This is a genomic window from Spirulina subsalsa CS-330 (genome assembly GCF_028330765.1).
GTDB lineage: Bacteria > Cyanobacteriota > Cyanobacteriia > Cyanobacteriales > Spirulinaceae > Spirulina > Spirulina subsalsa_A.
This window is the reverse complement of sequence record NZ_JAQMTY010000145.1, coordinates 1-57671: the sequence shown is the minus strand read 5'-3', so window position 1 is coordinate 57671 and position 57671 is coordinate 1. Positions and strand designations below refer to the sequence as shown.

Here is a 57671-nt window from a genome sequence, read left to right as displayed (position 1 = left end):
TCCTTAAAAAAGGACTGCACCTGTTCCGATCGCAACTGTCGCACTTCCGACCCATCCCCCAAGGGACTCAGATCCACCCACTCGCAACTCAAATTTGTGGTTTTCAGGTTCGAGCGCAACACATTATGCAACATCGCTCCCGTCAATGTCGCGCCGGTGAGATCCGCGCCATCCCATTCCGCCCGCATTAAGCGCACCCGGCTGAGATCGGCATGGACAAGGCTGGCATTGATTAAGTTGGCATCCCGCAGATCTGCCCCGGTTAAACTTGCGCCGCTCAACTTGGCATCACTGAGGTCTGCCCCGGTGAGGTTCGCCCCGCTTAAATCTGTCCACCGGAGGTTTGCCCCCCGCAAGTCCGCCCCGGTTAAATCCGCACACATTAAGCGAGCATGGCTGAGATCGGCATCACGGAGATTCGCGGCAATCAGTTTCGCACGGGTGAGATCGCCGCTGCTGAGGTCAACTTGTTCAAGGTTGCCTTCGGTGAGGTTTGCGCCTCGAAGATTGGTTTCGCTGAGGTTGCAGTAGCTGAGGTTGACTTGGCGCAGACTCGCTTCGCGCAGGTCGGTTCCGTTTAAGTTGGCCCCGCTGAGGTTGGCCCCGCTGAGGTTGGCGCGTACCAGTTCAGAACGAATGATCACCGCTTCAATCAGTTCGGCGTTGCGCAGATCGGCTCGAATCAGGTTGGCGACGTTGAGTTGAGCTTGATTGAATTTGGCTCCGATTAGGTTGGTTCCACTGAGGCGGGCAACGTGCAGTTTGGTGTTGCTGAGGTCTGCGCCGCTGAGGTTAGCACCGCTGAGGTTAGCCACGATGAGCCGTGAGCCTTTTAAAATGGCTCCGCTGAGGTTTACGCCCCGCAGGTTCGCTTCGTTGAGATTGAGGGGGCCAAAATCTCGCTTGCCAGTTGCATAGAGATGGCAGAGTTCTTTAAGATTCATGGGGGGCAGGCGTGCGTAAACCGATACAGAGACGATAAGAAAATGCTATCAGGGATTTTTGGCTTGTGATGGATGTGGGCATTGTGGGGCTGGGGCTGATTGGGGGATCGTTGGGGTTGGAGTTACGATCGCAGGGCTATCGAGTCTTGGGCGTGTCCCGACGGCCGGAAACCTGTGAACGGGCGATCGCCAAAGGGATCGCCGACCGGACTAGTACGACATTTGACGTACTGTCGGCGGCACAACTCATTTTCCTCTGTCCTCCCCTTGATGCGCTACGCCCCACGGTGGAGGCTCTGATCCCTCACCTCAATCCTGAGGTGATCTTAACGGATGTTGGTTCGGTTAAGGCTCCAATTGTGGCGGCGATCGCGCCGCTGTGGCCGCGCTTTGTGGGGGGGCATCCCATGGCGGGGACGGCAGCACAGGGCATCGAAGCGGCTCAATCGGGCTTATTTCGCAATGCGCCCTATGTCCTCACCCCCACCGAGACTACGCCCCCGGACTGTCTGGCCACCGTGGCTGAGGTGGTGCGATCGCTCGGTTCCCAAATCTTCACCTGTAGCCCGCACCAGCATGATCAGGCCGTGGCCTGGATTTCCCATCTCCCCGTTTTCGTCAGCGCCGCCTTGATCGCCAGTTGCGAAGCCGAAGCCGATCCCGCCATCAAGGCCTTGGCGCAACAGTTTGCTAGCTCTGGGTTTCGGGATACGAGTCGCGTCGGCGGGGGAAACCCCGAACTGGGGATGATGATGGCGCAATATAATCAGCAGGCGGTGTTGCGATCGCTCCTCACCTACCGCGCCACCCTCGACACCCTGATCGAGCAGCTCCAGCACCAAAACTGGCAAGCCCTTGACCGCCAACTGCACGACACCGCCCGCGATCGCCCGCCCTACGTCGCTCAACCCGTTGCCCCATCCCCCGATTCCCCGCCATGACTCCCACTGCTGACCCCACCGCCCTGCTCCGCCTCCTCCAATTGGCCAGCCCCACCCTACCGATCGGGGCCTACAGCTATTCCGAAGGCTTGGAAACCCTCGCCGCAACAGGGCAACTCACCAACGCTGCTGACTTGCACGGCTGGTTAATCCAGCAACTTCAGCACGGCACGATTCGCATCGATGGGGCGGTGTTGTTGCGGGCTTATGCAGCGGCGCAAGGGGGAGATTGGGAGGCGGTGATTCAGTGGAATCAATGGTTAAGCGCCAGCCGCGAAACCGCAGAATTGCGCCAATCGAGCCAGCAAATGGGTCAAGCCTTGCTGAAATTGCTGGGGGATTTGGTGACTCCACCCCTGCCTTGGCCCGTGGCGGAGTTAACGCCCTGTAATGGTGCGATCGCCTTCGCTCTGGCCGCCTGGCAGTGGCAACTTGACCCCCAAACCGCCCTCTTGGGCTATCTCCAAAGTTGGGCGACGAACCTGATCAGCGCCGGGGTCAAAGTGATTCCCCTGGGGCAAACCGCCGGTCAACGTCTCCTGTGGGGTCTTGATCCCCACCTTGACCAAGCCCGACAACAGATCAGCCAACTGGATGATCACAATCTCAACAGTTGTGGCTGGGGACTTTCCCTCGCTAGCATGGCCCATGAAACCCAATACAGCCGCCTCTTTCGCAGTTAAATCCCTGCCGCCGTCCATCGATCCCCCCCGTCGTTCTCGCCCAGCCCCGCCATGACCCGACTCTTTCGTTACACCTGTACGGTTCCCCTGGGGGCAACGGATGCGGCGGGGGTGATCTACTTTGCGCGGTTGTTCGACCTCTGCCACGCAGCCTATGAAGCGGCCTTTATTGCGGCGGGCTTATCGCTGCGGCAGTGGTTCGAGTCCGGGGCGATCGCTCTTCCCATCGTCCATTGTGATGCTCAATTTAAACAGCCGATTCGGTGGTGCGATCGCCTCCAAATCGATCTCCACACCGACACCCTCAGCCCCACCGCCTTCCAACTCCGCTACACCCTCTACACCCTAGACCCTGAACCCGTCCTCGCCGCCATAGCCACCACCAAACACGTCAGCATCGATCCCACTCGCCGCCAACGGGCCCTCCTGCCCCCCGAATGCACCGCCTACCTAAGCTGCGGCCTAAAATTCGAGGCTGATTCAGCATCCTAATGGCATGACACAGGTTAATCGGTGGGTTACGGCGGATTGCTAGATCGCAGTTATAGTCGATAGTCTAGCCGCCTAACCCATCCTACAATCAAGCCTGATTTTAGCTATGCCATGACAGTAGAGAATTGACGAGAAAAAATCATGTTAGAGAATCGCCTCGGTGAGTTCCTGCTGTTGCCAGAGGTCTTGGTAGAGTCCTGGCTGATGGATTAACTCATCATGACTCCCCATTTGCACAATCCGACCGTGATCCATCACAAAAATCCGATCCGCCGTGGCTGCTGCTGACAATTGGTGGGAAATAAAGAGAATCGTCTGATTTTGGACATTGTTCGCCAAAATATCTAAAATTTCCGTCGCGGTTTGATTGTCAACACTGGCCAGGGCATCATCGAGGATCAACACTGGAGACGAGAGCAGGAGGGCCCGCGCCAGAGACGTGCGTTGGCGTTGGCCGCCGGAAAGGGTGATACCGCGCTCGCCGACGAGGGTGTCGTATTGGCGGGGAAAATTGAGAATTTCGGGGTGAATTTGGGACTGCTGGGCGGCTCCTTCGATGTCGGATTGTTCGGCGAAGGGTTGACCGTAGCGGATATTTTCGCGAATTTGGGTGCTGAAGAGAAAACTATCCTGGGGAACGTAGGCGATCGCTTCTCGCAAATCCGTTAAACGCACCTTCGTAATATCACAACCATCGAGGAAAATCGTCCCCGCATCGACATTCAGTAGCCGAGGAATGGTATTCACCAAGGTAGATTTTCCTGACCCAATCGGCCCGACGATCGCCACCGTTTCACCGGGATTAATCACAAAGGAAATATCATCAAGGGCCGGTTTTGTTTGGTCTGGATAGGTGAAGGTTAAATTTTGCACCGTGAGTTTACCATCGACTAATTCCGGGGGCAACACAATCGCGGTGGATTCTGTTTGAATTTGAGGGTCAGCCGCTAAAATTGTTTCGATGCGATCAATACTGACCTCACCCCGCTGATAGGCCGTAATCGTAAACCCAAGGAGGGCAGTGGGGAAAACTAAGCGTTCAACATAAATTAAGAGGGCGACAAAATCCCCAATGGAAATAGACCCCTGTTCGATCGCACCCGTACCGAGCCAAAGCAGCACCAAGAGGGAGAAGTAGACTAAGCCTTCAATAATGGGAAAGAGTAAATTTCGGGTGCGGGCTAGGGTGAGATTACTTTCTAGAACGCTGTGATTTTGGACTTGAAAACCGAGCTTTTCGTTGAGTTCTTGGGCGTAGATTTTAATCAAGGCAATGCCGCTAATGTCTTCTTGGATCAGTTGACTCAGATCAGATAGGGATTCTTGCACGTCGCGCTGTTGTTCCCGTAGCTTTTCACTGAAGAGTTGCACGGTGATCAGCATCAGGGGATAAACGGCCAGGGAAAAGAGGGTTAATTTAATATTTAAGCCCAACATCACCGGCAAGGTGAGGGTATAGGCAAAGAGTGTGTTCACTAAACTGAGGATTGCAAATCCTAAGAGGCGGCGAATATTATCCACATCGCTAGTGGCGCGGTTCATTAAATCGCCGATGCTGTTGGTGGCGAAATAGGTGGAGTCGAGGCGCAGCAGGTGTTGAAAAATGCGCTGCTTGAGGTCAAATTCCACTTGCCGCCCCACGCCAAACATGATGATGCGGGAAAACATCCGCATCACCCACATGATTGAGGCGTAGACAAAGATCAGGACGACGTAGCGAAAAATGACGTTGAATTGCAATGCGCCTTGAAGTTGATCGATGCTGTCCCGGATCAGGAGGGGGATGTAAACACCGATGATATTCACAATCAGCAGTGCCACGATCCCAAGGGCAACCTTTGGCCAGTGGGGACGGAGATATTCACCTAGTTTTCGGAGTCGTGAATTCGCCATGATTTTGCCCAAGTCTTTGCTTACAGTGTGGCTTCGCCAATTTTGAAGCTCCCCGCGCTAAAGCGACGGGGATTCTCAGTTCTAGCCCACAGCAACCCTAGGTCGCTGCGTATTCACTGAGTTACCTTTTTGCATTTCTGCTCGGTCTCAGACCGCAGGAGAACAAAAGTTCTGGGGATCTTCAAAAGCCCCATCCTGAGGAACGTATAGCCCCAAAGGACATGCAAAACCATCCCACTGCGCGATATTCACAGCAGCATTAAAATCTGCATTGACTTGGTAGCCATCAAAGCCCACAAAGTTATGCCGATATCGCTTGCCTAGAATCCCGTTGCGGTTGTCGGATTTGCTGGTGTATGGTGCTGGTCTGAGAATTAACGTTCGACCGAGTAGCTCCATTTTGTAAGCTGTCTTTAGTTGTAAGTCATAGAATGACCAACGATGTCGGCTGTTGCCAGCGTCAGAACGTTGTTTTTTGGATTGGCGCATGGTTCCCCGGCAACCGCTCAAATCTTCCATGACTACATCTGCATTATGGTAGTCGGCAAACTGAGAAATAGCCTTACTGATAGCATGATTAACCTCACGCATCCATCTAGACTCTTTGTGATTGAGCTTTTTAATTGCCCGCTTTTTGCCCGCTTTTTGAAGCTCAGTTCTCAGCGTTTGGAACCGTCTACGCTTATGCTTAACCTCCCTACCCCTAAAGAACCGTGATTGACCATTAGGCGTAGCAATAACAGCTATATTATTTTGACCACGGTCACAACCTACCCTATGAGCTGAAATTACCTCAGGAACATCCTGGGTAACACTACACAGTGCAAACCACTGTCCTCGAATCAAGGCAATCTTGAGAGACCCTTTCGTTACGCCATCCTCATCAATCAGCCTATCTAGCAGTGCTCCATGGTGCGGGTTGGCAACCGTTAAAGGGACTCGCTTAACTCCCTTAATTGTGGGAAAACTGACAGAGTATGTATCACCCACCTTAGCCACTTTCCAATTTTGCTGATTGGCCTCAGGCAGCATCACACGATACCGCTTGACCTTTTTAGCTGTCTTGGATGTAGTGTTTCTAATGACCTGGTTAGCCAGGGCAGAAGATAGGTTGGTGACTACTTTTGCCGTAGTGAGTTTACGCCGTTCAGCCAAAGGTACTTTAAGCAACCTGTTAGCGAGATCTGTGCATTCTGCTGTCATCTCTGCAAACATGGATTTCTTGACCCCGTTAAGGTCATGAAATTTAAGCTTTAGTGTGGTAGTGACTTTAGGCATAAGACCACTATAGCAGAGTATTACCTATATGGGTAAATGCGAATAAATTCGCCATTGCTTTTCATCCCTGGGTTAAAACCTCAGGGCTTTCAAGCTATCGTGATCTTCTGTAAGCCTAGCAAGGATCGTTATGGTGTGGGGGCGGAGCGCGATCGCAGTTCGATCACGTCTTCTTTGATCGTCACATCATAGGAACCATAAACATTTTGCCCCAATAGCCCCATGCCACCAAGGGCCAGTTCATCAACGCCATCCGTCACCGCAATTTCAACATTATTCAGGGAAAGATTCCCCACCTGCACCGAGGCCACCATGCCATAGCGGCTGGGCACAACGCGGCCATCCGCCACCGTGACCAAGGCTTCCCCCAAGATGACTGGATCAATGCGGGCGGCGACACTGGGCAAAATCATCGTCGTAGAGGCCCCGGTATCGAAGAGCATCGGGACGGTTTCGCCGTTGAAGGTGACGGCGACGACGGGAATGCCGCTACTGCGCTCCAGAATGGGGATGGTGAAGCTATCAGAGGCGGCCACGGGTTGGGCGGCTTCGGCGCTGGGGAGGGGGTTGCTACAGTCCCAGCCGGTGATGAAGATGTTGCGATCGGCGAGGGTTTGGAGGCGACTTTGATACACTGTAAGACGGGCTGCGTCTTGGGGGGCGAGGCGTTTCATTTCGGTGAGAATGCGGACGGCTTGGAACCAATTTTGCCCGCAAATGGACTGTTGCAGGAGGCGGTTGAGACTGTTGTCGGCACGGCTGGGTTTTGGCCAGAAGAGACAGCTACTCCAGAGGACTGCGATCGCAAAAGCCCGAAGATTCATGACATTTTTCATTACGCGAAGGGAAAACCACCTCAATTATGGAAAGGGATGGCTGGAATGGCAACGGATCAAACGCCATGGGATAGGTTTGCCCTTGCCCTCAATTCCAGAATCAACGGATTTCCTCGATTCTAATGTGAAGACAGATAAGATATATCACTGCGCTTCTGCTCCTAACGTTGCTAAATTATGTCGCTGTTAAGCCCTGTTGAACATGAATTACGCTTGTTTCTACCGGCAAAGCTGTACACCTTGGCTTGGGTCAAACCGGACACGGCAACCCTAACGGTAGTGTTTGAGCACCTCCGCACCCTCCGCCACATCTTGGAGCAGTACGTTCCCCCCACCATTGCCACGGCTCCCCCCATTCCCGGCCAAAACCGCTCGATCTGGCAAGCGGGTACGCTCTTATTTACGGATCTCGCGGGTTTCACAACCTTAATGGAGGCGTATTTTACCCAGGGCCATCACGGGGCGAATGAACTGCTAGCGGTGCTCAATCGCTACTTTGGGGCGATGGTGGAAATTATTAGTAAGTCGGGGGGGAATTTGTTGGAATTTACCGGCGATGCCCTGTTGGCGGAGTTTCCCTGCGATCGCCAAGGAGACGATATTCTCCGCGCTGTGCGAGCGGGGCTACGGATGCAGCGGGCCATGGCGGATTTTGCCCACATTGAAACCCAGCAGGGTTCCCTCTCGCTGCGAATGCGGGTGGGGATTCACACGGGCCGCTTTCTGACGGTGGACACCGGCACACCGGCCCGAATGCTGCGGATGTTGTTAGGCCATGCGGTTCACCAAGCGAAGGGGGCAGAAGGGTCTGGAGTGGTGGGCCGCGTCTGTTTAACTGCTGCGGCGGCGCGTCAGTTACCGCCGGACTGGACGGTTGAACCCCTGTCGCCCCATCATGTGCTGGTGGTGGATAATTTTGCCGATGAATTGGGGGAATACGATATTACATTTCGGCGGCGGCGGGCGAGCGGCTCGCTTTTGTTTGACCGCACGCCGGCCGGGTTCACCCAGGAAATTACCACCCTCGTGCGTCAGATCACACCCTTGGCGAGTTATTTGCCGCGGCCGGTGTTGGAGTTGGCGGTGATGAATGTCAGTCAGCGACAGATTCCGGCTCGGTTTACGCCGTTAACGGTGATGTTTGTCAGTGTGATTGGGGTGTCGGCAGCTTGCGATCGCGCCCATCCCGACGAGGAAGCGGCCTTGGTGCAACATTGTGGTTATGTGCTGTCGTTAATTGATGGCCTCGTTACCGCAGCGGGGGGGATTATGAAAAACCCCACCTATCAATTAAATGATCCCGATATTTTGATTTATTTCGGGGCCCTGAGTCGCTACACCGATGATTCCCGTCGGGCGGTGCAGGTCGCTTGTCAAATTCAAGCGATGATCGCTCAACTGCCCGCCCTGCAAGTGGGGGAACAACCCTACCAACTGGCCTGTCAGATTGGCATTGCCCAGGGGTTGGTGTTTGCCGCCGAAATTGGCGAACCGAGGGGACGACGGGAGTTTAATATTTTGGGTGATACAGTGAATATTGCGTCGCGGCTCACCAGTCGGGCCCAGTGGGGGCAAACTTTGATCACGAAAAAGGTCTATCAATCGGTGCGGAATGAGTTAGGCAATACAGCGGCGATCGCCTTTACCGATCTAGGGCGAGTCGCCCTCAAGGGGAAAGAACGAGAAATGCAAATCTATGCGGTGATCGCCGATGCCCATTGAACCGGATCACTGGGAAACTCTGGTAACCTTGGCGACGGTGCGATCGCCCTGGCTGACGTTGATCGCTGAACGACTGCGCGATCGCACCGGCCAAGACCATGACTACTGGCGCGTCGAAAAAGCCGACTCGGTGATCATCCTCCCGATCCATCGCCATCACATCCTCTTACCCGCTCCCCAATACCGTCCCGGTGTGGGGCAGGCCACGTGGGACTTTCCCGGCGGGCGGGTTCCGGACGGTGGCAGTCCAGAGGCGATCGCCCCGGCAATCCTCACCCGCGAACTCGGCATCACACCCGACGCGATCAGCACCCTTACCGCCTTAAACACCACAGGCTGGCTGATCAACAGTTCCTTTTCTAACCAAAAACTCTACGGTTTTGTTGCCGAGCTTGACCCCCACCATGATCCGCCCTCCCTACCCGGTGGCGCTCGCTATCCCCACACCCGCGCCGGAATCACCCAACTGCGGCAGGATCTCACTTGCTTGCAATGTCGAACCGTTTTGATAGAGTATGGTTTAGCACAGCAAGACTAGAACGTTCCCAGACCCAATGTGTTACAGCGGTGTCCGTGGCATTTGGCCTCGGGACTCACACCCTGCCCACTCGCTATCATGCTGCATCGGATTGTCTCCACGACATCCACCGAAAGCGGCATCCATCCAATCAATTTCAATGAAAATTCTTGTTCTAGCTTGGGAGTTTCCGCCCCGTATCATTGGTGGGATTGCGCGTCATGTCGCTGAGTTGTATCCCGAATTAGTGGCCTTGGGCCACGAGATTCACCTGATTACCGTCGAATTTGGCAAAACACCCCAGCAGGAGGTAGTAGACGGTATCCATCTGCATCGGGTGGCGGTGGCCTATGGTAATGATTTTTTCCATTGGGTCGTCAACATGAACGAGAGCATGGGGAAATATGGGGGAGAGCTAATCGCCGCCATGGGGGATTTTGACCTGATCCATGCCCATGATTGGCTCGTGGGGGATGCAGCGATCGCCCTCAAACATCGCTTTAAACTCCCCCTCCTCGCCACCATCCACGCCACGGAATACGGCCGCTACAACGGCATCTACACCCCCACCCAAAGCTATATCCACAGCAAAGAGGTGCAACTGTCCCACGAAGCCTGGCGCGTCATTGTCTGCACTGAACATATGAAACGCGAACTGCAAATCGCCTTTCACACCCCCCCGAACAAACTCGACATCATTTACAACGGCATCCGCGCCGCCAAAAAGAATCTCGATCCCAACTTTAACTACAGTGCCTTCCGCGATCGCTTTGCCCTCAACACGGAGAAAATTGTCTATTATCTCGGCCGCATGAGCTATGAAAAAGGGATCTCCGTGTTGATCGCCGCTGCACCCCGCGTGATTGCCGAGATGAACGGCAACGCCAAGATTGTCATTATCGGCGGCGGCAATGTGGATCACCTCAAAGAACAAGCGTGGAACCTGGGCATCGGCCATAAATGCCTATTTACCGGGTTTATGCCGGAACAGGAGTTAAACCGATTTCAGGTGATTGCCGACTGTGCCGTGTTCCCCAGTTTGTATGAACCCTTTGGCATTGTGGTCTTAGAAAGTTTTGCGGCGCGAGTGCCGGTGGTGGTGTCGGATACCTGCGGCCTGCCGGAGGTGGTGGAGCATGGCAAGACGGGGGTTGTCACCCAAACCAATAACCCCGATTCCCTCGCCTGGGGGATTTTAGATGTGCTGAAACATCCGGACTATGGCGCAATGTTGGCTAAAAATGCCTATGAAGATCTCAACCATAAGTTTCATTGGCGGCGCTTGGCGAAACAAACAGAGTTGGTCTGTCAGCGGGTGCTCCGTGAGCGGCAATTGGTTCACTGGAGTTAGGGATGGAGTGAGGCAAACCGATGCGCATCTATGGTAATCGCCGGATTAAAACCCTCCCCGGCCAAACGGTGCGCCCCACACCAAGCCGAGTTCGAGAAGCCATTTTTCAAATGTGGCGCGATCGCATCTCCGGCTGTGATTGGCTTGACCTCTGCGCCGGGTCGGGGGCAATGGGGGCGGAGGCCCTGTGTCGGGGCGCGGCTACGGTGACAGGGATTGAAAAATGGGGCAGGGCCTACAGCGTGATTCGTGACAATTGGCAAACCCTGGCTCAACCGGAGCAGCAGATTAAAATTTTGCGCGGTGATGTGGTGGTGATGCTGGCCAAGCTCGCCGGCCGTCAGTTTGACTGTATTTATTTTGACCCGCCCTATGCCGGTGAACTCTATCAACCGGTGTTAAGCGCGATCGCCGCCCATCACCTCCTCGCCCCAGGCGGTGAAATGGCGGTGGAATATAGCCCGCGCCAATGGCAACCGACGGAGATCGCGGGGCTGACGTGCGATCGCTCCAAAACCTACGGCAACAGTGCGATCGTGTTTTATCGCTCTTGAAACTCTTGATTGAACTGCATTCCAAGCTCAGGTCTACAATCCGAACATAATATTTTATTGAGAGCTAGTGGATTGATTCCGAGCAATTGTGTCTTGGTCTAACTGATCCTCTCGCTTTTTAACATTATTTTCACTAATCATTGAATGGCTATCAGATAAGTGGTCATTTCTGTTATAGTTCGCATTTGTAGATCCTGCTAAATTACTAACAATTGAAACAGCAATACCTGCAATTGTTACTGTATTTGAAAATTGTTTAGCAAGCCGTTTCAATAAACCGGGATTGGCAAGCTGATCAGTACGACCTAAAGTTCGCCAGAGGCTTTCCAGGAGAGCTAAATTATGCTCAACTTGGCGAATACTTTGTTGACATTCTTCAATGATGACATCTAGAGAACGATCCGCACCTTCTAAGGTTTGGTCTGTTAGTTGGTGAGTCAGTTTCTCTACTTCCTCAATATGTTCAACAAGCTGGCGAAAGGTTTGATCAAGTTCATCACAATGAGCTTTAATACTGGAAGTACTCATGGCTAAAACCGTCCTAAAGTCTGTTGAATACCTTCAGCTTGATTAATCGCTTTTTTAAGTTCACTGACACTATCTTCACACATTTCAAAAATAATTCTGACCTTAGCAGGAGATTCAGAAATGGAAAGTTCAGGAATTTGGCCAGCTAAGGCACGGGATTCCTCTACCATATCTGTAATCCGATCCATCGTGGCTTGAAATTCAGCGACTTGATCACTAAGAGACATCATTAACCTCCGCAATTAATAGTAAGCAAGAAAATTTCAATTTTCCCAGATTTCATCAGAGACATAGGGAGTCGCTACCAACTGAAGATTTGGGTTAAGACCTCGATAAATAGCGCGACCTTTTGGTTTTCGGGGTAGACTGGCGGCCGCTTCATCGTCTAGCAACATCACACTAGCTCCAGATTGGACAGGAAAAATAACTCGCTCATCCATATTATCGGAGATTTGGCGAGGAATAACATCAGATGTGGGTCGTTGGCTGCAATAGATAATGTGAATACCACTCACTCGGCTTTGGGCTGCTAGAGCGGTTAAATGCTTGTCAATTTCAGCTTTGGTTTTACGATCGGCATTGAGGATAAAAAACGCTTCATCGATGATCAGTAAAATACGCTGTTTGGGTTCAGGGAGTTTTGCGTTGAGGCGATCGAGGCTCGTTACCCGATTTTCTCGCATTAAATTCCGACGGTTTTCATGTTCTACCCAAAGTGTCCCTAGCAGTTCGGCAAATGCTTCTAATTCCGTTACCAGATTCAAGCTGGGTTGAAAGTCAGCAATGAGTTGATAATGCATCCCGGCTTGAAAGTCTGCAACATGAAGTTGGCGCTGAGGATTGGCATGGAGGAATTGGTAAATGACCGACTTGAGAAAGTTGGTTTTTCCGGTTCCGGTGATACCGGCTACGATGCGATGGGGAATGTCTGACCAGGATGAAGTTACGAGCCGACCTTGGGGTGTGAGTCCAACAATATACTGATCGGCTGTGATTAAGTGACCCTGTTGGGCAATGAGGTCGGTCAAGGTGAAACACTCTGGTAGTGAAGCCGCAGATGGTACGGGGGCAACTATCGAGCAGAATGGATTCAGTTCTTCGGCGGTGGCCAGATCGCGCAGGGGCTGAAGATCGCGCATTCGGGGTGTATTACTGGCATTTGTTAATGGCGCAAGGGCTGATTCCCCGGTTCTAACCAAGCTGCCACCGCTGGCTGTACCTAACCTGGGCATTGGTTTGGGGGCAGGCTTAGGGGTTGTTAAGCTTCCAAAGCTCAAAGAACCATCATCAAAGATGTCTAAGCCTCGACGGGGAGGTTGAATCGCCTCTTTAATTGCCAATTGGGTAAACGATCGCTGCCATCCCTCAGATGCGATCGCATCACACAATGCAAGATGCTGACTAGCCCCTAAGCAACTCGAAAACAGGGCATGACTTCGATCAATCAAAAGAGGCTGGCAAGGTGGAGATTGATTCACAATGGCACTTCTGGCTAACTCACTGAGCACCAAATTAGCCTCACTATGATGTTCAGCAAGGGCTTTGAACTGGAAGCGCAGCAGCGGTGTGTGGGCGTAATGTTGTTGGTAATAACGGTAGGTATCGAGGGTTTGTTTCAGTAACGGATCGCTGTAGTCGTTGCTTTGCTTCCGAACTGCTTCAAGCTGGGTAAGGATTTGGGCGATCGCATTACGCCAAGGGGACGAATCTTGGGTCTCTCGCTGAATGGTAATTTCTAGGCAACATTGACCGTTAAGACGGGAGAGCAGGTCAAGCAGGGGGGCAAGATTCGGGGTGCGCTGGGCTTGGAACGGGTGGGGAATGTAATAGTTTTGCGGTTCGATAAAACTTTCAGGTTTGGTGAGTTGACCGATCGCGTTGACCCAGTGCAAATCTGGGTGAGGGATTTCGGTGAGTTGATAGGTATGGAGAAGAGGCGAGTGAGTCAGGAGGGTTGCGAGGGGCGCGATCGCTTCCTCATGGCTGTTGAGGTGCAGGGTGGTTTGGTTCGGACGGTTGCTGTAGCGCAGGGAGAGCGCCACCTCTGTCTGCAAAAACACAGTCAGCAGGTCGGTGAGCTTGACGGTTGGCCCCGTGCTTGCAGTTTGGGTTTGTTCGAGCTTCCAAGATTTACGGTTCATGAGTTCTGGAGGGTCTGCCCGGTTGGCATCTACTGCTGACGTTTTAGAGACTGGTATTCGTCAATTTCGGCGCGTTCCCGTTCGATTTCCTGGCGTAGTTCCTCTTCACTGGGCAGGACTAAACGGTATTTGCTGGCGAAGAGTTGCTGACTTTCATGTAATACAGAGTAGCGCACCACTGATTTATCTTTGCTGCCACAGAGCAGAATCCCCACCGTGGGGTTGTCGTCTTCGCCCCGACGGAGATCATCATACATCCGCACGTACATATCCATTTGACCAATATCTTGGTGGCTCAGGTGTCCGGTTTTGAGGTCAATCAGCACAAAGCATTTGAGCAGGTAGTTGTAAAACACCAGGTCAATGTAGAAGTCTTGGGTTTCGGTGCTGATGCGCTGTTGACGGGCAACAAAAGCGAAACCTTTGCCTAGTTCTAGCAGGAACTGTTGCAGTTTATCCATCAGTGCCTGTTCTAGGTCTGCTTCGAGAAGTCTGCCGGTATCGGGGAGTCCCAGAAATTCCAGAATCACTGGATCGCGGACAAAGTTACGGGGGGCTGATGAGTTTGGCTGAGGTTCGGTGGGGGATTGCTCTGGGTCGGGGTTAGCCAGCAAGCGTTCATAGTAAAGGGTGCTAATCTGCCGCTCTAAAACGCGGGTACTCCAGTTCTGGGCTGCGGCTTCTTGCATATACCACAGGCGGACTTCTGAAGTTTCGACGCGCAGAAGCAGGCGGTAGTGAGTCCAACTCAATTCGTGACGCAGTGCGTCACAGTTTGGAAAATTCTGATAAAACAGGCGCATATAGCGCAGGTTGGAAGCATCGAAGCCTTTACCAAATTCGGCGGTGAGGACTTTGGATAGTTGGGTGATCAGGTGTTTTCCGTAGGTTGCTCGTGCTTCTCCACCTTGTTCAAATTCGACGATATGCCGACCAATCTGCCAATAGGTTTGGACTTGGATGGTGTTGACGCTGCGGGTGGCCTGTTGACGAGCTTGGGTAATCAGGTCGCGCAGGGCATCAATTAAGGTGAGCGGTAGTTGGATATCATTCATTTGGTAATCCCTCTATCCACTTCAGCAAGAAAATGGAGTTAGATTCTTTCTATGTTGGGCATGAATTTTGGTTAATTCAATGACGCTATCGAGCGTAATTCTTTCGTTCATCCTACGATAATAAAGTTGATTGATCCAGCTATAGAAGATTTATTCTTTCGTGGTAGGCACTGCCCGTCCTACTTCTGTAACTCATGATCTATGACCATTGCTGTTTCAAGTCATTAACGATTTTCTTGAAGCTTGATAAGTCATTTACGTACTGGTAGATGTAATATATTAAAATAACTATTGCTGCAAATGTAAATAGTCCCAATTCAGTCCCTAAAACCCCAATAAGATTAGATAGGAAAATCAATAATGCTATGACTCCTAAGCATCCTAAACATCCACTTGAATCACTTGAATTTTTCTGTTTTCTTTGCTTTTCAAAAATTCCTTCCATATGTTGGATGACACTAAACTTTAAGTCATTTAACTTAGTGGATTCTTGCATGCACTCGTTATATGTTGATGATGAAAGTTGTTCAATAGCAAAGCTGGTCACTTCAATTACAAATCTCGAATCAACGAAAACACTGAATCTTGAACGACCTTTGATAAGATCTAGTGATTTTCTAAGCAGAGTTTGATTATTGTATATTCTTTGTTGAAGATCACTGATCTTTGCAGATAAAGATTTAATTTTTTCAATGTTCTCTTCATTATTAGATAATTGATTATTTCCTATTTTATTCAAATGAGCTTTAATCTCAGAACTACTCAATTCAAATTTTTTGCCTAATTTCTGTGATGCGAAAGTGGCAGTGCCTACTATATGGTCAAAATTTCCTATCTGCTTATTTAAACGCGCAACTAAGTCAGACAGTTGCTGTATGGTGAAGTTATTGAACTCTGATTCGTTAAAATTGGATAATTTGAATAGTATGATTTCAACAATAGAAAATGCTCCTGATTCCAAATCTTCAACTTTGTCTTCATAGATTTCTAAGGTTCTCGCAACAGTTTCACGAGAACGCTCATCAGGATGCAATAATATCTTGACAAGATTGAAAACCTTGTCTTCCAAAGATTTAAATGAAATGTCAGAAAGCAGTGCAATCGCAATATCCTGATAATCTAGGTTGCTCTTTTGAGCATATCTATTATCAGAAAGCCTCAAAACTTTCCATATGACCTGTTCCAATGTTGGAACAGCAACTTCTCCAACTTGTCGTACCTGATCCCACTGTTCACAAATAATTGCTGCCTTTGCCCAATGACTGCGATCAAGCCAATCACCTGCTTGTATAACAACTTGTGCTGCCATGCGTCGCAACTCAATTTCATCGTTATAAGCCTCAGTTAAAAACCCTTTTAGAGACTCATATAACCGTTGCTCGATCGCCTCGCTGGTTGTAAACCGTTGCTTGGCAAACTCCAGTGCAATCTTCTGGATATCTCGGTTAGGCGATTCAACTCCTAACAAAATACCCCGGACAAATAGCAGATTGATGATATCGCCTGCAACCTCCAGAAAACGCCGATTCGTGCTCTTGTCGTTCAAAAACTCGACCGTTGCATCTCCGGCATACAACCAAAACTCCAAATGTCGCTCATAATCTGCCGTGAAATTTCCTCGACTATTGAGCCGATCCACCCGCTCCATTTCATCTAACTTGCGATCAACAATCTCCCGCCGAATCCGCTCCGGTGGTTCTGTTAACGCGCCCCCCTCCACATGAGCCAACAAATCCCGCGAAAACCGTAACTGCTCGATCGCCCAAGCCGCTGCCCAGCGCGTCAAATCATTACTCTGCGCCTTACTCCCCCGAATCTCTTCCGCCAACAAATGCAACAGCGCAATACTGTAATCCGACTGCCCCGACGTAATATCCGCCCGTGTTGGCTCATCGGTAATATGCCCCAACCCCTGCAATGCCAAAGCCCGTAACGGTGGCTCTGCTCGATTTTTGAGAATCGTCACAAACCACGGGAACGCATTACCCGGACGCGATTCCGCCACCGCAAAAAACAACTCCACCTGATCCCCAGCATTACTCAGACCATAAAACGCATTGATCAGATCCTGGGCATTGTTGAGCGGGGGCAAAGACGATTCAGGAACGCCAGACGGTTGAAGATTGCTAGAGTCATTCATAGTACAGAAATGAACGTAACTATTGAGAGTATTGACTCAATATAATTCACAGGATGGGAAAGCCAATCTAAAGATTAGTTTAATTGTGCCCGTTGACTGAGTTTTGTTCTTGTGGAGAATATCGAACTGTTGCAGCCTATGAGATTTTTTGAATACAAAAGTATTGAAAATTGCCATGCAAATCAGGTGAGGAGTTAATTCGCCAAAACAAAGGGGTGAAGGACTTTGCTATCCTTCACCCCGCAGCGACCTGAAATGATGCAGCCTTAGCTGATCGCTTGATCGTCGCGCTTGTATTGCGTGTATGCGGCCACAAATAGACCGGCCAGGGTCACGGGCACTAGACCGATGACAATCCCCAATAAAAGATATTCAACCATGCTGCTCTCCGTATGTTGTGCTTCTTGTCGATTAAAAATGGCTATCGTTTCATCCTACCATTGGCGGCTCAGGGTTTAGGGTGCGATCGCTCCGGAAATTTCCCCCAGTCACCCCCTAAATCCTTAATGCCCCGTATTGAGCTTTTTCTCCACATACCGACTGCCCAAGGACATCGCGTAGCAGAAAATCCAATACAACAGCCCCACGAATAAATACACCTCGGAATAGCGACCAATAAAACTAGGGTTCGCCAAAATCGAGCGACTCATCCCCAAGAGTTCTTCTAAGCCCACAATCGAGAGGAGGGTGGTGTCTTGGAATAGGCTAATAAATTGACCGACCACCGCCGGGATCACCGCCTTGACGGCTTGGGGTAGCACAATTAATGAAACCGTCAGGGGGGAATTGAGACCTAGAGCTTTGGCGGCTTCCTCTTGACCCTTGGGAATGGATTGCAAACCGCCGCGCACGTTCTCTGCTAGATAGGCCGAACTAAAGAGCGTCAACCCGACGATCGCCCGTAACACCCGGTCGGGTCGCATCCCTTCGGGTAAAAAGAGCGGGATAATCACCTGACCCATGAAGAGGATGGCAATGAGCGGAATCCCCCGCACGATCTCGATATAGAGTACCGAAAATAACCGCACCACAGGCAGGTCACTTTGTCGCCCCAGGGCCAAGGTCACCCCAAAGGGAAAACAGATGGCAATGCTAACCACCGCCATGAAGACCGTCAGCACAACACCGCCCCATTCATTGGTTTTGACGGGTTCGAGGCCGAGATTGCCACTGATCAGCCAGAGATAGACAAAAAATGAACCGAGCCAGGCAAAGGTGGTGTATTGTCCGAGTTTGGGGACTTTTTTGCCGAGTTGCTGTCCGATCCAGGCGGTGGCGGCGAGGAGAACGAGCATGAAGACGACGAGCGATCGCCACGGCACTACCGGAATCGGGAGGATAAAGCAGATCACCGCTGCCACCCCTAAACCAATCAACACATTGCGGCTAAACAGCGTCACATTCCGCGCCACAACCCCCCAGGAAATCCCAGCGAGGGTGACGATAATGCCCACCGCAACCCAGAGCCGCCAGTAGCTTTCATCGGGATAGCGGCCAGCGGTAAAAATCGCTAGGTTGGCCGGAATCACTTGCCATTGTGCCTGGGTAAAGACCCACAGGAGAAATCCATAGGCTAACCAGAGAAAGCCGCCGCCGACGATAACGGTGATCGCCGCGTTGTACCACGGGGTGAGGAGATTTTGCTTCACCCAATTGGCGGGTGTGGGGCGTACGTCGGGTGGGGGGAGAGCGGGACTAGTGGGAGTATGGGCAGTCATATTGGGGTTTAAATCCGTTGGATAGACGACAAAGAAGAACGAGGGATGGGGGTTCACAAAGAACCCATCCGAGGTTTATCGTTCCTTGATTTGAACCGCACGGTTAAAGGCGTTCATGGATAAGGAGATGACCATGTTGATCGCAAGATAGGTGACCGAAATGATCAGCATTACGTCAATGGGTCGTCCGGATTGGTTGTAGGTGGTGTTGGCGACGTTGTAGAGTTCGGCGTAGGCGATCGCCGCCCCTAAGCTGGAGTTTTTCGCCAAGTTTTGATACTGGCTATTCAACGGGGGAATGATCACCCGCAAGGCTTGGGGAAAGACCACCAGACGCATTGTGAGGTTGGGATGAATGCCCAGAGCACTCGACGCTTCCCACTGTCCTTTCACCACCGATTGAATCCCGGCGCGGACAATCTCCGCGATAAACGCAGCGGTATAGAGCACTAAGCCCACCAGCAGCGCCGAAAATTCCAGGGATAACCGCAACCCATATTCAAAATTCCCGGTTTGGAGGCATTTGGGATAGGTGGCGATCGCTTCGTCACCGAGGGGAGGGGCCAAGGATGAGACTTGGTAGGTTTCGGCCACACATGCGGTGAAGTTTTCGAGATCCCGCGCTTCAAATTGACTCGGATCGAGGGTGAGTTCTTGGGGGAACGCCCAACCGAGGCCAACACAAAAAATGACGATCATTGCGATCGCCACCCCAATCAGACCATAGAGTTGAGCTTTGCCGGGACGACCCTGCTCCACCATCAAGTAAACGCGCCATTTCCACAGCACAATCAGGCCAATCGTCCCCACAATCAACGCAGCCAAACTCACCCACATCAGCGGTGACGTAGCAGGCCAGGGCATGAAAATCCCGCGTTTACTAGCATAGAGCGCACCCACCAACTCCAGGCGATCACCCGGTCGGGGGAGTTGAGAAAAGACTGCCGAATACCAGAAAAAGAGTTGCAGCAGCAACGGGGTATTGCGAATGATTTCGATATAAAGCTGACTGCCTTTTTGGAGCAGCCAATTGTTGGAAAACTGAAGAACGCCGACGATAATCCCCACAATGGTGGTGAACACAATCCCACAGACCATCATGATCAGGGAATTGACCAAGCCCGCTTGCAGCACGCGCCCATAACTATCCGTCGGACTGTAGGGGAAAATGCTGCTATAGGTTTCTTCCGGAACGTTGTAAGGGGCGACACTATCGAGAATATCAAAGGAGGCTTGGTTATCGAGGAACTCGAAACCGAATTCTAAGCCCGCCCGCTGCATGTTGATATTGAGGTTGTAGATCAGCAGTGAGGCGATCGCCACCACCACCACCACCGCTAAAACTTGCAGGGCGATTTTCCAGAAACGGTCATCGCGCCAAAGGGGAACCTGATGCTCTGGAGATTGGGTCATGATGCAAAACCGAAGTAACAACAATCAAGGAAGCCGGGCAGACTCGCCCCCCTCCTCATTTAGATAGACATCACACCCTACCGGAAGGGAGGAGCATAGAGTAAGCCCCCTTCCGTCCAGAGAGTATTCAAGCCCCGTTCCAAATTAAATTGAGACTCAGAACCCAAGTTCCGCTCATAGACTTCACCGTAGTTCCCCACCGCCGAAATCACATTCACCATGAAGTCATTGTCTAAACCAATGCCTTCACCAAGATCCCCTTCACCCCCCAAGAAGCGGCTGATGTTGGGGTCTTCACTGTTCGCCATTTCTTCGACGTTCTCAGAGGTGATCCCGAATTCTTCCGCTTCAATCAAGCCGAAGGTCACCCACTTCACCACATCAAACCAAGTCGAATCATTATTAATCGTCACAGGGCCAAGGGGTTCTTTCGACATCGTGACATCAAGCAACACATGATCTTCCGGGTTAGAAAGCGTGGTTCGACGGGCGATCAACTGGGACTTGTCCGACGTAAACCCATCACAAAGCTCATCATCATAGGCAGCATAGGCCGGATCAGCTTGTTGGAAGGTTTTCACTTCCGGGTCAACCCCCGCTTTCCGCATCTTGTCCGTGAGGTTCAGTTCAGTCGTCGTCCCCGCTTCCACACAGACGGAGCGGCCGTCAAAGTCTTCGAGGCTTTCGATCCCACTGTCAGCCCGCACCATCATGCCTTGACCGTCGTAGAAGGTCGTCGGAGCGAATTCCAGACCTACAGAGGTATCACGGCTAATCGTCCAGGTCGTATTCCGGGACAGCATATCCACTTCACCCCCCGCCAGAGCGGTAAAACGTTCCGTGGAATCCAAACGACGATATTCAACGGCTTCGGGATCACCCAGCACCGCAGCAGCCACAGCTTTACAGATATCTACGTCTAGCCCTGAGTAGTCACCGGCTTCATCCACAAAGCTAAACCCCGGAATCCCACCATCAACGCCGCAGATCAAGGTGCCGCGCTCTTTAACCGTGTCCAATCGACTCGAACTAGCCACGGACTCGGTACCTTCTGCGCCACCCTCTTCACCGTCTGCTGCGGGCTCAGGCGGTGTGGCACAGGCGGCCAAAGATCCCATTAAAAGCAAAGACAAAAATAACGAATTCCATTTACGCATGACAATCACACCACGAAGGCTAAGAATTTACACTAAACAAGTATATACACTTCGTGATTATCTGTAATGTTGGTGTGTCTTTTTTTACAAAATAAAAATTAAGTTTGTCACCCCAGATGTGAGGTTAGGGGCTGCATTTCCAGAAATTCGGTATCAAAAGTGACGAGATACTGAATCCTGCTGGAAAATTTCAGTCCTCGGGATGAGGCGTATTTTGGGTCATCCAGACTCCTGGGGGATGTGCTGATCGCTGCGATCAGCACATCCCTTGGGATGATGGGGAGAATGCTTGTGGGGTGGGATATACGGTGTCAGATGTGGGCGAGATTTCGACAATCTAGATCCTGTCAATCGGTTTTTCGGGCTGAATGGGACTGGGCGGAGGGCAGGGAATTTTTACGATCTTGGCGATCGCCTTGGGCTTCACCTCACAGTTGGGATATTAGCCCTGGGCTGCTGCAATTTCTCGAATGAGTGGGGTGCGAGACCGAATATAATGGCTCACGAGTTCAACGTCTTCAGCGGCTAGGGAACATTGTTCACTGAGGCGGGCTAAAAGCCATTGAACAAGACTCGAATCGTCCTGATTTAGGATGGTCGTGGATTGAGCATTTTCAACCAAAGACCAGAGCTGTCGAAGCATTGCAGGAGTCATATGGACCTACCATTTGAGTGCAATAGGGGTATTATGCCATAGGCATTCCGGAGCTAGCGGTCAGAATGGTTACATTCTTTAATCTTTTCTTTAGATTCTCTAACTCTCTTCCTCACCCTAACGGATTTAGCTATTCCCTGTGGGGTTTGTATCAATGCCGATACATCTTTTAATTCAGCCTCCTTTTGTCCTCAATTGCATTCATAAAATGACGCAGAACTTAATGTTAAAACGACTCAGTCTCTTTCTCGTTGGCATGATGGGAAGCGGCAAAAGCACGGTGGGCCGACTGTTGTCTCGTCAGATTAATTACCGTTTTTTCGATACGGATGTTTTGATTGAGCAGGTGACGAATCAGACGATTTCTGACCTGTTTGCGACGGCGGGGGAAGGGTATTTCCGCAGGCTGGAAACCCAGGTTTTGGAGCAGGTCTGTGCCTATAACCAAAGTGTGATTGCGACGGGTGGGGGGGCGGTGCTGGCCTCGAAAAACTGGGGCTATCTGCGGGAGGGGTTGGTGATCTGGCTTGATCCGCCGCTAGAGGTGATTGCAGCCCGTTTAGAGCAGAGCCAGGATACGAGTCGTCCGCTGTTGGGGGGGCAGGATCGGCTGTCGCAGTTGACAACGTTGCACGCGGCGCGGTGCGATCGCTACGCCCAAGCGGATCTGCATATTCAACCCCAACCGGAGGATTCGCCAGAGGCGATCGCCTCAGCCATCCTCGCCGCCATTCCCACGGTGATCAAACCACCCCCCACTCCAGTCCAAGAGTGAGAGAATCTTGACATCACTTTGACTTTCCCGGATGCCTTGCGTAAAATGACTCCTCGGTCAAAATCCTCGTGGGGGAAAAATCATGGGTCGCGCAGATAAAGTTATCCTTGCCTACTCTGGAGGTGTAGATACCTCTGTTTGTATTCCATATCTGAAAGAAGAATGGGGCGTAAAAGAGGTGATCACCCTCGCTGCTGATCTCGGTCAAGGCGATGAACTTGGCCCCATTCAAAAAAAGGCGTTGGACTCTGGTGCGTCGGAGTCGCTCGTCATTGATGGCAAAGAACGATTTGTGACGGACTACGCCTTTCCGTCAATTCAAGCTAATGCTCTCTATGAAAGTCGCTACCCGCTCTCCACGGCCTTAGCTCGGCCCATGATCGCCAAAATGCTGGTGGAAGCGGCGGAAAAATATGGCGCGGATGCGGTGGCCCACGGCTGTACTGGGAAAGGCAATGATCAAGTCCGGTTTGATGTGGGGATTGCGGCGCTGAATCCGTCCTTGAAGGTGCTCGCTCCGGCCCGGGAATGGGGCATGAGCCGGGAAGAAACGATCGCCTACGGGGAAAAGTTCGGTATTCCCTCCCCGGTGAAAAAATCCTCGCCCTTCAGCATCGATCGCAACCTCCTCGGGCGCAGCATCGAAGCGGGCCCCCTCGAAGATCCGATGGTGGAACCCCCGGAAGAAATTTTTGCGATGACCCAAGCGATCGCAGATACCCCCAACGAGCCGGACTATGTAGAAATTGGCTTTGAGCAAGGCATTCCCGTTAGTCTCGACGGTCGCGCCCTCGGCCCGATCGCACTGATCACCGAACTGAATGATCGCGTCGGGGGCCACGGCATCGGCCGGATTGACATGGTCGAAAACCGAGTCGTCGGGATCAAATCACGGGAAATCTATGAAGCACCCGCCCTGTTGGTGTTGATCCAAGCTCACCGCGACCTCGAAAGCCTGACCCTGACGGCAGATGTCACCCAATACAAGCAAACCATCGAACAGACCTACACCAACTTGGTCTATCAAGGTCTGTGGTACAGCCCCTTAAAAACAGCCCTTGATGCCTTTGTCAAACAAACCCAGGAGCGAGTGTCTGGGGTGGTGCGGGTCAAGCTGTTCAAGGGCAGTGCCAGCATTGTGGGTCGTCGTTCCGACCTCTCGATCTACTCGCCGGATCTAGCCACCTACACCGCCGATGATCAATTCGATCACAAGGCTGCCGAAGGGTTTATTTACATCTGGGGCCTGCCGACTCGCGTTTGGGCTGAAAAGACCCGCTAGGGAATTTTCGCCCCTCAAAACGTAGGCATCAATCTTCCGGATGTTGGTTCCGTTCCACCCGGTTCAACACCGGAAGATTTTCCATTTTTGGGTAAACAAGTCGGAAAACCTCACCTTTGGGGTCAATTCCCCCTGACCGGCCCTCGATACAATAGGGGGGCGCTGCAATTCTTGTAGCAGTTGTCCGAGGATACGAGGAACATTCATGAACGGCAATATTCGCGTTGGTCAGTTATTTGGCATTCCCTTTTTTATTAACCCCTCTTGGTTTTTGATTTTAGCCTTGGGAACCTTTTGGTTTGGGCAAGAGTTTGCCCTTTCTCTGCCGCAATTTAATGGCTTTGCCTCGCTGCTCTTGGGGCTGGTGACGGTGCTGCTCCTGTTTGCCTCCGTCTTGGCCCACGAACTGGGTCATAGTCTGGTGGCCATGTCCCAAGGGATTACGGTGAAGTCGATTACCCTCTTTATTTTTGGTGGGTTAGCTCTCCTCGAAAAAGATGCGGAAAAGCCTTGGCAATCCTTGGCGATCGCGATCGCTGGCCCCCTAGTCAGTATTGCCCTGTTTATTCTCTTTGCCGGCATTGGTAGCGCGAACATTGGCCTTCCCCTGCCGGTGCTGGCTGTCCTGTCGTTCCTCGCCCCCATTAATCTAGTCCTAGCCCTGTTTAACCTCATCCCTGGCTTGCCCTTGGACGGGGGGAATATCCTCCGGGCGATCATTTGGAAAATCACCGGCAACCCCAACAAAGGCCTGCTCTATGCCAGTCGTGTGGGTCAAGTGTTTGGTTGGTTAGCCGTGGTGATCGGGATTCTCGCCGTCCTCGGCATTAGCCCGATCGGGAGCTTGTGGACGACCTTCATCGGCTTATTCTTACTGCAAAACGCCGGGATGTCCGCCCAATCGGCCCAGGTACAGGATAAGTTAGACCACCTCACGGCTCAGGATGCGATCGCCCCCCACAGCCCCGTCGCCCCAGTGAGCATGAACGTTCGGGAATTCGTCAACAACTACATCATCGGTCAACCCCAACACTCACAATTCATCCTGACCAATGCCGACGGCAAACTACTCGGAACCCTTAACCCCGAAAGCCTCAAAACCATCCCCACCTCCCAATGGACGGAAACATCCCTGTACACCCTCCTCAACACCGAAACCTTACCCCTCACCATTCCTGCCCAGCAATCCCTCCTAACCGTCGTTAAACAACTGGAAAAACAACCTAACACCACCTTTGTCGTCGTTGATGAGCAAAATAGCGTCCTCGGACTCCTAGAAAAAGCATCCATCATTAACCTTCTGTCCAAAGACAAAAGCGACGATGCGCCCACCCTCCCCCCCGAACAACCCCTCGCATCCACCGAAGCTGAAGGGTAAACCGTGGCACTGGATACTAACCCGCTGAACCTTGGCCCCATCGAGACCCGTGAGCGGTCTCCCTCGGTAACCCTGAGCCTTGGGCAAGAACAGCGGGAAACCCCAACCCTAGGAACGATTAACGCCCTAGCGCAGAGTTATCCCCAATGGATGCCGTACATTGTCATCACGAGCCAAATTTATGCTGATGGCAAAATATAGTGATCGTAATAGCGATCGTAGAGTGATCAAACCTCCGACAGAATGAGTCCCCCTCCCCTGTCCTGGCAATCGGCCGATTGCCGTCATCCTCTGACTAATCTCACCCCAAGCCATGCTACAAATTACTCAATCAGAGGTTAATATAGGTTCAATTCATGGCGAGATCATGCGAAAGCTAAGCCAGTTTAGGCCCAAACCTATACCACAGGCAGGTCAATCTGCGGGGTGTCATTCTAGGCGACGAATTTCCAATACCTCTTTAGTATTGGTTCTCCGCTATCCATCCCTTGAACGGTTAATCTAAATAATGCGAGCCATTCATCCCACTGCGCTACAACCCACGTCTAAAGTTGGACGAAAACAGACCCCCAGAACCGTCGGTCTGAGCTACCAATCGGTTTTCATCATGCTCCTGATCAGCCTGACGTTGCTCGGCGGTATTGGTTCGCGACTGGCATACCTCCAACTGGTAGAAGGCGAACGCAACAAAGAACTCGCCGAAAATAACCGCATTCGCGTTGTGCCCCGTCAACCCGTGCGCGGCACAATTTTTGATCGCAAAGGCCGAATTTTAGCCAGTAGTCGCCTTACCCATTCGGCCTACATCTGGCCGCTGGCCCAAAAATACGAAACCTGGGATCTCACGGTGCAGCGGTTGTCCCAAATCTTAAACCTCCCGGAAGCTGAAATTCGTGATCCCGTTGAAGCGGCGGGCTACAACTCTCCCACCCGAATTCGGGTCGGTCGAGACCTGACCCCTGAGCAAATCACAGCGATTCAAGAATACAGCGGTGATCTGCAAGGGGTTGATGTGGATATTGAGCATGTGCGGGACTATCCCAATCAAAAGTTAGCCTCCCACGTCCTGGGCTATACTGGCGAACTCAATGCCGAAGAACTGAAGGAACGAGCGCCCCGTGGCTATCGGTTAGGGGATATTGTGGGGCAAATGGGCGTTGAAGAAGCCCTCGAAGATGAACTACGGGGGGAATGGGGCGGCCAACAGGTGGAAGTAGATGGATCGGGGCAGGCCGTTCAAATTTTGGGACAAAAACCGGCGAAAGCAGGCCGTGATGTTCAACTCACCCTTGACCTTGATTTGCAAAGGGCGGCGGAGGCGGCGCTGGGTAAGCGCAAGGGTGCGATCGTTGCTATCAACCCGAAAGATGGTGCTGTGCTTGCCATGGCTAGCTATCCGACCTTTGACCCTAATATTTTCTCCGGGCGGATCACAGAAGAACAATGGGCCGAACTCCAAGGCGAGGGGAATCCCTTTGTGAATCGGACGTTGCGCGGTTTCCCACCGGCTTCGACGTTTAAGGTGGTGACGGCTACGGCGGGGATGGAGTCGGGGAAATATCCGCCGGATACGGTGTTGCCAACGTTTGCCTATCTCCGGGTCGGGGGAACGGCGTTCGGGGAATGGAACCGGGCTGGATTTGGCCCCATGGGCTATGTGCGGGCGATGGCCTGGAGTAGTAATACGTTCCATGGTCAGATTGGTCGTGGTGTGGGCGGGCCGGTGTTAATTGATTGGGCGCGTCGTTATGGGTTTGGTAAACCGACGGGGATTGAATTGAAATCGGAAACGGCGGGGCTGATTGCCGATGATGCCTGGAAGCGGGAACAGTTTGATTGGGAATGGACGGCCGGGGATACGGTGAATATGTCTATTGGTCAAGGGTTCACCCAGGCGACACCGCTGCAAGTGGCGGTGATGTTTGCGGTACCGGCGAATGGGGGCTATCGGGTCACGCCGCATTTGTTCCAAGATCCGGATCAGCCGCCGAAGCCGACTACGTCTATGGAGTTGAAGCCGACGACGCTGCAAGTGCTGCGCGAAGGTTTGCGGGCGGTGGTGACAGCGGGGACGGGGAATGCCTTGAATATTCCGACGGTTCCCTCTGCTGCGGGGAAAAGTGGTACGGCGGAAGCGCCGCCGGGTGAGTCCCATGCTTGGTTTGGTGGGTTTGCACCCTATGAGAATCCGGAAATTGTGGTGGTGGCCTTTGCGGAGCATTCCGGCGGTGGGGGCGGTAAAGTGGCTGGGCCCATGGTGGCGAAGGTGATGGAAGTCTATTTCCAAACGAAGGGGAAGTGATCAAGGGACTATGAGCCGTTCTGATTCGCGTCCTTGGCGGGTGTCGTGGCAAGGTCTGTTTGCGGCGTTGATGTTTTTTTATATGTATTTGCCGATCGCAGTTTTGGCGGTCTATAGCGTCAATGAGTCGGCCTATAGTGCGGGTTGGACGGGGTTTTCTTGGCGCTGGTATCGGAAGCTGTTTCAGGATGGGCGGATTGTCCGGGCGTTGGAGAATAGTCTGACGGTGGCGATCGCATCTGTGGCGATCGCGGCCATTTTCGGGACGCTGATGGCGCTGGGCTTGGCGAAGTATCGCTTTTGGGGCAAGTCGCTCTATCGGGGGGTGGCCTATTTGCCGCTGATTGTGCCGGATATTGCGATCGCTGTCTCTACCCTCATTTTTCTGGCGGTGTTGGGGATTCAACTCAGCCTCTGGACGATTGTGGCGGCCCATGTGGTGTTTTGCCTGTCCTACGTGGCGATCGTCGTCTCCTCCCGTTTAACGACCCTTGACCCCCACCTCGAAGAAGCCGCGTTAGACCTGGGTGCAACCCCGCTGGAAGCCTTTTTTAAAGTGCTGTTACCGGAACTCGCCCCCGCTATTCTCGCGGGTTGCCTGCTCTCGTTTATCCTCAGCATGGATGATTTCTTGATCGCGAGCTTCACAGCGGGAACAGGAGCAACGACCCTGCCGATGGAGATTTTTAGTCGGATTCGCACCGGGGTTAAACCCGATATTAATGCCCTCAGTGTGCTGCTGATTTTGGCATCGGGAGCGGTGGCCTGCGGGGCGGAATATCTACGGTTTAAAGGAAATCAGCGGCACAACTCCTAGGGATTTGCGCCATCCTGCGATGTCCGGCGGCGCGTCTCGTTACGATGAACAATGCAGACGTGAGTTGATGTAACGGTATGACACCCCAGTTTTTTGAGCAGTGGTCGCGATCGCCCCTCCCGCAAACCGCGAAAGCCCTGTGGCAATTTTCCCGCCCCCATACGATTATTGGCACGAGTTTAAGTGTGGTGGCCCTAGCCGCGATCGCCCTGGCTCAAGCCCCGACGGCAGCGGTATCGCCGTTAACGATGGCGATCGCCTGGGTGGCCTGTCTGGGGGGGAATATTTACATCGTCGGCTTAAACCAACTCGAAGACATCGAGATTGACCGGATTAATAAACCCCAGTTACCCCTCGCCTCTGGTGTCTTTTCCCCCGCCCAAGGTCGCGGCATTGTGATCACGGCGGGGATTGGGGCGATCGCCCTCGCCCTCACCCATCCTTGGCTCCTGTTCACCGTCGGGATCAGTCTGCTGATCGGCACAGCCTACTCGTTGCCGCCGATTCGCCTCAAACGGTTTTCCCTCTGGGCAGCCCTGTGCATTCTCACGGTGCGGGGGGTGGTGGTGAATGTGGGGCTGTATCGCTATTTTCAAGGTGAAACGGGAGGCATTCCGGGGCCGGTGTGGGTGCTGACGGGGTTTATCCTCTGGTTTACGATCGCGATCGCCCTATTTAAAGATGTGCCGGATCTAGACGGCGATCGCCAATATCGCATCCAAACCGTCACGATTTTGCTAGGAAAACGGGCGGTGTTTCGGATTTGCTGCGGGTTAATTGTCGCTTGCTATGGGGCGATGATCGGGGTGGGTCTGTTGGGAATACCGGGAATCAATGGGGCGGTGATGATCGCCACTCATACCGCCCTCGCCATTGCCCTGCTCTGGCGCAGTCGCGGCGTTAATTTAGACCAAAAGCCCGAAATCGCCCGCTTTTATCAATTCATTTGGCTGCTGTTTTTCCTGGAATATCTGCTCTTTCCTCTGGCTTGTTGGTGGGTATGAAGCGCGGCCTGGCCCTCACCCCTCGCCCCTCTCCCGCAGGGCGAGGGGAATCCATTTTGATCTTCCGTGGGAGGCGGAATCTAATCCAAAATGATCAACGAGCCGCGATCGCTGTCCAATTCTACGCGCACGCCCACGGGTAACGCCGCATTCCCGGATACATGACCAAAGGGCAGATTGGCAACAATCGGGATGTTCAAATCGGCGAGGCGATCGCGCAACATCTCCAGCACCGGCCAAGTCCCCGGATTGCCCGCACAATCCGTAAACTGCCCCAACGCAATCCCCCGCACGCCCTGCAACGCCCCGCTCAGCCGCCACTGAGTAATCATCCGATCCAAACGATAGGGCGCTTCCGTCACATCCTCCCAGGCCAAAATCACCCCCTCTAGATCCGGTTGAACCGGGGTAAACAGGAGATTTGTCGCCACGGCTAAATTCGCGGGCAATAACGTCCCGATCGCCACCCCATTTCCCCAGCCCTCCCCCTGCAACGGCCCCAAGGGCCGCCCTTCCACACAATCAATCAACCGCTGCACCGACCAATCCGGCTCCTTTCCCACAGAGGTCAACACGGGCCCATGCACCGCCCCCAATCTACGCCGCGCCAAACTCCACAACAGCCCCGTAATATCCGAAAACCCGATCAGCCACTTATGCCCCTTGGGCCACTGCCACTCTTCTAACAGTCTGGCGCTGCCGTAGCCGCCCCGAATACAGAGCACGCCTTGATAGTCCGGGTTTTCCCAGGCCTGACGCAGGGCCTCGCGGCGCTGGGCATCGTCGCCTGCTAGATAGCTATAGCGACTATCCCAATGGGGCCCCAGATCCACCCGATAACCCCGCGCCTGCCAGAGGGCCAGACCATCTTGCAGCCGTGCGATTTCGTTGAGTGCGCCGCTGGGGGCGATCGCACAGAGGCGATCGCCGGGTTGGAGCGGCGGCGGAAAGCGAAACGGAGCAGAGTCAACCATGATCCCTAGGTCTTTGAAAACAAGTCAGTAGAATAGAAACATCGTTGCACTTTTTGGTCTCATGCAGAAAACCCTGATCGCCACTGGCCTCATCTCCACCCTGTTCGCCGCTCCTCTGCTGGCGGAAAACCTCAACCACACCAGCCAACTGCTGGCGACGGGGGATTGTGTGCAATGTGATCTGAGTCGGGCTGGGTTGGTATTGGCGGATTTAGAAGGGGCGGATCTGCGGGGGGCAGATTTACGGTTTGCCAACCTCAGCCAAGCGAACTTAGCCGGAGCGGACTTAACCGGGGCGGATCTCAGTGGTGCATCACTCCACAGCGCGAATCTGTTGGGGGCGACCCTGTTGGGGGCGAATTTGGCGGGAACGGATTTGCGGCAGGCTTATTTGGTGAATACGAATCTTTGGGGAACGCGGTTAGATTTGGCCTGGACGGAAGGGGCGATCGGGTTGCCGCGCACCCTAGAGACAGCGGAACAGTATTACGCCTTGGGGATCGTGGCAGCGAATCAACGTAACTATGTCGATGCGATCGCCAACTATAACCAAGCCCTGAATTTAAAACAAGACTTCGCCCCTGCCTATCTTGGTCGCGCCCTCGTCCGTCTCCGCCTCACCGATGAAGCCGGTGCGATTCAAGATGCCCAAATCGCCGCCGCCTTATTTGAACGCCAAGAGGACGAAGGGGGCCAAGCGATCGCCACAGGGTTAATCGAGGAAGTGAATAAACGCCAAGGCTCCGGCGGCGGCAGCGGGTTAGGAATTCAACTCTTAAACCTATTGGGAGGCTTTGGTTCGCTGTTGCGGTTTTTACTTTGACATCCGCTCCGGCGTGAACGCACGGGGATTCCATCTATTTCAACAGATCAAAGATTGACAATTGTTGAAATGCTGGATGGGGTGATCAGCGTCAAACAACTCAAATTCACAAGGTATCGGGATCAATTCCCAATTCTTTTAACTTAGCAAACGCTTTATCCCGTTCATTGGCTAATTGGTTGCGCTCATTGGCTAATTCGGTGAAGGTTTTAAACGGTTCACCATTGGGATAAAACACCGCTAAGCCATCCTCAAACAGTTCAAACCGAATCTGCAACAGTGGCGAAACCCACGGCAAATTCAGCATCAAGACTGGATTAAATCCTGCTTCTCTGTTGTCGCGAGTCAGTCCCCAAAAATCGTAGGAATCGGGGTCATAAAAATACATTTCCAATACACCATGCTGGGCATAGAAATGTTGTTTAGCCACCATCTCGGTCGCGGTGTTGCTGGGTGAGATGATCTCAAAGACCACTTGGGGGGCAATATCATCCTCTTCCCATTGTTTGTAACTGCCTCTGTCTCCGGCGGGACGACCCAAGACCACCATGGCATCGGGAGCTTGACCGGACGGCGTTTTACCCCCTTTAGCCTGGACAGGATACCAGAGCAGATCGCCAGCTACAAAGGCGGTTTGATCTTGCAAGAGGCATTTGAGATTTTCCACAAGACGTACAATCCATTGATACTGCTTGGTATTGTCTGCCATGGGTTTGCCGTCGGAGTCGGGATATTGGGTGTCGGGTTGAGAAGGTGCTTGTACCACGGGCGATCACAATATCGATAGTTTCATTATGACGCAACAAAATGGAGGTGTTTGGCTTTTTTTCCTGCGATCGCACTCCCCAACCAATAACCCCCCAAACAATAAAACAATACAGACCACAGCGGATCTGCATTTTGACATCCTCCCCGGCCTAAAGGCACGGGGATTCCCAGTCTGCCTACATTAAGCAGACTCCTGACGGGTAGACAGACAAGAAACTGCCCCAGATCGGGGTCTAACACTGCTTAACGCCTGTCCATTCAGGTCGGCTTGCCCAGCCGCCAAAACATTAAGTTTTAATACTGGCATGATACCATAGACAGAGAAAACTGGATCAATAAATTGGACGAGAAAAGAAATTTGGACGAGAAAAGCCGCCCTGGAAGGGCGGGGCTTCAGACCCATTAATTCTGGTGAGCGTTGAGAAGCTAGATTAAGGCAAACCTTGGCAAGACCTTGAGGGGAAAACAGTCCCACTCAGGTGATGCAGCGGCGACTATTGCACCGGGGCCACAAAGTCATCATCTAAGGTGAGGTTCAAGTTGGTTTCCGGTTCCACCACCAAGAGATCCACACTGTTACGACCGAGGAAGTTTTGGATCAAGGTCAACACTGCACCGGCTCCCGCTCCGATCAGCAGTTCTTCGGTGGCGATCGCCCGGTCACCCGTGACGGCAGCGATCGCAGCAGCAGCGGCAGTCCCTAACGCCGCATTTTTCAGCAGATCCCCGGTATTCGTGCCCCGGCGTACCGTTTCGGTTTCGGTGATCGGGCTAGAGGTGGCGGCAAAGGGTCGCTTTGAGCCATCGGGATAGATCAACTCCTCGGCCACAAACTGGGTCGCGTCGTCCCCGGCGGGGCGCAGTTCACCCTTCACCTGGCTCCCGGCCGGAATCAGAACCCGACCGTCTTGGGTGGTGATATTGGTGCGCACGGCAAAGGTGACCGGCAGGGTTTCATCAGGCATCAAGAGGATTTTGTCCTTCATGTAGCTGACGGGAATCGTCGTTCCAGCCGGAATGCGGTATTCCGTTGCGATCGGGGTGGCATTGGCAATGTAGGGCGAATTAATCGCTGCCACTCGGCCTTCGCTCACCATGGCTTGATAGAGGAACGCAGCAACTTCGGCGCGGGTCGCATTGCGGGTTGGATTCAACCGGTTGATGCTGGGATAGTTCACCACCATCCGTTCTTCCGTTGCCGCCGCCACTGCTGACTGAGCGAAGTTAGAAATCGAGCCGTTGTCCACGTAGTAATTGAGCACTTGGTTGACCGGGGCATTCGAGCTATAGTTCAACCCGTTGGCGAGGGAAACGAGGACTTGTTCGCGGGGAATGTTTTGCTCAGGGCGGAAAATATTACCAGGATAGCCAGAGAGGAACCCCATTTCGTAGGATGTCCGAATCGAACCGGCGGCCCAATGGCTGCTGGGCACATCAGCAAAATTGATGGCGTTGCGAATCTTCGTTTTGCTGTACACCGCTTGCACCATGGAGGAGTATTGCGCCCGGGTCACGGGTGCATCGGGGCGGAAGGTGCCATCGGGAAAACCGGCCAATACATTTTGAGCCACCAACGCATTGATGTAGTCTTTCGCCCAGTGGTTGCTGGGGACATCGGGAAAGCGGGTGGCTTGGGCCAAAGCGGGGGCAGCGGAGGAGGCAATCATCGGGGCGACGAAAATGGGTGCGATCGCAGTGGCGTTCATCCCCAAGGTCATGATCAAAGCGGTTGTGGCTTGCCAGCGTTTGAAGTTAATCATTTATGGAATCTCCTGTGTATTGCAGAGTGAGGTCAGTTGTTGTGAATCATCTAGAGCGAATCAAGCATTAAGCTTGGTTTTCTGCTCTTGTTGTAGGTTATGACCAAGGGAGTTCCTGCTAAGTTTCTGGGGTTAGTCCAGTTGATCATCTGGCTGCGAAACAATGCACAAGCCAAGCCGCTCAAAAATACAGCACTAGCCAGAGCGGTTAGGACATTCAGAGACTCTGGAACAAGGGGCTTAAGCCCCTTGCCTGTCCTAATGCCACTGTTGATTGCTATAGGATTGAATAATCAAAACGCAAGGATTGGCAAGGGATAGAGCGGGTTTAAGATTACTTTCTCAGATCGCTCTCTCTAGCCATTTTAAAAACTGGCACATTTCCTGAGAAAACTAGAAACTCTCCTCTAAACCGTATCAAGTGAATGCTGCGCTGAACCGATTTGAGGAATAATTATTTTTGCAATAAAGGAGTTATTGAGTAGGTCGTGAGTGGCGGCGATCGCTCGAAAATCGCAAATATTTAATCTCTTTTTTAGCCGTCATTAACGCTCATTATAGCGATCCCACCTGATTTATGTGCAGGCCGGCGTACATCCCTGGGTTGATCAGAGGCTAAGACTTAACATTGATTGAAAATTAGGATTGGGTCTGTCTGATTACCCCTTAAACGGTAAAGATTCTGATCATCGTTAAACTTCGTCTGGGTTAATTCCCAGTTCTCGCAATTTGGCCGCCAAGCGATCGCGCTCCTGGGCAAATTCCGCCAAGGTCTTGAACGGTTCACCATCGGGATAAAACACCGCCAACCCCGCCGCACCTAACTCAAACCGAATCTGGAGCAGCGGCGAAACCCAGGGCATATTCAGCGGCATTACCGGCTCCAGTTTATCGTCCACTGTGGTACGCACCAATCCCCAGAACGTTTGCGACTGTGGATTGTAAAAATAAAGCTCCAACACCCCATGCTCGATATAAAAAGCCTGCTTGGCCGTCATTTCCGCTGCACTGTTGCTCGGTGAAATAATTTCAAACACGACCTGGGGCGCGATATTCTCTTCTTCCCATTGTTTGTAACTGCCGCGATCGCGATCCGGGCGACCGAGTACCACCATCGCATCGGGAGCTTGAGCGACAGGAGTTTCGCCGGATTTTGCCTGCACCGGATACCACAACAAATCGCCCGCAACAAAGGCAGTTTGACCCGCTAACATCCGTTTGAGGTTTTCCACCAAGCGGACAATCCATTGGTATTGCAGGGTGTTTTCGGCCATGGGTTTACCGTCAGAGTCGGGATAGCGGGTTGAGGCCTCAAAGGGAGTCTGAACCATGATGCGACGTGGGGAGAGGATGTTGTTATTGTAGCCAATGGCTAAGATTGGGCAATGGTGCGATCGCAAACCCCCACAGCAGGCTGACGCGCTCCCATGGGGGTTTTGTGAATAAGGGTGGGGATTGGACTAGGGATCAACCCAGCGATCGTCGGATTTAATCAGGTTAATCAGTTCCTCAACGCCTTGGTCTTCGGGGACTTTTTTGATTTCATCCCGCCCACGATACAGGGAAATAAAGCCCGGCTGTTTTCCCACATAGCCATAGTCCGCATCGGCCATCTCGCCGGGGCCATTAACGATACAGCCCATCACCGCGATATCAAGGCCCGTTAGGTGTTTCGTGGCTTCCCGGACTTTGTGGAGCACATCTTCGAGGTTGAACAATGTCCGCCCACAGGAGGGGCAGGCCACATATTCCACCATGGTTTTGCGCAGTCCGAGGGCTTGCAGAATGCTGTAGCAGACGGGAATCTCTTTTTCCGGGGCTTCGGTGAGGGAGACGCGAATCGTGTCGCCGATGCCTTCGGCCAACAATGTCCCAATGCCAGCGGTGGATTTGATCCGCCCATATTCCCCATCTCCGGCTTCAGTCACGCCCAAATGGAGGGGGTAGTCCATGCCAAGCTCGTCCATGCGCTGACACATGAGGCGATAGGCGGCCAACATCACCGGTACGCGGGAGGCCTTGAGGGAAATCACCAAATTATAAAAATCGAGAGATTCACAGATGCGGATGAATTCAAGGGCGGATTCCACCATGCCTTCGGGGGTGTCGCCGTAGGTGAAGAGCATCCGTTCGGAGAGGGAGCCGTGATTAACCCCGATGCGCATTGATTTGCCTTGGTCGCGTAGGGAGACGACGAGGGGTTCAAGGGTGGCGCGAATTTTCGCCCCGATGTCGTCAAATTCGGCTTGGCTGTATTCGGTGCGATCGCTGCTCGGCTTCTCAAACACATACAGCCCCGGATTGATCCGGACTTTATCCACATGCTTCGCCACTTCGAGGGCGATTTTCATGCCGTTGTGGTGAACATCCGCCACCAAAGGCACGGGCTGATAGGTGGCGGCCAGTTTTGCTTTAATCTCGGCGAGGGCTTTAGCATGGGCGAGGCTGGGAACCGTGACCCGCACGATTTCACAGCCGATCTCATGGAGGCGGCGAATTGCGGCGACCGAGCCTTCAATATCGAGGGTGTCTTCGTTGATCATTGATTGCACCACCACCGGATGGCCGCCGCCGATGGTGATTGATCCCACGGGAACCGGGCGCGTTTTGCGGCGGTGAATCGTGGGATCAGTGAGGGCGATCGCAGAATTGACAGGTGCGTCTAGGGTTTGCATCGGATTTGTACTCAAACATTAACAGGACTAGGTTCTAACCCCAACGCCTGCATCAAGCGCGGGGTATCAAAATGGGCGTGCATCAACTCTTGGATGCACTGGACTTTAATCGGTTCTTGGAGGCGGACTTGGCCAAAACTTTGGTCTGCAATTTCCACCGTCGTTAAGGTATCGAGATCCACCGATAGAATCGGAATCTCTAAATCTTCCGCCCGACTGAGGATAAAATCTTGGGGCGCAGAATGGCCCGTCAGGATCAGGCAATTGGTTGACGTTTCGAGGGCCGCGAGTTGCAATTCACTGCGATCGCCCCCCGTCACCACCGCCATATTGCGCCCCTTTCGGAAATACTCCAGGGCAGAATTCACATTCATCGCCCCAATCGTCAAACTCTCAACCATCAGATCCAACCGATCCGGACGGCACAGCACTTTAGCCTCTAACTTGGTCGCCAACTCTCGCACACTCACACTGCGGAGCAACCCGTTGCGGGGCAGTTGCGCAAACACCGGAATCCCCTGCCGTTCCAGATACGGGGCCACCTGTTCCGCCACCACCGCCGCATCAGACTCCGGAATATCATTGATCACAACCCCCATCAGATGATCACCCAGGGCCTCTTGCACATCCAACAGTTCATCAATCAACGTCACCGGATGATACAACGCCGTCATCAACACCGGCAGATCCAACTGAGCCGCCATCTGCACCAACGACAAATTCAGCAGTCGCCCCTCCGACAAGCTGCCCGGCCCTTCCAGGAGTACCAAATCGCCAGCAATATCATCCACATAGCTCGACAGGGAATGCATTACATTCGTCACCTCACTCGTCGGCTGCAAATATTGAGTGAAGCTCGCTTCATTGAGGGTCAGTAACGGCGCTTTCGTCTGAGCCGGTGATAGCGCTAACTGTTCAGTGATAAATTGCACATCCGCATCCGTCGGCGCGATCGCCTCCGTCTTGAGATACGTTCCCAACGGCTTACCATAGCCGATTTGAATCCCTTGCTGATTCAGTTGATGGGCAAGTCCGAGAATAACCGCTGATTTGCCACTATGGGCGATCGTTGAACCGATCAACAGATGCTTATTGTGTTTGGCCTGTGCCACCCCTCACTCCTTCCTTATAACTGAAATAACTGAACTCGATGAATACTTTATAGGGTATCGATCTGGATGGTTCGGTTTATGATGAGCCATCCATTTGTAATAATTTGCGATAGAACGCACGGGAAAAATCCGTATGTTTCGTGCGCTGATAGTTCATGATCACCCCGATCAGATGATCAACAAACTCGGAATTCTGCATATCCACTTCGTAGCTGAGTTCCGCATTGCCATCAAACTGCAACCGACACCGGGTCGATTCCGCCGGCAGTTTCGAGACAAACCAGGTCGCCACAAAGGGAATGCTTTCCCCCCCCTCAATCATCCGCTCTCCCTCAAGGGAACCATTTTGGTAGATGCCGATCGCTTTCGGCAGCATTTTGCGCTTTTGGCCTTGAAAGTAAGGAACGTAGACCATCGCATCCTGTTTTGAAGCCGATTGAATTCCTTCTATCGACATAGCGCACGCCCTCTTTTATACAAACAACAGAACCGAACCATAGTTTGACACGCATTCCAGTAACAGGGTGACAGAGCCTTCAAACTCACGATGCTAGCACCCGATATTTTGCGACAATCCATCACCCTGAGCAGGGATGATTGAGATCGAAGCACCCATATCATACCAAGCTGCCTCATGGGATGCTATCCCCTCAAGTGAGGATCTAGGGGTGGGGAACTGGCACAGTGGGCGGAAGTCTGGCTCATCGCTGTCAAATGCTACGGTGTGAGTGATGGGGGGCAACCGGTGTGCCCGCTGCGGTGGCTAGAGTTCGCCGCGAATTTCTTGGACAATGCCATCGCGAACCACCACTTCAACTTGGAGTTTTTTCACGAGGTTGTCACCCACGGCTACGGTACAAGTGCCGTCAATTTGACCTTGGGCCACTTCTTGCTCCATTTCCACTTTGTCGAGTTGGTCAAGTTGCTGGAGCAGTTGGTTTTTGCGTTGTTGCAGTTCGTTTTTCTTTTGGTTGACTTGGGTTTGAATCGCTTCAATCTGCTGGAGTGCCTGGGGATTGGTTAAGGCCACACCCTGCTTTTGCACTTCGGCGATCGCTCGCTGCCCCTGCATATCGATGTCTTGCAGTTGTTGGTCGAGTTGGGTTGCTTGGGTTTGCAATTGTTGGGTGACTTCCTCTTTCCAACGAGGGGTAACGATCACCTTCAAGACAACAGGGCGCTTAATGGTTAATTCGGTGGCCATGACTAAAATGGGTTCCTCTGAGTGGCAGTATAAAGCGGTGGATAAATTATGAAAACATCCCGTCAATCATAGCGTGATACCGATCGGTTACTACCGGGCGACGGACTTTCAGGGTTTGGGTAAGTAGACCGTTTTCAATGGAGAAGGGTTCGAGGATCAAGCGAAAAACGGCGATTTGGTCATCGCGCCGGTAGCCGGGCCGATTTTTGATCCGCTGCTTCAGTTCGGTTTGAAAGAGGCGATGGATGGCGGGATCGTCGAGGTCTTGGCGATCGCTCGCGCCCAATTCCGGCAAGGTCAGGCTTAACCCTTGTTCGGTCACCCACTGCGTTAGGGCATCCAAATTCGGCACAATCAACGCCCCTAGGGCCTTTTGATCTTGTCCCACCACCATAATCTGATCGATGTAGGGGCTTTGGACACAAACATCTTCGAGGGGTTGGGGTTCAATGTTTTCGCCGTTGCTGAGGACGATGGTATCTTTGGCACGTCCGGTGAGGACGAGATTACCGCCGTGGGTGAGCATTCCTAAATCGCCACTATCAAACCAGCCATCCGCGTCAATGGCTTTGGCGGTGGCTTCGGGTTTTTTATAATAGCCCTGCATGACTTGGGGGCCGCGAATCAGGACGAGGCCTCGCTCGCCGTCGGGGAGGGGGGTGCGGGTTTCGGGGTGGACGATGCGGATTTCGGTGTGGGGCAGCGGCGGGCCCGATGCGCCCCGTAGGTTGCATTCCCGACTGCGCACGGTGGCGACGGGGGCGGTTTCGGTGAGGCCGTAGCCGACGATCAGGGGAACGTTAATCAGTTCGTAAAATGTGTCGATGTGACGGGCGAGGGAGCCGCCGCCGCTGACGAAGTATTTAATGCAGCCACCGGTAGCGGCGCGGACTTTGCCGTAAACGAGGCGATCGCCCAAAAGATGGAGGGGTTTGAGGAGGGCGGCTTTGAGTTTGGCTTTGGTGCGATCGCTCGCGGCTGGATTGGGGTGTAACAGATCCAGATCATCCGCCAACCGTTGCGCCAGGATATATTTTTCTGACCAGCCAAAGAAGAAGTGAATCAACGCCTGTTGGCGGGGGGATTTTTCCCGGAAGGTTTTTTGAACCCCTTCATAGATGGATTCCCACAGCCGGGGCACGCCCACCATAAAGTGTGGTTTAAAGCTGGCCAGGTCTTGCTTGAAATAGCGAATATTGGTGTACATCTGCGAGCAACCGTGGGCGAAGAGGAAATATTCCACCGTCCGCTCGTAGGAATGCCAACTGGGGAGAATGGAGAGGACGCGATCGCCCGCCGTCGGTTTAATCGCACTAATAAACGTCGTGATTTGGTGGAGCAAATTACCATGGGTCAGCATCACCCCCTTCGGTTTGCCCGTCGTGCCGGAGGTATAGAGCAAGGTGACGAGATCCGAGGGTTGGATCGCCACGGGGGTCAAGGGTTGCTGTTGACCCAAGGCGAGGAGTTGCTCAAAGTTGAGCATTCTCACCGCCCCATCAGGATCAGGCGTTTCATCCGACAGCAAAATAATCACCGAGACCGATTGCTCGCCGAGTTCCGGCTGGAGGGTCTTCAAGGTTTTGAGATCTTGAACGATCAGCGCGGTGCTGTCGCTGTCTTCATAGATATAGAGGAGTTCGTAGCGATCGGCTTGGGCAGAACGCACCACATTCGCCGCCCCCGTCAAGATCACCCCTTGATCGGCAATTAACCAGCGGGGACTATTATCGGCAAACAGGGCCACCTTATCCCCCGGTTTCACCCCCAAGGCTTGCAAACCGCTGGCGAACTGCTCGATGGCCCGATAGGCTTCGCCGTAGGTGTAGCGCACCTCTGGGGTGCTGTGGGGATCGTAGAGGGCGAGAATATCCCGGTGTTTTTGGCAGGTGATTTGCCAGACTTGGGCGAGGGATGTGGCGGTGTCGTAGTCAGTGGGCATGGTTCCCTTGGCGATCGCATTCAATGGAGAGTTTAATGCTGTCATGTTACCCGGAAATATTGCAGATTACCCCCCAGCCTAGGCAACAAATTCCACCCCCCCCAATCCCCAGGGACAGATTCTCAGTTGACCGCCATTAGGGAATCGTGCCCATGTCAAAATCCTGTCTCCCCCAGGGGAAACAGGATTTTGGTTGAAGACTTAGGCTTCAGCTCAACGCTTAATCAAGCGGCGGCGCAATCAATGCCGGGGTGAGGGGAAAGAGATCCCGTTCGGCGGTCATTTCCTGGGGTTCTACCGTGGCGAATATCGGCAGAGCCGCCCCGACTTTTTGGGCAATATGCACCGTTTTGGTGTCGTAGCTGGTCATCGCCAGTTTGGGGTAGAGACCAATGCCGATAATCGGTAAGAGGAAGCAGACCGCGATAAAGACTTCGCGGGGATTCGCATCACTAAACCAATGATCCGGGGTAGTTTCAGCCTTGGCCTCGCCGTAGAACACTTCCCGCAACATCGAGAGGAGATAGATCGGGGTGAGAATTAGACCCACAGCGGAGAGGAAGACGATCACGGTTTTGAACGAGAGGCTATAGGCATCGCTGTTGGCCATGCCGAGGAACACGGTTAATTCGCTGACGAAGCCGCTCATGCCGGGGAGGGCGAGGGAAGCCATGGCGGCGACGGTGAAGAGGGCGAAAATTTTCGGCATCTGTTGGGCGAGGCCGCTCATTTCGTCCATCATCAGGGTGTGGGTGCGATCGTAGGCTGCCCCGGCCAGGAAGAAGAGGGCGGCAGCGATTAACCCGTGGGAGAGCATTTGCAACATCGCGCCGTTTAAGCCGACTTCGGTGAAGGAGGCGAGGCCAATCAGGACGAAGCCCATGTGGGAAACGGAGGAATAAGCCAAGCGGCGTTTGAGGTTGGTTTGTCCGAAGGCGGCGAAGGCTCCGTAAACAATATTGACCACACCCAGCACGACGAGGACGGGGGCAAAGTGGATGTGGGCATTGGGGAGCAGTTCCATGTTCATCCGAATCAACCCATAACCGCCCATTTTGAGCAGAATCCCGGCGAGCACCATGGAGACAGGGGCGGAGGCTTCGCCGTGGGCATCGGGGAGCCAAGTGTGGACGGGGAACATGGGCAGTTTGACGGCAAAGGCAATCAAGAAGCCCACATAGGCGAAGAGTTCGAGGGCGGCGGGGTATTCTTTCAGTCCCAGTTCGGCGAGGTCGAAGGTGATGCGATCGCCCGAAAAGGCCAAGCCCAAACCGGCAACCAAGATAAATAAGGAGGCTAATGCCGTATACAAAATAAATTTAGTCGCAGCATAGAGGCGTTTTGGCCCGCCCCAGATCGAAATTAAGAGATAAACCGGAACTAACTCCAGTTCCCACATCGTGAAAAATAACAGTAAATCTTTGGCGACAAACACCCCCATCTGCGCACCGTAGAGGGCCAACATCAGCCCGTAAAACAGCCGAGGCTTATGGCTCACGCGCCAGGCAGCCATCAACGCCAAGGTATTGACAAAGGCGGTTAAAACCAACAAGGGCAACGAAATTCCATCGACGGCAACGGACCAATTCACCCCCAACTGCGGCAGCCAAGCATAGGTTTCGCTGAGTTGGAAGCCGACAGCGGTGCGATCGAACTGCGTGGCCGCGAGATAGACCGTTAACGCCAGTTCAACCAAACCGACACCTAACCCGTACCAGCGCAGGGTTTTCCCGTCTTTATCGGGAATGAGGGGGACAGCGAAGGCAGCAACAAGGGGCAGCAAAATCAGGGTTGTGAGCCAAGGCACTTGAGTGGTAAACATGGAGGTATAGGAATAAATACTCAGGGCACGTTCCTATTGTATTAACTTTTGCTAAGTTTTGAAACAAAATCTTGGAAAAAAGTTCAACCTGTGTGCTGAAACCCAGATGCCCTGCGTCTTGATCTCGTGATTTCGTCCTGACTGCGCTGTTGATCACCCCAAGCTGAATCCGGCAACTGATTGACTGGCAAAATTAGCCAGATTCCGGAAAGCCCTCACCCTAGCCCTCTCCCTAGGGGAGAGGGAACTGGAAAATGGATCGGGGGTGAGGGCTATCAAGTCAGTCAACCAGATCCGGCAGATGTCCCACATTCGCTAAAAAAAACAATGGATTTGACTTTTTAGAGATTTTATGTATAAAGATAGACGGTGTTGATCGATCGCAAATGTCATTGGGTTCAAGCACTGAATTAGTCTAAATACGACCTGTTCTAATCGTTTCTCTGAATCTGTGTCATTCGGCATCAGTCCGCCAGAATATTAAGAAAAGATTAAAATTCCAAGAAAGTACATGGCATTCGGAGGATTCCATCATGTTTCAACGACTCGCACAACAACATCGATCCTTTGTTCGGGATTTGGTAATGAATCTACAGGCTTTGGCGATGGTGCTAGAGCAACGCGGCTATCTCGCGTCGTGCTACACCTGCGGCGGCGAGATGAATAGTGCATCATTTATGGTGAGCTTGGGTGAGAACCACTTGATTCGATTTTTGGTGTCGGACTATGGCATCACCTGGACGGAAATGCGGGACGATCGCGAATTGATGAAGCTCGAAGGGGCGGAGGCGATTAGTCAACTCCAGGAACTCGCGAACTTGGTGAAGTATCATACGGAATCCAATCCAGAGCGGCTTGTGGCGGCGACCATGCCGACAATTCCCCCGCGCTAACGGTAGCCATGGCACGCATTTTCCAGTGCTTGAGGGGCGCTCGATCTGTGGCGTGGCTGCCTCGCTCTTTACGATTTGGTACTGAATGTTAAGAAAATAAAGAAAATATTACAAAATTCTGGGATCACCGTGATCCCTGTAATGATTAGAGCAATTCAAATGAGGTCAGCGTCAACTCGCATATAAAGACCTTAACTATAGTAAGCCCGGTTAATATCAAGGAGCGCCATTCCAATTGGAATGGCGCTTCTCATCTATGGGGCCGTCGTTTGGGGCGATCGCACCGCAACACAACAGCCGCAGCATGGCTGGTGATCACGAGTTCAATCCCGACGGCGGCGGGGGTGGTTTCCCGTGCTCATTAGGGTCTGAATCCTGGGGCGATCGCGCTTCACAACCCTCGTTACGATATCCAGGTTTCAGGACAATTCACGGCAATTTCCTTAAAACAGATCGGGATAGCGTTCTTGGAGAAATTCTAAGAGTACATCAAAATGAAAGTGATCAATTAGCTTAATGACTTTCGCCCTAAAACTGGGATGGGTTGTCTCGATTTCATCGAGGAGTTCGAGAATCGCTTGATTGTCGATGGTGAGAGCGGCTTGATGCAGGGATTGAATCCAGTCCAACGGCAGGTTTTCAAGATCGTTGGGAACCAGCAGGGTTTTGAAGTTGGTGGTGTCGTCCAATGCGGTCTCGAAAAAAAGCGCATCGGCATTTTTTTCATCAATGACAGTGGCTGACAATGGGCTTGGAATGTCATGGACTGAGCAGGTTTGCATCGGTAAACTGACGCTAAAACATGACCCTTCGCCCACTTGGGTATCGACGAGGATTTCCCCATTCAACAACCCCGCATATTCCCGACTAATCGATAACCCTAATCCCGTCCCTTCCGTGGATTTTTGGCCACTACTCGTTTGCACAAAAGGTTCAAACAGAAGCTCAATTTCATGGGGTTCGATCCCAGGGCCTGTATCCGTGACGCTGACATGGAGCAGGATGCGATCGGGATCATTGGCGGTGGGGTGATGTTGGGCATCGGCTTGAATCTTGACCGTTCCCGCATCGGTGAACTTAATCGCGTTGCCAATCAAATTACTGAAAATTTGGCGGAGTTTACTGTCATCACTCTTGACCCCTCTCGGCACGGCGGGACTGGTTTCTAGGCTTAAGGTGAGTCCTTTTTGATCGGCTCTAGGACGGTGCATCTCGTAGAGAGATTGCAGCAGATTATGGAGATCTAAGGCGGTGAAGTTTGTTTCAACCTGTCCGGCTTCGAGCTTCGACATGGACAGAATGTCGTTAATCAAGATCAGTAAATGTTCACCGCTGCGTTTAATAATTGACAGGTTATCCCGTTGGGCGTTGGAGAGGGATTGATCGCCGCCGAGGAGTTGGCTAAACCCCAAAATCGCGTTGAGGGGGGTGCGCAGTTCATGGCTCATGCTGGCCAGGAAGGAGCTTTTGGCGCGGTTGGCGGTTTCGGCGATTTCTTTGGCGGTGGTGAGGGCGGCCTCGGCCCGTTTGCGATCGCTAATATTTCGCACCATAATCAACACCTCATCTTCCCCCGTCACCACGATCCGCGCCTCTTCATGTTCGAGGGTTCCATTGATTTCAATGGCATATTCACACAGTTGCAGTTCTCCGGTGGCCAATGCCCGTTCCGCCAACTGCATCCATTGACCGGAAATTTCCGGAGGCAACACCGCGTTAATATTATTGCCAATCACCGTCGCTTCGGGGTTGTAAAGATTCGTGCGATCGGCATTGCGGAGATCTTGATAATTCCCCTCACGATCAATCCGAATTAAAAGATCCGGGATCGCAAGCAGCATGGCACGATTGTTGGCTTCACTTTTGCGCAGGGCTTCATTGCGTTCTCGCAGTTGGGCTACATGCTCTAGGGTGCGTTCTAAGGTGATTTCCAAATCATCAAAGTTAATCGGCTTAGTGAGAAAATCAAACGCGCCCCGATTCATCGCCGCCCGAATGTTGCCAAAATCTCCATAGGCAGAAATAACCACCGTTTTTGGGGTCGGTGAAGGTCGATTGGCCAGGTGGTTGAGCAGGGTTAAGCCATCCATCCGGGGCATGTTGATATCCGTCAGCATGACATCAACATGGGGATGCTGTTCAATTTGTTCGAGGGCTTCTACACCATTGTTGGCGAAGATAAATTCCAACTCACCTTTGCGAATCTTGCGCCGAAATGACTTTTGTACGAGAACCTGCATGGTCGGTTCATCATCTACCACAAGAATAGTTGCGGCCATGGCCCATCTCTAAGAAATTGCATTGTTATCCCCTATCCTACGCAAGTTTACACTCAGGATCTGACGAATCTTTGTAATCTGTTGTAATTCCTCCCTAGTGCAGCGTCAATGCCAAGAATTAGGATGTTTGTAGGGTGCTGTTAGCGAAGCGTAACGCACCGTCACGTTGAGTGTTGGACATTCAATACAATCCGAATATTAAGTCTTGACTCTGTACTAGTATAAACGCGCAGAAATTGCGATCGCTGCAATCCTCAACGAGTGGGGATCGCCCACCCGACGCGATGCCCTCAATGGGTTTCTTCTCGCTATCTCTACAATATGATGGTGCATTACGCTTCGCTAACAGCACCCTGCTGTGATGGCACAGCTAAAATTAGGCTTCATTGTCGGGTGGGTTAGGCGGCTTAAACTCTTGCCATCACTGCAATTTAGCAATCCGCCGTAACCCACCGATGGCGGTTAAGACCGCGCCAAAATCAGGTCATCCAGGCTGAAATCTGCTGCTGCACTGCCGCGTCCGGAGGGGAGGTAGCCCTGTTGAAAGGAGTCGGTCAGGCCGGAGATGAGGTCAAATTTGGGCTGCCATTGGAGGTCTTTTTTGGCTTTGTGGGTGTCGGTGAAAAAGTGTTGCACGCGCAGGGGAAAGGCTTTCTTTTTGCCAAAGTCGAAGGCTTTGGGGTCGAAGTGAACGAGCTTGAGTTGATCGGGGTCTTTGCCGGCGGCGATCGCACAGGCCCGCGCTAACCCGTTAAAGGTGATGAAGCGATCGCCGGAAATGTTGTAAATTTGCCCCTTAGCTTGGTCATTGCCGAGAATTGCCACCATGGCCGCCGCGAGATCTTCGACGTGACCGAGTTGGGTGATCGCCATGCCATCGCCGGGGATCGGAATCGGGCGATCGCGCACAATCCGGTCAAAAAACCACGCTTCCACATCGTTATAATTCTGCGGCCCGTAGATATACACCGGCCGCACCGATGTCCAGGGCAGCCCACTGGCCGCGAGATAGGCCTCCGTTTCATGTTTGCCCTTATGGCGGCTGTTGGGATCAACGGCATCGCCTTCGATGTGGGGCGGTTGATCGGTTTTGAGGTAGACCCCCGCCGAACTGACATAGACAAAATGCTGTACCTTGCCCGTAAAGAGGGCTGCTAATGGCTCCGTGTCACTGCGCTCGCGGCCATTATTGTCAAAAACCGCATCAAATTCTTGACCCTGAAGTTTTGCCGTGAGGGTGGCGATGTCTTTGCGATCGCCCTGGATCTGCTCCACGCCCGCCACAGGAACCGGGTGATTACCCCGATTAAACAGCACCACAGCATGGCCCTGAGCCACCAACTGCTGCGTTAAAGACACTCCGATAAATCGGGTTCCCCCCATCATTAAAATTCGCATTGCTTTTTCCTAATCGTCTCAACCCCAAAACAGGGTGCAGCCATGCACACCCTGTGAGATTTTTTCATTGGCATCGTTGCACACCGTTACACCAAGCTGTACAACAGGCCGCCCACCAATTGAACAATGAATTGCCCGATGAACGAGAGGGCAAAAAAGGCCAACATCGGCGAGATATCAATACCACCCAAGGGGGGAATCAACGACCGGAAAATATTGAGATAGGGATCGGTGATCGGACTCAACGCACCCATCACTTGCTGGGCCCAACCGGCTGTTTGAAACCAGGTCAAGAGAACGCGGATTAACAGCAGAATGCTGTAAAGCTGAATGAAATTTTGAAGTCCTACGACGAGAACTCGAACCACACTGGCATCCATAAAATAAATATCACTCGCTAAATGACTGTTCTTGATATTGTACAAGGTTGCTCAGTCTATGACTCTGAGGATGACCCATTTACCGAGCCAAGCTGTTGGCGCACATCATCAATGGCAAGATTGAGTTGAGAAATTTTGCTTTCTAAACTGCGGCGGGCCCCTTCAATGGTTTCGTCACTCGGCTCGTTGCTCTCTAGATTTGGGGAGTCGTCTTGATCCTCCGCCCACCGTTTTGAGGCTGCCAACGCGCCGACGACACCGCCGACGACACCGCCGACTAGGGTTCCTAGTAAAAATCCACCTGTAAATCCATCACGTTGACTCATTGTGTTTACCTCGTTGTTGCTCGTTGTCTTGGGTTAATTGCGGTTTTTTGGGGGGGGGTGATGGTTCGCGATCGCTGCTTACGTCCCAAAGGAGCGATCGCCCGCATCCCCCAGTCCCGGCACAATATAGCCCTGCTCATTCAGCCCCTCGTCAATGATGGCAGTGTACACCGTCAAACTCGGATAGGCCGCACTGAGCTTTTGCAGGGCTTGGGGAGCCGCCACCACAGACTCAATTCGCACATTGGCCGGATCAACGCCCCGCTGCACCACTTCCGCCATGGCCGCCATAATTGACCCGCCCGTGGCCAACATCGGATCGAGAATTAAGACCCGGGTGTCTGGGGCGAATTGTTCCGGTAATTTATTCAGGTAACAACTGGCTTCGAGGGTTTCTTCATTGCGCACGAGGCCGAGATGATAGGTGGAGGCAATGGGGAGGAGGGTTTGAGCGCCATCTAGGAGGGCGAGACCGGCCCGCAACACGGGGATCACGGCGATGGGAACGCGGGGATCGATGAGGGTGGCGGCGGTCTCGGTTAATGGAGTGGTGACAGTGGTTTCGACGGTGGGCAGCCAGTGGCGACAGGCTTCGTAGGTGAGCCAGCGCCCCAATTCTGTCATCGCACTTTTAAAGAGCACGGATGGCGTTTCATGATCGCGGGCTACGCCAAGCCAATGCTTGACGAGGGGATGATCGGGAACATACACACGCAACTGTAGGGTCATGCGAATTTTTGCCAGCTTACCAAGGATTTATCATACTCTGTTCTTGAGGTTGGATCTACGGATGCGGTGGGGGATCGTGGGAGGGTTTGGCGGGAGGATGCTGCGGAGCGCGGGGGGTAATGGCTTGGGCTTGGTCGGCGCGCATGATTTCCCCGACGGTGACATTGAGTTGACTGCCCACCAACATCACCAGGGAGGTGAGGTAGAGCCACAACATCAGGATTATGACGGTTCCAACTGCGCCATAGACCCGGTTATAGGTTCCAAAATTATCCACGTAGAACTGAAAGAGCCAAGAGACCCCCAACCAGGAACAGGCGGCGAGTAATGCACCGGGTAAGACCGGGGTTTCCGGTCGCCACCGACTCGGCCCTAAGCGATACATCAACACAAAGGCCACCACAACGAGGCTCAAGACGAAGGGAAGATTTAGGGTGCTCCACAGGCGCAGAAATAGATAGGTTCCGTCTTTGACGCGATAGAGGGGAAACTGTTCGACGATCGCAAGGGTGGAGATGATCAGTTGATTACCGATCAGGACGAAGAAGGCGGCGATCGCCAAGAGAACAATACTCCCCAACGTCAGCAAAATCGCCACGCCCCGCGATTGCCAAAAGGGACGACGCAACCGGGGCGGAATGCGGTGAATCTGATCCAGGGCGTTCATGGCGGTGCAGAGGGCGGAAGAGGCGATCCAAATCGCGGCGAGGAAACTAATGGAAAAAAGGCCCCCATTTTTTTGCTCGGTGACTTCCTGGACAAAGTTGCTGAGGAGTTGCCACATCAAATCCGGCACCACAATTCGCAGCGCACTGGCCGCATCCCGTAGCACGGTTTGCAGCGAAGCATCATTGACCACCATAAAAGGAGCCAGCAGATTCCGTAACCAGCCTTGGATCGAGTCTTCAAAGAGACCAATGGCGGTGAGAACGGCGAGGATCGTCGGAAACAGTGCCAACATTGATCCATAGGCCATCTCTGCGGCGAGTCCGTTGAGGCGTTGGCGAAAAACGCGATGGGTGGTGATCCGAATGGCTGGCCAGCGCAGATAGTAAAAAAAGCGAATCCAGGCTGGGAGTTTCATGGGTTTGCGGTCACAGTGGGCACGGTTGGCAACAGGAGGGCGAAGGAGTTGGAGGGGACGATCTATAATCGCCATAATCGCCTATAGCTTACCGAGTGGAAAGAATTAATGAGTGAAGAGTTGGTGCAGTGGCTCGCTGAAATTCGTACCCTGAAACAGGCGTTAGCGGAGGCGGAGCGCGATCGCGATGCGGCCCAAGCCAGCGCGACCCATTGGCGCAAACTCTACAATACTGAGGCTCGCCAACGTCGCGAAGAGGCCAAGATCGCCCAAGCGCAACAGGAGGCGCTTCAGGCTCAATTGCGGGGCGGGCAGTCCACACCGGAGACGACGGCCCAAAACCCGACGAATTTTGCCGCCGAATTGGCCCCGATTCGCAACGAAGAGCAATTGCGGCAGAAGTTGGTGGCGGTGTTGCAGGAGCGCGATCGCGCCCTCGATGCCCTGCGCCACGAACAGGAAAACCACCGCTACACCCGCCAAAACCTCACGGCCGTCATCGGTGACACGATGGAACAATTAACGCTGCTGCGCGGTGGCACGCTGCCGCCCCCCTCCCCCCGGCAGGATGAACCGGAGCCAGCGGCGGCATCGGCTTCGATCGCGCCGGTGGATGTGATGCCGCCGGAGATGGTCGCACTGTTGGAAGCGTCAAAACCTCCGGCCCCGCCCCCGCCTCAGACCTCGAAGTGATGGCGATTTGGTTGATTGGGGGGACGGCGGACAGTAAGGCGATCGCGGCCCAACTTCTCCCCCATGCCATCCCCCTCGCGATCACCGTCACCACCCCCCAAGCGCAGCGGTTATATCCTGATCACCCCCTGTATCGGGTTCATGTCGGGACATTAACGGCGGCACAGATGCCGGCCTTTCTGCGGGAGCAGCAGATCTGCGGCATTGTCGATGCGTCTCATCCCTATGCGCGGGACATTTCCGAGAGTGCGATCGCCGTTGCGCAGAATCTCCACCTCCCCTATCTCCGCTATGAACGGCCATCACTCCCCCGCGATCCTGATCCGACCGTGACCCTAGTGCCGGATTGGAGGACATTCCTCGCGGGGGATGGGTGGCGCGATCGCCGTCTGCTCTTCACCATTGGCTATCGCTACCTCGCCGATCTTGCCCCGTGGCAGGCGCGGAGTACGTTGTTTGTGCGGATTTTGCCCAGTGCGATCGCCCTAGATGCGGCCTTAAAAGCCGGATTTTCCCCGGATCGAATCATCGCCCTTCGCCCCCCGATTAGCCTTGAGTTAGAAACAGCCCTGTGGCAACAGTGGGGCATTGAAGCGGTGGTCACGAAAGCATCGGGCCAGGCAGGGGGTGAGGATGTGAAGCGACAGGTGGCGCAACGGTTGGGGGTGGAATTGATTGTGATTGAGCGGCCCGCCTTGGCCTATCCCCGGCAAACCGACAACCAAGACGATATACTCAATTTTTGTAACCGTTGTCTTTCTTCACCTCACCATGGCTGATCCTCTTACCTCTGCTGTTAGCGATCGCATCTGTGCCCACATGAACGATGACCACGCCGAAGCGATCGCCCTCTATGCCCAAGTCTACGGCGATCGCCCCACCACCGAAGCCGCCGAAATGGTTGATATTGACCCCCAAGGCATGACCCTCAACGCCATCGTTGACGGCATCACCGAAGTGCTCCGCATTGAATTTGACCACACCCTCACCGACTCCGACGATGCCCACCATACCCTCGTCGCCATGCTCAAACAAGCCCGCCAAAAGGGTTAGGGGTTCAGCACCGGCTTTGCGGGGGCCAAGGGGGTTCGCTGTTTCAGCGATCGCGCCGGATCATATCGGCCCAGGAACCGGATTCAGCATTAAAACTGATTTAAAAAACGCAGATCACTGCTGTATAAGCGGCGAATATCATCAATATGGTGCAACACCATCGCGAAACGCTCTACCCCTAAGCCCGCCGCAAAGCCGCTGTAAATTTCGGGGTCATAGCCCACGGCTTTCAGCACGTTGGGGTCAACCATGCCACAGCCCAAGACTTCGAGCCATTTGCCCTCCCATTGCACATCCACTTCGGCGGACGGTTCCGTGAAGGGGAAATAACTGGCCCGAAAGAGCATCGCCAATTCTTCGCCGAACATTTGGCGGACAAATTCTTTTAACGTGCCTTTGAGGTCGGTGAAAGTGAGGCCTTTGTCAATGGCGAGAATTTCCACTTGGTGGAACACTGCCGAATGGGTGGCATCGACGGTATCGCGGCGATAGACCCGACCGGGGGCGATGATCCGGAGGGGCGGATCGTTGGTTTCCATGTGGCGAATTTGCACCGATGAGGTATGGGTGCGAAGCAGGTTGCCGTCGGGGAGATAGAAGGTGTCCTGCATATCGCGGGCGGGGTGTTCGGGGGGGGTGTTGAGGGCTTCAAAGTTGTAGTAGTCGCTTTCCATTTCGTAGCCTTCGGCGACGGTGTAGCCCAGGCCCACAAAGATTTCAATGACGCGATCGATGATGCTGTTGAGGGGATGGATGCGACCGAGGGGACGGGCTACGCCGGGCATGGTGACATCGAGGGTTTCGGCGGCGAGTTGGGCGGCGATTTGGGCTTGTTCGAGGCGATCGCGCATCGCATCCAAATCAGTTTGAATCGTCGTCTTCACCTCATTGGCGATCGCCCCAATTTTGGGCCGCTCCTCTGCGCTTAATTTCCCCATCCCCCGCAAAATCTGTGAGAGTTTCCCTTTCTTGCCCAAATAGGCAACCCGTTCTTGCTCAAGGGCGGCTAGATCGTGAACCGATGCGATCGCGCTGGCGGCTTCGGTCTGTAATTCTTGAAGTTGGGCTGCTAGATTGGACATTGACGATAGTTTTGATGGTAATTGGCCTGACTTCTAGTGTAGCGATCAAGAGGCCAAGATTTTTCAGAGGGGATTGCAGAGAATTCATGAGTAAAGCATGTCGTGTTCTCATTAGTAATGACGACGGTATTTTAGCGATCGGGGTACGCACCCTCGCGAATACCTTGGCCGAAGCCGGCCATCACGTCACCGTGGTTTGTCCAGACCGCGAACGTTCCGCCACGGGCCACGGGTTGACCATTCACCAACCGATCCGGGTTGATCCCGTCGCCGACATCTACCACGCATCCGTCCAAGCCTGGGCCTGTTCGGGGACTCCCTCGGACTGTGTCAAACTCGCCCTCAGTGCCCTCCTTAAAGAACCGCCCGATTTTGTCCTCTCCGGGATTAACCAAGGCGCAAACCTGGGCACTGATGTCCTCTATTCCGGCACTGTCTCCGCCGCCATGGAAGGCGCGATCGAAGGATTTCCCAGTATTGCCTTCAGCCTCACCAGTTTTCAACATCAAGACTTTTCCGTGGCCGCTCGGTTTGCGGTGCAACTCCTTGCCCAACTGATCGACGTACCCTTACCCGAACCGGCCTTATTGAATGTGAATATTCCCCCGGTGCCAGAGTCGGATATTGTGGGAGTCGCACTCACGCGCCAAGGGCTGCGGCGCTATCGCGAACAGTTTGAACAACGCTATGATCCTCGCGGTAAGGGCTACTACTGGCTGGCGGGGGAAGCGGTGGAAGAAGTCGAGCAGCCGATTCATCCCTATGTTGATGGGGACATTCCCACCGATGTCGAAGCCATCCGCCAAAACTACATCACCCTCACCCCCCTGCAATATGACCTCAGCCATGCGCCCTTACTGAAGCATCTGAATCGCGATCGCCTCCAAGGGTTTAGCCTCCGCAGTCCCAACCCCGCCGACTATGATGATCAACACCCCTACGAATGGTGCGAAGTCTTACCGTCTGGCCTCACCATCGACATGATCACGTTGCCGAGAGGTCAGTTTTGGATGGGCAGCAAGGCAGAAACCGGGTATCGAGAAGAATCACCACGACATCGCGTTCAAATTGCCCCCGTTGCGATCGGGAAATATCCCGTCACCCAAGCCCAATGGCGCATTGTGGCCCAGTGGGATAAGGTTGGCCGCGAGTTGAACCCGGAACCGGCTCACTTTCGCGGGGATGATCATCCGGTGGAAAATATCACCTGGCTCGATGCGGTGGAATTTTGCGCCCGTTTATCCTTGAAAACCGGCAAGCTTTACCGTTTACCCACCGAAGCGGAATGGGAATATGCCTGCCGAGCCGGGACAGAAACGCCGTTTTTCTGGGGGGAACATCTCAGCCCAGATCATGCGAATTATCGCCCGGTGGCAGCAGACGAACAAAGCCCGTGGCGCGAAAGCACAACCCCGGTGACCAGCTTTGCGCCCAATGCCTTTGGTCTCCATGACTGCCATGGCAATGTGTGGGAATGGTGCAGCGATCGATGGCACAGTAGCTATCAAGCGGCTCCCCAAACGGGGCGGATCTGGGATGAGCAGTTGCGCCAAAGCTATTCAACGCTGCGTTTGAAGTGGTTGCACACTCCCCCGAACAGCGATCGCGTCCTGCGCGGCGGCTCCTGGTACAGCAACCCGATGCTCTGCCGTTCGGCTTCCCGCTACCATTTCCACCCCTACAACCACTACACCGACTTTATCGGCATGCGCCTGGCCTGTGGCGAAATGCTGGTTGACTGACTTGATCGCCCTCACCCCCAACCCCTCTCCCAGAGGGCGAGGGGAGCCGATCCATTTTTCCAGTTCCCTCTCCCTCCGGGAGAGGGCTAGGGTGAGGGCTTGCCGGGATCTGGCTAATTTTGTCAGTCAACCAGGGCGAAATGTCGTAGCGATTCCCGTTGAGGATGACAAAACGCCCCACATTTTCAGTGAAAATGTGGAGCTTTGACTGCGCTTAAACCGTCAAACTAAGCTGAATGATCTGGGATTACTCGCCTTGCGGTTTGCCCAGTTTCACATTCACCACCCGGTTAACGGCTTCGTCAACTTTGGGTAAATCCAGCACCAAAACACCATTGTTAAAATCAGCGGTAACTCGGTCATTTTGGATCGGAACCGGTAGGGAAATGACCCGTTTAAATTGACCATAGCGAAATTCAGAATGATAAACACCATGACCGGAATCAGTCTCTTTGGTGTCGCGGTATTGACCGGCAATGGAAACGCCATCACGAGTAACGTTAATGTCCACATCTTCGGCATTGATGCCCGGCAGTTGCACCCGCAAGATTAATTTTTCGTCATGATCTTTCAGTTCAACGGCGGGTTTCCATGCCACGGTTTCGGAGAGTGTGGTGTTTGCGACTTCATCAAAGAGGTGATCCATTTGACGGCGCAGGGTGTCGATTTCAGAGAAGGGTTGCCAACGAATGAGAGCCATAATGTGTAACCTCCGATTGCTTAAATCAGCTTGATTGCTTATGTCTGTATTGTGCAAAATGGAGGGGCGCGATCGCAGTCGAAAACACCGAATCTAGAAGGGCAAGAAACCGTAAATCATCACTGTTTCGGCAGCCGTAAATGGGACTACTTGATAGCATCGTTAATGACAATCCAGAAAACCGAATATAACCCCACATTCTGCCGGGGCTGCGATCGCGCCCAGGTCAAAAAAAAGCGATCGCACTCTGTGGGCGTAAGAGTGCGATCGCTGGGGATCAATATGGGAGCAAAACAGTCCCGATGATTAAGGAAATCGGGTCAGAATTCAAGCTCTAGACCTGTTCCCACAAAATCCGGATGCCGCTCGGCAGCACTTCCGCGATTTCCTGGAAGCGATGGTGCAATGGTTGCAGTTCGCAGCGTTGGTTCCACCGTAACGCGGCGGTGGGGGAGTTGCCCTCTGTCCTTTGAGTGACGGGATAGATTGGGGCTGCTTATGGGTTGCATCAGAACTGCATAATAGTTTGATTTATGCAAGCGGTTGAGGGTGATTTAGGGCAATTGAAGGGTGCGATCGCTCCTGTTATGCTGAATTAGAGTGAATTGTAACGTTTTGTCAAGCTCCCAGCGGAGAGCATTTACCCTCTGACGCTACCCCGCAAGATTTTGCACAAATGCCGAGAATCTGCAATTCTCCTTCCCACTTCACCCCCCCCCCGCCCAAAATCATCAATCCAAGTGAGGCGTTTGTCTCACTTGGATTGTATGAAATCGTATTGTTAAGGATCTAGTGCAGCGTCAAGACTTACTATTCGGATTGTCTTGAATGTCCAACGCTCAACGTGACGGTGCGTTACGCTTCGCTAACAGCACCCTACAAACATCCTGATTCTTGGCATTGACGCTGCACTAGGCCAAGTGGGCTTCGAGGAACCAGAGACGCTTATCAATGGTGCGGGAAATTTCGGTGTAAAGATCAGCCGTATCGGCATCCCCTAAGGTGTCGGTTTGGTCGATGGCACTGCGCACATGTTTGCCATAGGCGGCGAATCGTTCCGCCAAGGCTGCCACATGGGCTTGACCGTCGCTAATCGTCAGGGGATATTCTGGCAAAATAGATTCCGATGCAGCGATCCGAGCCGTGCCGAGGGCAGTGCCGCCTAGAGCGGTAATCCGTTCGGCCACCATGTCCACGTAGTCTTCTAATTCACCGGCTAACTGATCAAAAAGCTCATGGAGTTGGATGAAGTGGGGGCCTTTCACGTTCCAGTGGGCTTGCTTGGTTTGGGTTTTGAGATCGAGGGTGCTGGCCAGGGTTTGGCTGAGGATGTTGATCACGGGCGATCGCACCTCGGCGGCCAAATCGATCCGCGTTTCGTAATGGTGTTGTGCCGTATGTTGGCTGGGAATTGTTGCAGTCATAGGAGAAACCTCCAAAGATTTGAATAACTCCCCTGCCAGTTGGCGCGGGGATTTTAAGCTCAAACAGCAAACACAAGCTAAACCTGTCTACTGCGATCGCCTCACCGGGTAGAGCCGCACCAATGGCGAATCCCACCAGAGGCGATCGCTGTTCCCATCCCGGCGAGCAAACTTGCGCCAAATCCTAACCAGATTGTGTTCATACTTGTCTCGTCGGAATTGGGAAAACAGACAGCAGACGCGCCCCTGTTGGAATCGGTCAATGCTGGATGAATGCTAACCCTTAGCCTTTGAGGTAAGCCAGCATCGTATCGGCATCAGACACCTCGAAGGGGTCAGCGGGGCAGTTGTCTTCATAACCGGGTTCGATGAAGATTTTTTCGATGGTGCAGTCGTTGACCACCATCGAGTAACGCCAAGAGCGCAAGCCGAAACCGAGGTTAGACTTGTCGACGAGCATCCCCATTTTGCGGGTGAATTCACCATTGCCATCGGGGAGCAAGAAGACGTTTTCAGCCCCTTGTGCTTTACCCCATTGGAACATCACAAACGCATCGTTGACAGAGATGCACATCACTTCATCAACGCCCTGGGCTTTAATTTCGTCGTAGAGTTCTTCGTAGCGGGGCAAGTGGGTTGAAGAGCAGGTGGGGGTGAAAGCACCAGGGAGGGAGAAAACCACCACACGCTTACCGGCGAAGAGTTCTTCGGTGGTGCGATCTTGCCAGCGGAAGGGGTTCGGGCCGTCGATGGATTCGTCACGAACACGGGTTTTGAATACAACGCTGGGGACTTTCTCGATAACAGCCATGTCTTTTCCTTTGGGATAACAACAGTTGATTTGCTTGTTTCTAAGAATAGTTCTTATCTAGGACTAAATACAATGAGTATAAATACTCATCTTGTCGCCTGCACCCCCAGGCACGCCCACCCAATCCCCTGCCCACACCAGGCAGGGGATGGATGCAGGGTGACTCAAACTCACCCTCTGAATCGGGTTTTTAGTGATACACTTTAACTCTCTTCTATCACTCTAGGCAGAGGAATATTGACATACTCCCCCACTAAACCCTACGGGCTAGAGTGGGAGATTCTGAACAGCCAGTTACCTGACCATTTATCCACTCAAACAACGAAAGTTGCAGAGGGTTGCTAGGCTCAACGACTCACGCCATTGATTTATCCTGATTTCTCAAATCTGTTAATTCAGATTTAGCCGTAACTTTCTGATT

The 57671-nt window shown here is 53.0% G+C and carries 55 protein-coding genes and 1 pseudogene (1 of these 56 running past the window's edge); 22 read left to right on the top strand and 34 right to left on the bottom strand.

The annotated features are described in order from the left end of the window. Nucleotides 1–944 carry the 5' portion of a pentapeptide repeat-containing protein gene (locus PN477_RS09880; RefSeq protein WP_272120004.1) on the bottom strand. It extends 607 nt beyond the left edge of the window, so the window shows 944 of its 1551 coding nt (coding positions 1–944); the start codon lies at nt 942–944; the stop codon falls past the left edge of the window. 68 nt (nt 945–1012) lie between these two features. On the opposite strand from PN477_RS09880, the gene PN477_RS09875 reads away from it, so the two are divergent. The 3 genes from PN477_RS09875 to PN477_RS09865 are packed head-to-tail and all read left to right on the top strand — an operon-like array spanning nt 1013 to nt 3060. Beyond that, nucleotides 1013–1885, top strand: a complete 873-nt coding sequence (locus PN477_RS09875; protein ID WP_272120003.1) for a prephenate/arogenate dehydrogenase — start codon at nt 1013–1015, stop codon at nt 1883–1885. Beyond that, complete coding sequence (locus PN477_RS09870; protein WP_272120002.1) at nt 1882–2568, top strand: urease accessory protein UreF; 687 nt, start codon at nt 1882–1884, stop codon at nt 2566–2568. Before PN477_RS09875 ends, PN477_RS09870 begins: the two co-directional genes overlap by 4 nt. 51 nt (nt 2569–2619) lie before the next feature. Next, the gene (locus PN477_RS09865) at nt 2620–3060 is read left to right on the top strand and encodes an acyl-CoA thioesterase (RefSeq protein WP_272120001.1); all 441 of its coding nucleotides are present in this window, start codon (nt 2620–2622) and stop codon (nt 3058–3060) included. Nucleotides 3061–3204: 144 nt separating this feature from the next. Here PN477_RS09865 and PN477_RS09860 read toward each other — a convergent pair whose 3' ends face one another. The 3 genes from PN477_RS09860 to PN477_RS09850 all read right to left on the bottom strand — a co-directional run bounded on the left by PN477_RS09860 (nt 3205) and on the right by PN477_RS09850 (nt 7055). After that, entirely contained in the window at nt 3205–4953 is a 1749-nt protein-coding gene (locus PN477_RS09860) for an ABC transporter ATP-binding protein (RefSeq protein WP_272120000.1), read from the bottom strand. A 147-nt stretch (nt 4954–5100) separates the two neighbouring features. After that, nucleotides 5101–6231, bottom strand: a complete 1131-nt coding sequence (locus PN477_RS09855) for a transposase (protein ID WP_272119999.1) — start codon at nt 6229–6231, stop codon at nt 5101–5103. A 128-nt stretch (nt 6232–6359) separates the two neighbouring features. Continuing rightward, nucleotides 6360–7055: a retropepsin-like aspartic protease family protein gene (locus PN477_RS09850; protein ID WP_272119997.1), complete on the bottom strand. Its 696-nt coding sequence runs from the start codon at nt 7053–7055 to the stop codon at nt 6360–6362. Between the two features lie 189 nt (nt 7056–7244). Here PN477_RS09850 and PN477_RS09845 point away from each other — a divergent pair, with 189 nt between their 5' ends. The 4 genes from PN477_RS09845 to rsmD all read left to right on the top strand — a co-directional run bounded on the left by PN477_RS09845 (nt 7245) and on the right by rsmD (nt 11211). Next, a complete protein-coding gene (locus PN477_RS09845) occupies nt 7245–8789 on the top strand; it encodes an adenylate/guanylate cyclase domain-containing protein (protein ID WP_272147227.1) in 1545 nt (514 codons plus the stop codon). Continuing rightward, nucleotides 8779–9327: an NUDIX hydrolase gene (locus tag PN477_RS09840; protein ID WP_272119995.1), complete on the top strand. Its 549-nt coding sequence runs from the start codon at nt 8779–8781 to the stop codon at nt 9325–9327. Before PN477_RS09845 ends, PN477_RS09840 begins: the two co-directional genes overlap by 11 nt. 139 nt (nt 9328–9466) lie before the next feature. After that, nucleotides 9467–10657 carry a glycosyltransferase family 4 protein gene (locus PN477_RS09835; RefSeq protein ID WP_272119994.1) on the top strand — a complete coding sequence of 397 codons (1191 nt, stop codon included), beginning with the start codon at nt 9467–9469 and terminating at the stop codon, nt 10655–10657. Between the two features lie 20 nt (nt 10658–10677). After that, a complete protein-coding gene (gene rsmD, locus PN477_RS09830; protein ID WP_272119993.1) occupies nt 10678–11211 on the top strand; it encodes a 16S rRNA (guanine(966)-N(2))-methyltransferase RsmD in 534 nt (177 codons plus the stop codon). A gap of 54 nt (nt 11212–11265) precedes the next feature. On the opposite strand, the gene PN477_RS09825 is transcribed toward rsmD, so the two are convergent. The 10 genes from PN477_RS09825 to PN477_RS09780 form a co-directional block, all read right to left on the bottom strand. Next, on the bottom strand, nt 11266–11739 hold the full coding sequence (locus PN477_RS09825; RefSeq protein ID WP_272119992.1) for a hypothetical protein: 474 nt from the start codon (nt 11737–11739) through the stop codon (nt 11266–11268). Nucleotides 11740–11741: 2 nt separating this feature from the next. Then, nucleotides 11742–11969 carry a hypothetical protein gene (locus tag PN477_RS09820; RefSeq protein WP_272119991.1) on the bottom strand — a complete coding sequence of 76 codons (228 nt, stop codon included), beginning with the start codon at nt 11967–11969 and terminating at the stop codon, nt 11742–11744. A gap of 33 nt (nt 11970–12002) precedes the next feature. Further along, entirely contained in the window at nt 12003–13880 is a 1878-nt protein-coding gene (locus tag PN477_RS09815; RefSeq protein WP_272119990.1) for an FtsK/SpoIIIE domain-containing protein, read from the bottom strand. A gap of 29 nt (nt 13881–13909) precedes the next feature. Beyond that, nucleotides 13910–14935 carry a PDDEXK nuclease domain-containing protein gene (locus PN477_RS09810; protein ID WP_272119989.1) on the bottom strand — a complete coding sequence of 342 codons (1026 nt, stop codon included), beginning with the start codon at nt 14933–14935 and terminating at the stop codon, nt 13910–13912. A gap of 199 nt (nt 14936–15134) precedes the next feature. Continuing rightward, entirely contained in the window at nt 15135–17075 is a 1941-nt protein-coding gene (locus PN477_RS09805; protein ID WP_272119988.1) for a HEAT repeat domain-containing protein, read from the bottom strand. A gap of 266 nt (nt 17076–17341) precedes the next feature. Beyond that, a complete protein-coding gene (gene petG, locus PN477_RS09800) occupies nt 17342–17455 on the bottom strand; it encodes a cytochrome b6-f complex subunit V (RefSeq protein WP_272119987.1) in 114 nt (37 codons plus the stop codon). A gap of 123 nt (nt 17456–17578) precedes the next feature. Further along, on the bottom strand, nt 17579–18793 hold the full coding sequence (locus PN477_RS09795; protein WP_272119986.1) for an amino acid ABC transporter permease: 1215 nt from the start codon (nt 18791–18793) through the stop codon (nt 17579–17581). Between the two features lie 75 nt (nt 18794–18868). Continuing rightward, nucleotides 18869–20206, bottom strand: a complete 1338-nt coding sequence (locus PN477_RS09790; RefSeq protein WP_272119985.1) for an amino acid ABC transporter permease — start codon at nt 20204–20206, stop codon at nt 18869–18871. A gap of 77 nt (nt 20207–20283) precedes the next feature. Continuing rightward, entirely contained in the window at nt 20284–21363 is a 1080-nt protein-coding gene (locus PN477_RS09785) for an amino acid ABC transporter substrate-binding protein (RefSeq protein WP_417158786.1), read from the bottom strand. A gap of 442 nt (nt 21364–21805) precedes the next feature. Continuing rightward, nucleotides 21806–22006, bottom strand: a complete 201-nt coding sequence (locus PN477_RS09780) for a hypothetical protein (protein WP_272119982.1) — start codon at nt 22004–22006, stop codon at nt 21806–21808. Nucleotides 22007–22217: 211 nt separating this feature from the next. Between PN477_RS09780 and PN477_RS09775 the strand changes: the two genes are divergently transcribed. The 7 genes from PN477_RS09775 (at nt 22218) to PN477_RS09745 (ending at nt 29576) form a co-directional block, all read left to right on the top strand. Beyond that, complete coding sequence (locus tag PN477_RS09775; RefSeq protein WP_417158788.1) at nt 22218–22793, top strand: shikimate kinase; 576 nt, start codon at nt 22218–22220, stop codon at nt 22791–22793. 82 nt (nt 22794–22875) lie between these two features. Beyond that, on the top strand, nt 22876–24075 hold the full coding sequence (locus PN477_RS09770; RefSeq protein ID WP_272119980.1) for an argininosuccinate synthase: 1200 nt from the start codon (nt 22876–22878) through the stop codon (nt 24073–24075). Nucleotides 24076–24280: 205 nt separating this feature from the next. Continuing rightward, nucleotides 24281–25453, top strand: coding sequence for a site-2 protease family protein (locus tag PN477_RS09765; RefSeq protein ID WP_272119979.1), 1173 nt, complete (start codon nt 24281–24283; stop codon nt 25451–25453). 3 nt (nt 25454–25456) lie between these two features. Continuing rightward, nucleotides 25457–25654, top strand: coding sequence for a hypothetical protein (locus PN477_RS09760; RefSeq protein WP_272119978.1), 198 nt, complete (start codon nt 25457–25459; stop codon nt 25652–25654). A 307-nt stretch (nt 25655–25961) separates the two neighbouring features. Further along, entirely contained in the window at nt 25962–27755 is a 1794-nt protein-coding gene (gene mrdA / locus PN477_RS09755) for a penicillin-binding protein 2 (RefSeq protein ID WP_417158785.1), read from the top strand. Between the two features lie 10 nt (nt 27756–27765). Beyond that, nucleotides 27766–28572: an ABC transporter permease gene (locus tag PN477_RS09750; RefSeq protein WP_272119976.1), complete on the top strand. Its 807-nt coding sequence runs from the start codon at nt 27766–27768 to the stop codon at nt 28570–28572. 77 nt (nt 28573–28649) lie between these two features. Then, a complete protein-coding gene (locus PN477_RS09745) occupies nt 28650–29576 on the top strand; it encodes a homogentisate phytyltransferase (RefSeq protein ID WP_272119975.1) in 927 nt (308 codons plus the stop codon). 80 nt (nt 29577–29656) lie between these two features. On the opposite strand, the gene PN477_RS09740 is transcribed toward PN477_RS09745, so the two are convergent. Continuing rightward, the gene (locus PN477_RS09740) at nt 29657–30550 is read right to left on the bottom strand and encodes a S66 peptidase family protein (protein WP_272119974.1); all 894 of its coding nucleotides are present in this window, start codon (nt 30548–30550) and stop codon (nt 29657–29659) included. 61 nt (nt 30551–30611) lie between these two features. On the opposite strand from PN477_RS09740, the gene PN477_RS09735 reads away from it, so the two are divergent. Next, complete coding sequence (locus PN477_RS09735; RefSeq protein WP_272119973.1) at nt 30612–31373, top strand: pentapeptide repeat-containing protein; 762 nt, start codon at nt 30612–30614, stop codon at nt 31371–31373. 106 nt (nt 31374–31479) lie between these two features. Here the strand turns inward: PN477_RS09735 and PN477_RS09730 are convergent, their stop codons facing one another. The 9 genes from PN477_RS09730 to PN477_RS09690 form a co-directional block, all read right to left on the bottom strand. Then, entirely contained in the window at nt 31480–32139 is a 660-nt protein-coding gene (locus PN477_RS09730; RefSeq protein ID WP_272119972.1) for a Uma2 family endonuclease, read from the bottom strand. A gap of 496 nt (nt 32140–32635) precedes the next feature. After that, the gene (locus PN477_RS09725) at nt 32636–33901 is read right to left on the bottom strand and encodes an S-layer homology domain-containing protein (RefSeq protein WP_272119971.1); all 1266 of its coding nucleotides are present in this window, start codon (nt 33899–33901) and stop codon (nt 32636–32638) included. Nucleotides 33902–34593: 692 nt separating this feature from the next. Continuing rightward, on the bottom strand, nt 34594–35232 hold the full coding sequence (locus tag PN477_RS09720) for a Uma2 family endonuclease (protein ID WP_272119970.1): 639 nt from the start codon (nt 35230–35232) through the stop codon (nt 34594–34596). Nucleotides 35233–35361: 129 nt separating this feature from the next. Next, nucleotides 35362–36576, bottom strand: a complete 1215-nt coding sequence (gene ispG / locus PN477_RS09715; RefSeq protein ID WP_272147223.1) for a (E)-4-hydroxy-3-methylbut-2-enyl-diphosphate synthase — start codon at nt 36574–36576, stop codon at nt 35362–35364. An 11-nt stretch (nt 36577–36587) separates the two neighbouring features. Next, complete coding sequence (locus PN477_RS09710) at nt 36588–37688, bottom strand: phosphotransacetylase family protein (RefSeq protein ID WP_272119967.1); 1101 nt, start codon at nt 37686–37688, stop codon at nt 36588–36590. A 76-nt stretch (nt 37689–37764) separates the two neighbouring features. Beyond that, nucleotides 37765–38145 carry a type IV pilus biogenesis protein EbsA gene (gene ebsA / locus PN477_RS09705; RefSeq protein WP_072622155.1) on the bottom strand — a complete coding sequence of 127 codons (381 nt, stop codon included), beginning with the start codon at nt 38143–38145 and terminating at the stop codon, nt 37765–37767. Nucleotides 38146–38451: 306 nt separating this feature from the next. Continuing rightward, on the bottom strand, nt 38452–38892 hold the full coding sequence (locus tag PN477_RS09700) for a YlqD family protein (RefSeq protein ID WP_272119966.1): 441 nt from the start codon (nt 38890–38892) through the stop codon (nt 38452–38454). Between the two features lie 46 nt (nt 38893–38938). Next, entirely contained in the window at nt 38939–40879 is a 1941-nt protein-coding gene (locus PN477_RS09695) for a long-chain fatty acid--CoA ligase (protein WP_272119965.1), read from the bottom strand. A 175-nt stretch (nt 40880–41054) separates the two neighbouring features. After that, nucleotides 41055–42656, bottom strand: coding sequence for an NAD(P)H-quinone oxidoreductase subunit 4 (locus tag PN477_RS09690; protein WP_272119964.1), 1602 nt, complete (start codon nt 42654–42656; stop codon nt 41055–41057). Nucleotides 42657–43189: 533 nt separating this feature from the next. Here PN477_RS09690 and PN477_RS09685 point away from each other — a divergent pair. After that, the gene (locus PN477_RS09685; protein WP_272119963.1) at nt 43190–43549 is read left to right on the top strand and encodes a DUF1815 family protein; all 360 of its coding nucleotides are present in this window, start codon (nt 43190–43192) and stop codon (nt 43547–43549) included. Between the two features lie 443 nt (nt 43550–43992). On the opposite strand, the gene PN477_RS09680 is transcribed toward PN477_RS09685, so the two are convergent. The 6 genes from PN477_RS09680 to PN477_RS09655 all read right to left on the bottom strand — a co-directional run bounded on the left by PN477_RS09680 (nt 43993) and on the right by PN477_RS09655 (nt 49745). Next, nucleotides 43993–45828 (bottom strand): ATP-binding protein, encoded by a 1836-nt coding sequence (locus PN477_RS09680; protein ID WP_272119962.1) that lies wholly within the window; start codon nt 45826–45828, stop codon nt 43993–43995. A gap of 462 nt (nt 45829–46290) precedes the next feature. After that, nucleotides 46291–47226 carry an NAD-dependent epimerase/dehydratase family protein gene (locus tag PN477_RS09675; RefSeq protein ID WP_272119961.1) on the bottom strand — a complete coding sequence of 312 codons (936 nt, stop codon included), beginning with the start codon at nt 47224–47226 and terminating at the stop codon, nt 46291–46293. Nucleotides 47227–47312: 86 nt separating this feature from the next. Further along, nucleotides 47313–47606 (bottom strand): YggT family protein, encoded by a 294-nt coding sequence (locus PN477_RS09670; protein ID WP_072622147.1) that lies wholly within the window; start codon nt 47604–47606, stop codon nt 47313–47315. A gap of 56 nt (nt 47607–47662) precedes the next feature. Continuing rightward, complete coding sequence (locus tag PN477_RS09665) at nt 47663–47932, bottom strand: ssl2009 family thylakoid membrane protein (protein ID WP_272119960.1); 270 nt, start codon at nt 47930–47932, stop codon at nt 47663–47665. A gap of 78 nt (nt 47933–48010) precedes the next feature. Next, on the bottom strand, nt 48011–48661 hold the full coding sequence (upp, locus tag PN477_RS09660) for a uracil phosphoribosyltransferase (RefSeq protein WP_272119959.1): 651 nt from the start codon (nt 48659–48661) through the stop codon (nt 48011–48013). Between the two features lie 55 nt (nt 48662–48716). Continuing rightward, entirely contained in the window at nt 48717–49745 is a 1029-nt protein-coding gene (locus PN477_RS09655) for a YihY/virulence factor BrkB family protein (protein ID WP_272147221.1), read from the bottom strand. 108 nt (nt 49746–49853) lie between these two features. Between PN477_RS09655 and PN477_RS09650 the strand changes: the two genes are divergently transcribed. The 3 genes from PN477_RS09650 to PN477_RS09640 are packed head-to-tail and all read left to right on the top strand — an operon-like array spanning nt 49854 to nt 51491. Then, the gene (locus PN477_RS09650; RefSeq protein ID WP_272119957.1) at nt 49854–50438 is read left to right on the top strand and encodes a hypothetical protein; all 585 of its coding nucleotides are present in this window, start codon (nt 49854–49856) and stop codon (nt 50436–50438) included. Next, nucleotides 50438–51217, top strand: a complete 780-nt coding sequence (locus tag PN477_RS09645) for a cobalt-precorrin-6A reductase (RefSeq protein ID WP_272119956.1) — start codon at nt 50438–50440, stop codon at nt 51215–51217. The genes PN477_RS09650 and PN477_RS09645 overlap by 1 nt, the downstream gene beginning before the upstream one ends. Continuing rightward, a complete protein-coding gene (locus PN477_RS09640; RefSeq protein ID WP_272119955.1) occupies nt 51210–51491 on the top strand; it encodes a DUF2470 domain-containing protein in 282 nt (93 codons plus the stop codon). Before PN477_RS09645 ends, PN477_RS09640 begins: the two co-directional genes overlap by 8 nt. A gap of 89 nt (nt 51492–51580) precedes the next feature. On the opposite strand, the gene pheS is transcribed toward PN477_RS09640, so the two are convergent. Beyond that, nucleotides 51581–52573, bottom strand: a complete 993-nt coding sequence (pheS, locus tag PN477_RS09635; RefSeq protein WP_272119954.1) for a phenylalanine--tRNA ligase subunit alpha — start codon at nt 52571–52573, stop codon at nt 51581–51583. Between the two features lie 86 nt (nt 52574–52659). On the opposite strand from pheS, the pseudogene surE reads away from it, so the two are divergent. Then, a pseudogene (surE, locus tag PN477_RS20870) lies at nt 52660–53448 on the top strand (5'/3'-nucleotidase SurE); the annotation flags it as partial. Nucleotides 53449–53553: 105 nt separating this feature from the next. Beyond that, nucleotides 53554–54315: a formylglycine-generating enzyme family protein gene (locus tag PN477_RS20865; protein ID WP_417158787.1), complete on the top strand. Its 762-nt coding sequence runs from the start codon at nt 53554–53556 to the stop codon at nt 54313–54315. Between the two features lie 247 nt (nt 54316–54562). Here PN477_RS20865 and PN477_RS09625 read toward each other — a convergent pair whose 3' ends face one another. Further along, nucleotides 54563–55015, bottom strand: coding sequence for an Hsp20/alpha crystallin family protein (locus PN477_RS09625; protein ID WP_272119952.1), 453 nt, complete (start codon nt 55013–55015; stop codon nt 54563–54565). Nucleotides 55016–55045: 30 nt separating this feature from the next. On the opposite strand from PN477_RS09625, the gene PN477_RS09620 reads away from it, so the two are divergent. Then, on the top strand, nt 55046–55321 hold the full coding sequence (locus PN477_RS09620) for a hypothetical protein (protein ID WP_272119951.1): 276 nt from the start codon (nt 55046–55048) through the stop codon (nt 55319–55321). Nucleotides 55322–55926: 605 nt separating this feature from the next. Here the strand turns inward: PN477_RS09620 and dps are convergent. Both dps and PN477_RS09610 read right to left on the bottom strand, forming a co-directional pair. Beyond that, nucleotides 55927–56439 carry a DNA starvation/stationary phase protection protein Dps gene (gene dps, locus PN477_RS09615; RefSeq protein WP_272119950.1) on the bottom strand — a complete coding sequence of 171 codons (513 nt, stop codon included), beginning with the start codon at nt 56437–56439 and terminating at the stop codon, nt 55927–55929. A gap of 283 nt (nt 56440–56722) precedes the next feature. Beyond that, a complete protein-coding gene (locus PN477_RS09610) occupies nt 56723–57250 on the bottom strand; it encodes a peroxiredoxin (protein ID WP_272119949.1) in 528 nt (175 codons plus the stop codon). Between the last annotated feature and the right edge of the window lie 421 nt (nt 57251–57671).

Coding starts and splice junctions, on each gene's coding strand:
- PN477_RS09770 (WP_272119980.1), top strand. CDS start 22,876: ATGGGTCGCGCAGATAAAGTTATCCTTGCCTACTCTGGAGGTGTAGAT.
- rsmD (WP_272119993.1), top strand. CDS start 10,678: ATGCGCATCTATGGTAATCGCCGGATTAAAACCCTCCCCGGCCAAACG.
- PN477_RS09645 (WP_272119956.1), top strand. CDS start 50,438: ATGGCGATTTGGTTGATTGGGGGGACGGCGGACAGTAAGGCGATCGCG.
- PN477_RS09610 (WP_272119949.1), bottom strand. CDS start 57,250: ATGGCTGTTATCGAGAAAGTCCCCAGCGTTGTATTCAAAACCCGTGTT.
- PN477_RS09680 (WP_272119962.1), bottom strand. CDS start 45,828: ATGGCCGCAACTATTCTTGTGGTAGATGATGAACCGACCATGCAGGTT.
- PN477_RS09820 (WP_272119991.1), bottom strand. CDS start 11,969: ATGATGTCTCTTAGTGATCAAGTCGCTGAATTTCAAGCCACGATGGAT.
- PN477_RS09655 (WP_272147221.1), bottom strand. CDS start 49,745: ATGAAACTCCCAGCCTGGATTCGCTTTTTTTACTATCTGCGCTGGCCA.
- PN477_RS09725 (WP_272119971.1), bottom strand. CDS start 33,901: ATGATTAACTTCAAACGCTGGCAAGCCACAACCGCTTTGATCATGACC.
- PN477_RS09690 (WP_272119964.1), bottom strand. CDS start 42,656: ATGTTTACCACTCAAGTGCCTTGGCTCACAACCCTGATTTTGCTGCCC.
- PN477_RS09805 (WP_272119988.1), bottom strand. CDS start 17,075: ATGAATGACTCTAGCAATCTTCAACCGTCTGGCGTTCCTGAATCGTCT.
- PN477_RS09875 (WP_272120003.1), top strand. CDS start 1,013: ATGGATGTGGGCATTGTGGGGCTGGGGCTGATTGGGGGATCGTTGGGG.
- dps (WP_272119950.1), bottom strand. CDS start 56,439: ATGACTGCAACAATTCCCAGCCAACATACGGCACAACACCATTACGAA.
- PN477_RS09835 (WP_272119994.1), top strand. CDS start 9,467: ATGAAAATTCTTGTTCTAGCTTGGGAGTTTCCGCCCCGTATCATTGGT.
- PN477_RS09650 (WP_272119957.1), top strand. CDS start 49,854: ATGAGTGAAGAGTTGGTGCAGTGGCTCGCTGAAATTCGTACCCTGAAA.
- PN477_RS09685 (WP_272119963.1), top strand. CDS start 43,190: ATGTTTCAACGACTCGCACAACAACATCGATCCTTTGTTCGGGATTTG.
- PN477_RS09790 (WP_272119985.1), bottom strand. CDS start 20,206: ATGACCCAATCTCCAGAGCATCAGGTTCCCCTTTGGCGCGATGACCGT.
- PN477_RS09825 (WP_272119992.1), bottom strand. CDS start 11,739: ATGAGTACTTCCAGTATTAAAGCTCATTGTGATGAACTTGATCAAACC.
- PN477_RS09810 (WP_272119989.1), bottom strand. CDS start 14,935: ATGAATGATATCCAACTACCGCTCACCTTAATTGATGCCCTGCGCGAC.
- PN477_RS09850 (WP_272119997.1), bottom strand. CDS start 7,055: ATGAATCTTCGGGCTTTTGCGATCGCAGTCCTCTGGAGTAGCTGTCTC.
- PN477_RS09840 (WP_272119995.1), top strand. CDS start 8,779: ATGCCCATTGAACCGGATCACTGGGAAACTCTGGTAACCTTGGCGACG.
- PN477_RS09720 (WP_272119970.1), bottom strand. CDS start 35,232: ATGGTTCAGACTCCCTTTGAGGCCTCAACCCGCTATCCCGACTCTGAC.
- PN477_RS09815 (WP_272119990.1), bottom strand. CDS start 13,880: ATGAACCGTAAATCTTGGAAGCTCGAACAAACCCAAACTGCAAGCACG.
- PN477_RS09785 (WP_417158786.1), bottom strand. CDS start 21,363: ATGCGTAAATGGAATTCGTTATTTTTGTCTTTGCTTTTAATGGGATCT.
- PN477_RS09765 (WP_272119979.1), top strand. CDS start 24,281: ATGAACGGCAATATTCGCGTTGGTCAGTTATTTGGCATTCCCTTTTTT.
- PN477_RS09855 (WP_272119999.1), bottom strand. CDS start 6,231: ATGCCTAAAGTCACTACCACACTAAAGCTTAAATTTCATGACCTTAAC.
- PN477_RS09675 (WP_272119961.1), bottom strand. CDS start 47,226: ATGCGAATTTTAATGATGGGGGGAACCCGATTTATCGGAGTGTCTTTA.
- upp (WP_272119959.1), bottom strand. CDS start 48,661: ATGACCCTACAGTTGCGTGTGTATGTTCCCGATCATCCCCTCGTCAAG.
- mrdA (WP_417158785.1), top strand. CDS start 25,962: ATGCGAGCCATTCATCCCACTGCGCTACAACCCACGTCTAAAGTTGGA.
- PN477_RS09695 (WP_272119965.1), bottom strand. CDS start 40,879: ATGACAGCATTAAACTCTCCATTGAATGCGATCGCCAAGGGAACCATG.
- PN477_RS09870 (WP_272120002.1), top strand. CDS start 1,882: ATGACTCCCACTGCTGACCCCACCGCCCTGCTCCGCCTCCTCCAATTG.
- PN477_RS09745 (WP_272119975.1), top strand. CDS start 28,650: ATGACACCCCAGTTTTTTGAGCAGTGGTCGCGATCGCCCCTCCCGCAA.
- PN477_RS09625 (WP_272119952.1), bottom strand. CDS start 55,015: ATGGCTCTCATTCGTTGGCAACCCTTCTCTGAAATCGACACCCTGCGC.
- ebsA (WP_072622155.1), bottom strand. CDS start 38,145: ATGTCGATAGAAGGAATTCAATCGGCTTCAAAACAGGATGCGATGGTC.
- PN477_RS09865 (WP_272120001.1), top strand. CDS start 2,620: ATGACCCGACTCTTTCGTTACACCTGTACGGTTCCCCTGGGGGCAACG.
- PN477_RS20865 (WP_417158787.1), top strand. CDS start 53,554: ATGATCACGTTGCCGAGAGGTCAGTTTTGGATGGGCAGCAAGGCAGAA.
- PN477_RS09860 (WP_272120000.1), bottom strand. CDS start 4,953: ATGGCGAATTCACGACTCCGAAAACTAGGTGAATATCTCCGTCCCCAC.
- petG (WP_272119987.1), bottom strand. CDS start 17,455: ATGGTTGAATATCTTTTATTGGGGATTGTCATCGGTCTAGTGCCCGTG.
- ispG (WP_272147223.1), bottom strand. CDS start 36,576: ATGCAAACCCTAGACGCACCTGTCAATTCTGCGATCGCCCTCACTGAT.
- PN477_RS09795 (WP_272119986.1), bottom strand. CDS start 18,793: ATGACTGCCCATACTCCCACTAGTCCCGCTCTCCCCCCACCCGACGTA.
- PN477_RS09700 (WP_272119966.1), bottom strand. CDS start 38,892: ATGGCCACCGAATTAACCATTAAGCGCCCTGTTGTCTTGAAGGTGATC.
- pheS (WP_272119954.1), bottom strand. CDS start 52,573: ATGTCCAATCTAGCAGCCCAACTTCAAGAATTACAGACCGAAGCCGCC.
- PN477_RS09735 (WP_272119973.1), top strand. CDS start 30,612: ATGCAGAAAACCCTGATCGCCACTGGCCTCATCTCCACCCTGTTCGCC.
- PN477_RS09670 (WP_072622147.1), bottom strand. CDS start 47,606: ATGGATGCCAGTGTGGTTCGAGTTCTCGTCGTAGGACTTCAAAATTTC.
- PN477_RS09780 (WP_272119982.1), bottom strand. CDS start 22,006: ATGCTTCGACAGCTCTGGTCTTTGGTTGAAAATGCTCAATCCACGACC.
- PN477_RS09845 (WP_272147227.1), top strand. CDS start 7,245: ATGTCGCTGTTAAGCCCTGTTGAACATGAATTACGCTTGTTTCTACCG.
- PN477_RS09740 (WP_272119974.1), bottom strand. CDS start 30,550: ATGGTTGACTCTGCTCCGTTTCGCTTTCCGCCGCCGCTCCAACCCGGC.
- PN477_RS09640 (WP_272119955.1), top strand. CDS start 51,210: ATGGCTGATCCTCTTACCTCTGCTGTTAGCGATCGCATCTGTGCCCAC.
- PN477_RS09665 (WP_272119960.1), bottom strand. CDS start 47,932: ATGAGTCAACGTGATGGATTTACAGGTGGATTTTTACTAGGAACCCTA.
- PN477_RS09750 (WP_272119976.1), top strand. CDS start 27,766: ATGAGCCGTTCTGATTCGCGTCCTTGGCGGGTGTCGTGGCAAGGTCTG.